Here is a 54022-nt window from a genome sequence, read left to right on the forward strand (position 1 = left end):
GGCCGAGTTTCCGGGGATCGATGCCGCGCGGCTGGCGCCTATGCTGGCGCGAGTTCGCGGCGAGGATGGCTCCATCGATGCCGAGCGGCTCGCCCAGTTCCGAACCCGCATCTGCAGCTTTGATCCAGCGATGATGGGCGGCGGCAGGCCGGGCGGTGCGCCAGGCGCGCCGGGGCCGGGCGGTGGGCCGGCTGCCAATCCGCAGTTTGCCGCCTTCCGTGAACGGGCTTGCGGCCTCGAGGGGAATGCCGCGATCCTCGAACTGATCGGCAAGATCGAGCGCGGCGAGGATGTGTCCGCAGAGCTTCCCGGGATCGATCCGGCTTTCATCAAGATGGCAATCGATCGGTCGCGTGCGCCCGACGGCACCATCCCGCCCGAAGCGCTGGAGCAGTTCAAGCAGCGATTCTGCGCTGCGGCGCCGCAGCAGGCGGGGGGGCAGGGCGGCGGTGCACCGGCAGGCGGAGGCGCTCCTGCCTTCAACCCGCTGGCCGGACGAAGCTTCCCGGGCTTCCGCTACTTCCTGAACCTCACCCACGCGATCGAGCTCGACAACGAGATCCTGATTGCTCCGGGAATTGCTCCGCTCGACCAGCTGGACGGGCAGGCGACCGGCGCTTTCGGCCTGCCACGCCACACCAGCAGACTCGAAGCGGGTCTGTTCGGAAAGGGCATGGGCTTCCGCCTGTCGGGCATTTACACTGGCGAGACCCGTCTCGACGGTTCGGGCCTGCCGGGCAGCACAGACCTGTTCTTCGACGACATCGTCACCTTCAACCTGCGGATCTTTGCCAATATTGGCGAAATCACCGGCAAGAATGAAGGTTTCCTCAAGGACACGCGCATCAGCCTGCGGGCCGACAACCTGTTCGACGCGCAGCGCCGGGTCCGGGATTCGAACGGTAACACGCCGATCAACTACCAGCCTTTCGTGATCGACCCGACCGGGCTTTACCTTGGGATCGATCTGCGCAAGCTGTTCTAGGACTGGCTGCGGGAGAGGGCCTCGCCCAAGGCTTCGGCGCAGGCAAAGCCGCTCGCCCAAGCCCACTGGAAGTTGTAGCCGCCGAGCCAGCCGGTGACATCCACCGCTTCGCCGATGGCATAGAGGCCGGGCACTTTGACGGCCTCCATCGTGCGGCTCGAGAGTTCCGCCGTGGCGATGCCGCCGGCGGTTACTTCGGCCTTGGCATAGCCCTCGGTACCGGTGGGGGCGAAGCGCCAGTCGGCGAGCCTGGCCTGTGCGGCGCGCAGCTCCTTGTCGGAGCAGTTGCCGAGTTCCTGTTCGAGACCTGATCCCTTTGATGCGAGCCGGTCGGCCAGCGCATCGGCGAGGCGATCGGGCAGGCGCTCCCTCAAGAGGGTGCGCAGATGTGTGCGGGGACGGTCGCGCTTGGCCTCCAGCAGCCAGTCGCTCGCCGCATCGGGCAGGAAGGTGATCCCGACCGGCTCGCCATGCCGCCAATAGGACGAGATTTGAAGGATGGCGGGGCCGGACAGCCCCTTGTGGGTGAACAGCGCCGCCTCGACGAATTCCGCTTTTTGCTTGCCTTCTCCAGCCCGCGCCAGCACCGGCGCGGCGACGCCGGAGAGTTCGCGGAAAAGCACGTCCTCTCCCCCCAGCGTAAGCGGCACCAGGGCAGGTCGCGGCTCGACTACCTTGAGCCCGAATTGCCGTGCGAGCCGATAGGCGAAATCGCTCGCACCCATCTTGGGTATCGAAGGCCCGCCGGTGGCGATCACCAGCGCGGGGGCCTGCCACTGGCGACCATCGGCTGCGGTGACGGTGAACCGGCCGTCCGCGCCCCGCGCCACTTCGGCGATCTCCACGCCGCAGGTGAGTGTCACACAATCGGGCGGACACTCGTCCAGCAGCATCGCCACGATCTGCTTGGCCGATCCGTCGCAGAACAGCTGGCCCAGCGTCTTTTCGTGCCAGGCGATGCCGTGCTTTTCGACCAGCGCGATAAAGTCGGTCGGGCTGTATCGCGCCAGCGCGCTCTTGGCGAAATGCGGGTTGGCCGATAGGTAATTGGCCGGCCCCGCGCCGAGGTTGGTGAAGTTGCAGCGCCCGCCGCCGGAAATCAGGATCTTCTTGCCCGGCGCCTCGGCTTTCTCAAGCAGCGCCACACGCAGCCCGCGCTGCCCGGCCTGACCGGCGGCGAAAAGCCCGGCTGCGCCTGCGCCAAGGATGATGACATCTGTTCCGGTCATGAGACCAAGCCCTCTAGCGGCATCTAACCCGCCTGTGCAGCCTCAACCGCCCGCCGCCGCCCGGCGAAATATAGCCCCGTTCCGACCATCAGCAGAACGCCGAAAACCTCATAAGCCTCGACCTTGGCGTGACTGGCGACCCACAGAGTGGATGCTGCAGCGAGCAGTGCAGCCGGTAGGTGCCACCATGGTGGGGGCACCGTATCGCGGCGTTGCAGTACCGGCAGCGCCAGCGCGGCGAGCAGATACATCACCAGCCGCGATAGTGTGCTGGCCACCGCCAATGTCGCGAAACCGGCCCACAGGCTGAACAGCACAGCGATCCCGCCATAGAACAGGATCGAGACATCGGGTGTCTGAAACCGCTGCGAGACATGCGCGAAGATCCCCGGCAGCAGGCCCTGTTCCGCCATGCCGAAGGTCAGGCGCGGGGTTACGATGCCGCCGCTCAGTGTGTTGGCGCAGATCGAAACCGCTGCCGCAAGCGCAATCACCACCGCTCCGGTTGGGCCGATCAGCGATTCCGCTGCGGCCGACAGCGCGCTTCCGGTGCCTGATACCTCTGGCGCGATCGCCAGATAGGCCCAGATCACCAGCATATAGAACACCGCCACCGCGCCCAGCGTGGTCAACAACGCCAACGGCAGGTTGCGCCTGGGATTGCGCATTTCGCCGGCGGCAAAGGTCGCATTCTCGAATGCCATATAGGCATAGAAGGTCAGCAACACGACGCTTTCGAACTCGCTGAACCGCGGCAGGGTAAAGCCCACCGCCGGATCGCGCGTGGCGAGCCCGAAAATGATCAGCGCGACCAGTGGCACGAGTTTCACCACCGTCATCATGCCCAGCGTCCCCACGGACGTCCGCATTCCCAACAGATTGACGATGGTGGTCAGCACGATGAAACCGATCACCGCGCTCGCCTTGATAACCGGGTCTTCAAGCACCGGCACCAGCACTGCCAGATAGGCGATGGCCACTTGCGTATTCGCGGCCACCGCTACCACGCCCGAGGCATAGCGCGACCAGCCGGCCTGAAACCCGAGAAACGGGCCGAAGGCGGCCGTGGCATAAAGCACCGGCCCCCCGTGACTATCGAACCGCGCGGCAAGCGCGGAGAAGACGAACACCAGCGGCAGCACCAGCAGCGCCCCGAAAAGCATCATCCATGGCGCGAAACTGCCCACCGCCGCGACCATGATCGCAGGCAGCGCAAATATCCCTGCGCCTATCATCCCGTTGACCGGGAACAGTGCTGCCCCCCAGAATCCCACGGTCCGCGGCAGGATCGCCGATTGTGTCATCATGCTTGTCCCCCGCTGCAAGCTGCCATCGTGGACTGTGCAAGGGCGCAGCACAAGCTTTGCCAAATTCCCCCGCCTTACCTATCTGACCCCCATGGCCCGAACTCCTGCCGGCACACCCCATGATCCGCGAGGGGGCGATCGCTTCAACGAGGAGCGCGCCGCCTATACGGTCGCCTCGGCGCAGCCTGACCTCGAAGGCGGGGTGCGGGCGATCCGCGAGACTGTGAAGGTGCTGAAGCCTGTCCCCGGTGTCTACCGCATGCTCGATGCGCGGGGCGAGGTGCTTTATGTCGGCAAGGCGCGCAGCCTCAAGGCGCGGGTGGCAAACTACACCCAGATCGCCCAGCTGTCGGGCCGCTTGCAGCGCATGGTCAGCCAGACCCGCAGCATGGAGATCATCACCACCAATTCCGAGGCCGAGGCGCTGCTGCTCGAAGCGCAGCTCATCAAGCGCTTCCGCCCGCCGTTCAACGTGCTGCTGCGTGACGACAAGAGCTTCCCCTTCATCCTGCTGCGCGCCGATCACGCCTACCCACGCATCCAGAAGCACCGCGGCGCGCGGCGGGCCAAGGGCAATTATTACGGGCCGTTCGCGAGCGCGTGGAGCGTCAACACCACGCTCAACGCGCTGCAGAAACTGTTCCTGCTTCGGAGCTGCACCGACAGCTTCTTCAACAACCGCGACAGGCCTTGCCTGCTCTACCAGATCAAACGCTGCTCGGCGCCCTGCGTGGGGCGGATCGACGAGGCGGGCTATGATGCGCTGGTTCGGCAGGCGAAGGACTTCCTCTCGGGCAAGTCGGGCGCAGTGCAGGCTGACCTCGAACGGCAGATGGCCGAGGCTGCCGAGAACCTCGATTTCGAGACCGCGGCGATGCTGCGCGACCGGCTGCGCGCGGCGACCTTCATTCAGGGCTCGCAGGCGATCAATGCGCAGGGGCTCGGCGATGCCGATGTCTTCGCGCTGGCGGCGAAGAACGGGCAGATGAGCGTCCAGTCCTTCTTCATCCGCGGCGGGCAGAACTGGGGCCACCGCGCGCTGTTCCCGCGTCACACGGCCGACGTGGACGAGGCGCAGGTGCTCGCCGACGTGATGCTGCAATTCTACGAGGAAGTGCCGCCGCCGCCGACCATTCTGGTGGACCGCGAGCTGCCCGAGGCCGCGCTGATCGAAGCGGCTTTGTCCGAACTGGCGGGCCGCAAGGTGCGGCTCTCCGTCCCCGAACGCGGTGACAGGCGCAAGCTGATGGCACAGGCGCAGAGGAATGCTGTCGAAGCGCTGGAGCGGCGGCTGGCCGAAACCGGCACCAAGGCGAAGCTCAACCGCGAGCTGGCGGCGTTTCTGGAACTCGACGCCCCGCCGCAGCGGATCGAGATCTATGACAACAGCCATATCCAGGGCGCCAAGGCGGTGGGCGCGATGGTGGTCGCCGGAACGGAGGGGTTCGAGAAGGGCCAGTATCGCAAGTTCAACATTCGCGAGGCGCAATCGAATGACGACTTCGCGATGATGCGCGAGGTGATGGCGCGGCGGTTCCGCAACTTCGCGGAAGGCGAGGAGAACCCCGAGGCCAAGCCCGGCGGCCACGAAACCGTCCTCCCCGACCTGATCCTGATCGATGGCGGCAAGGGGCAGCTTTCCAGCGTCATGGCGGTGCTGGAGGAGATCGGCATAGCCGACGATGTGGCGGTGATCGGCATCGCCAAGGGGCCGCACCACGGGCGCGAGGGGCGCGAAGTGTTCCATTTCCCCGACGGGCGCGAGAAGCTGCTGCCGGTGAACTCGCCGCTCTTGTTCCACCTGCAGAACCTGCGCGACGAGGTGCACCGCTATGTCATCGGCGCGCACCGGGCGAAGCGGTCCAAGGCGATCACCGCCAGCCCGCTCGACGAGATCCCCGGCGTCGGCCCGGCACGCAAGCGCGCACTGTTGCTGCATTTCGGCACGGCGTCCAAGGTGCGCGCGGCGGCGCTGGAAGACCTGCAACGCGCCCCCGGCGTCAGCGCGGCGGTGGCGCGCAAGGTCTATGATTTCTATCACGCGGGCGGCTAGGACAGGCGCATGATCCTGCCCGATGCCACCATCACCGTCGAACGCCTCGGTCGCGAGGGCGAGCCGCTGGTGATCATCGATAATTTCACCGGCCAGCCCGAGCGCCTTCGCCAGATGGGGATGGCGGCGCAGTACCATCCCGCAGGGGTGGATTATCCCGGCCTGCGGGCGCTGGCCGATCCTTCCTACCTCGACCTGCGGCGCGAGCTGATGATGCAGGTCATGTCGCGGGTGTTCGGCCTGACGCGCGGGGTGCATTGCGAGATCGCCGCCTTCTCGCTGGTGACGCTGCCACCCGAACAGCTGAGTGTCCGCCAGCGCATCCCGCATCATGATCATTCGGATGCGGGGCGGGTCGCGATCATGCACTATCTTGGCGGGCCTGAGACGGGCGGCACGGCCTTCTACCGTCACCGTCGCACCGGGTTCGAGGCGATTACCCCGGCGCGCGAATCCGCCTTTGCAGCCGCGCTGGCCGAGGACGAGCGCGAATTCGGGCCGCCGCCGCCGGGCTATCCGATGGGTGACAGTGCCGCCTACGAACAGATCGGGGCGGTCGAGGCGCGTCCTGATCGCATGGCGCTGTATCGTGGGCGCCAGCTCCATTCGGGGATCATTCCAGATCCTGCCGCGCTATCGGAGGATCCCGGCTCCGGGCGCCTCACCGTGAACATGTTCCTTTACGGAAGCTGAGGGGCCGGACCGGCAAGGCCCAGCCCCTCGCTCGGGTCACTGTTCGTCAAGCGCCTTGCTCACCAGCACGTTGACCGAGACGCGGCGGTTCTGGGCGCGGCCGGCGGCGGTGGTATTGTCGGCCGCAGGATCGGCGGTCGCCATTCCGGTCGGGGTCAGCATCCGGTAGGGCTTCCACTTGCACACCTGCTGGAGGTGATTGACCACGGCGGCAGCGCGCTTTTCACTCAATGCCTGGTTCACCTCCTGCGAGCCGGTCGAATCCGTATAGCCGAGCACCAGCATAAGCGAATTCTCGTTGGCTTCGGCCTGCCGCGACGCCGCGCACAGTTCGGCCTTCGCGCCGGGCGAGATCACCGACTTGCCAGTGTCGAAATAGACATTGGTGGTGCTCTTGAGATTGTACTTGTCGATATCGCCGAGCCGCCCGCGCAGGGCCTCGGTGGCGGCGGCATTCTGCTCGATCGCCGCGCCCTGCTCGGCGAATTTCTGGGCGGTGCCGCCACGGATCATGGCGGCAATCACGCGGTCATCGCTGGTGAAGCGCACCTCGCTCGCGACAAGCCCGTCGCCGTAATACCGCGTGCGCACCCGAACCGGCAGGCCGTTGATCAGCGCGCTCTGGTCGAAGGTCTTGTTGCCGATCCCGAGAAATCCCCCACGAGTGCGGATTTCCGTATCGGGATGGAGCGTCAGGATGGTGCTGGTGCCGTCGTCCGAGGTTACCTGCAGCCGTTGGCCCTGGCGCGCGGAAATAATGCCGTCGATGCGCGGACCTTCGTTCATCTCGGTCATCGGCGGAAGATTGCCATAGACCGTCGTCAGCACCTCTCCCTCGGGCGTATCCTGAGCGGCAACTGGCAGGGCCAGCGCGGCAAACAGCACAAGGGCGAGCGGGGCGCGGGCGGGAATGGTCATTTTGTCATTGCTCCTCTGGTTCGGGCCGGCGATCCCGTGGGCGACCCTTGTTCACACTATGCGTGCCAAGCGGTGTTCATGACAACCTTGCTGACAGATGAACAGAGGCCCTGCTGTTGCCGCATGAGGGGGCAATCGGACCATGGAGTGCGATGAGCCGAGGCTTTCGGCGGTTTTTTCAGGCCGGAACCATGCGGCTTGCGTGGAACGAAGCATCCTGGCGCAGCTGGTCGTGCTCGACCCAGACCGAATGGGTGCCGGAACAGATCTTGTGTGGCAGCGCGAGGCGGCAGATCGGGCCTTTCGTCACATCGCTCGCATCAAGGATCGCGCATTCGGACGTCCCGCTGTTTTCGTCGATCAGGAAGGTGACCAGATATCCGTCGTCTTCAGCCGTGCCACCCTTTCGGGGTATCATCGGGCTTTCGCTGGCATAGACGCCTTCCGGCAGGCGATAGACCTGCTCCTCGCCCGTGTCGGTATCGTGCCGGACATAGCCGTTGAACAGGAACCAGCCGGGCCGGGTGGTGGTCGACCAGACGTAGCGGCTCTTTCGCATGGCGAACCGCGGGTTGATCATCCCGAATTCGACAATGCGTGTCGACAGGCGTTCCTCGCGGGTTTCGCCGGTCTTGAGGTTGAAGCGCCAGCGGTGCAGGCGGCTCTGGAACGAGTGCTCGTCGACGTAGGCCATCATGTGGCTATAGCGGCCCATCTCCTCGAGTGGATCGGGCATGGGCCGGGCCTGATGATAGCCTTCGAGCACCACCTCGTCGCCTTCTTCCCACGCATTGGTCCAGTGCAGCACATAGGTCGGGTCGGCCTCGAACCAGCGGATATCCTGCGGCTGGCCGTAGCGCGGGATCAGGGCGAAGCGGGTGGGGACTCCTTCGTGCAGGCGCGCTGCATGGATGTTGCGGCCCAGCAGCTCCTCGTCCCAGAACAGCGGCATATCATTGAGGATCGACCAGTTTTTCGTGATCGCCATGTCGTGCGGCAGGCGCGGGCCGGGCAGCGGCACGGGAACATAGTGCACCAGCGCGCCGGTGCGGTCGACCACGCCGTAATGCATGAAAGGCGCGTACTTGGAATAGTTGAAGAACATCAACTCTCCGCTGTCCTCGTCGACCTTGGGGTGGGCCGAGATCCCGTCCAGCGGCACCCAGGGCGCCTTGCCCCGGCTGGCGAGCGTGACGGGATCGAGCATCCAGGCCTCGCCGCATTGGTAGAGCGTTGCATAGGCAGTGCCGGCGTGGACGATAATGTCTGTCGAGCCGGTGTCCTTGAGCCCCCCGTGTGCACCGAAGCCCGGGCGCAGCGAAGTGCCCCACGGGTCCATCAGTCCGCCCCACAGCGACTGGCCGGCGATCTGCTCCGCCTCGAAACAGTGCGTGCGCACGAAGCGGTTGCGATAGCTCGCCTTACCGCCTGAAATGTTGACCTGATGGATCATGGCATCGCCATCGAAAGGATGGTGGCGACCAAGCGGCTGGTGGACCTGGTTTTCGGTGTTGCGCAGGTAGATGCCGTCGATGTCGGACGGGATTGCTCCTTCGATCACTGCCAGTTCGGCGACGTCCACCTCCTCGTGGAGAGGGGTCCATGGCCCTGTCAGATAGGGATGGTTCGACGGCTCCAGTGTCGTCCTCACCGGCGGATGACGGGTAATCTGCATGGGTTCCTCTCCCTTTGTGTCAAAGATGAACCCGGGGAGAGCGCTGCGCAAGTCGCTCCGAGGCAAATTTGATTCCGATCAAGGCGGTCAGCAAAATGGCCGTGCATTCTGCTATGCATCAGTGGGAGACACGCCATGAAATCCATTCTGCTTCACATCGATCACGATCCTGCCATGGACGCGCGGCTTCAGGTGGCGCTCGACATTGCGCGGGCCACCAACGGCCACATCACCTGCCTGCAGGCGATCAGCTACGAGGTGTTTGCGCCCGGTGATTTCTACGGCTCCGCGATTGCAGCGGCGATGCCGGTGATAAAGGACAACGCGGAGAAGCTGCGGGCGCAGATCGAGACCGAACTCGCCAACGAAGGCGTCGCGTGGGACTGGCGTTTTCTTTACGGCATTGCCCAGCACCGGTTGATCGAACATTCGCCGCTGGCCGATCTGGTGATCGTCGGCCCATCGGATACGGGCGATGCGGGACGGGGTCCCTCGGCGTTGGTCGGCGATCTCGTGCTCAAGGCGCCGGTGCCGGTACTGGTGGTGCCCCAGGAGACAAAAAGCCTCGATGTGACCGCACCGGTGACGGTAGCGTGGAACGGCTCGGCCGAAGCGGCCCATGCGTTACGCGCAGCGGTGCCGCTGCTCGCGGCGGCCAGCAAGGTCCATCTTGTCAGCGTGGCCGAGGAAAGCGGCAAACGGCGCTTCGATTTCCCCGCTCTGGAGGGCGCGCAATATCTCAGCCGCCACGGGATCGAATGCGAGGTGGTCGAGGTTCCGCGCGGTGAGGCGAACATTGCCGACACATTGTTTTCGGCGGCCCAGTTGCGCGGTTCCGGGATGCTGGTCATGGGCGCCTATGGACACTCGCGGCTGGCCGAAATGCTGCTCGGCGGCGTCACCCGCCGGATGCTGACGGAGCCGCAGCTGCCGATATTGCTGGCGCATTGATTTGTCCGCACGCCTTCCGGCGTTCGAAATCCTTGCTCACGCGGCCTGCGGGCCTGTCCGCTGCAGGGGGGCGGTCGCCCTCGCGGCTGCTGTGCCGCCGCGGCGCTCCCTAGCGGGCAGTCCGCTTGCGCATCATCCCTTCCTGCGCGACGCTTGCGACAAGTTCACCCGCGCGGTTGAAGATACGTCCGCGGTTGAACCCGCGCCCGCCGCCGCTCCACGGCGCGTCGGTGGCGTAGAGCAGCCATTCGTCAGCCCGTGCATCGCGGTGAAACCATAGCGCATGGTCGAGACTGGCCCCGACCAGTTCGTTCCGCATCCAGGAAAGGCCATGCGGCAGGGCACTGGTGCCAAGCAGGGTATAGTCGCTTGCATAGGTGATGATCGCACGGTGCAGTTCGGGTGTGTCGGCCTCGCCGGTGATCGGGGCCACCACCCGGAACCACGTATGCGCACGCGGCGGCTGCGGATCGCGGCTCATCCAGTGAAGGCGGTCGATGGTGCGCATCTCTATCGGGCGCGGGCGCAGCATCAGGCCGCGCTGGGCCTCGCTTAGGCGGTCGCCCCATTGTTCGGCCAGTTCGCGGCGCACCTCCATGTCGGGGCGCAGGTCGTCCGGCCCGACCACCTCCGGCATGGGCGAATCGCTGTGTTCCAGGCCCTGTTCGGGGAGCTGGAAGCTGGCGGTCAGGTTGAGGATCGGTACCGGCGTACCATCATCGCCCTCCTGGCTGGCGACCACCCGGCGGTTGGCAAAGCTGCGCCCGTCGAAGTCGCGCTCGATGCGATATTCGATTGGCGCCCCCTCGCGCCCGCCGCGCAGGAAATAGGCGTGGAGTGAGTGGGCGCGCTTGCCGTCGGTGATACTCGCCTGGGCTGCCTGCAGCGCTTGCGCCAGCACCTGTCCGCCGAACACCCGCCCGATGCCGTCAGCCTGCGGCGGGCCTGCGAAGATGTCCGAGGCGCGCTTTTCGACCGTAAGCAAGCGTACGAGGTCAGCGACGAGATGTTCGTTGGTGGGTGTCCGGGGTGTCTGGGTCATGGCGCGACGGCCATGCGGCGGGTTTACGAACCCGTCAAGCCGAGCTTGCGCATCGCGCGATAGGCATAGGCCTTGGCATAGTTCTGCCGTGGCCAGCGCCCCGGTGATGCGGGCTTGAAGCCGCGCTCACGCAGGATCGCGTTCATGATTCGCGCGTCGCTTTCGCGGTAGCTCCATTCGGAGCGCCAGGTGATCGACAGCGAGACGGAAGGGCTGGGACCATTTTTCACGAAATGCGGGGCCATGACGGGCACGAACAGTGCCTCTCCCGGCGAAAGCGGAAATTCGGTGCCATGGGGGAGCATCGCATCGTCCCAGCGCAATTCGCGCGGGCCGCCTGAATGGTAGGTCTCGTGCGCTTCATCCGGCACGAAACGGGTATCGCCTGCCGGAAACTGGGTCATCACCTTGGTCCCGCGGATCTGGAGCAGGATATTGTGCTCCGGATCGAAGTGGTAGGGTGTGACCGAGTTCGGCGAGGATACGAAAATGAACCCTTGCGGGGCCAGCATCGCCCCGGTCGCGGCTTCGATTTCAGGGCGGATTTCCCCAAGCAGGTCCATCAGAAGTGCTTCATAGGCGGGGATCTGCTCGATGTTCTTCAGCACCGCCCAGCTTTGCGCCTCGGCCACCTTGCGGATGGTTTCGACGATGGTGAGGCCGTTGGAGCCGGGCTTGCCTTCCACCCCGATCGGAAGGTCGCCGCGATTGTACTCGACGCTCTTGACCGGCAGCATTCCGGCAAGTTGCGCCAGCGCCTCGATTTCGAGCAGCGGGTGGCTGGTGAGGCTGTGGGCAAGGATATGCGCCCGTTCGGGGTAATGCGCGCAAAAGCGAGCGCGGGCGGGAGCATCGAATACCGGCGGCGGGGCGGCAGTATCCGTGAAGCGGGCAGGGGCGTTCATGCGTTCCTCCTCGGACGGGTTTCCCAGGCCATCAGCAGGCGGAAGCAGCCGCGCCGCAGCGGGCCTCCGATGGCGATATTGCGGCTGACCATGCGCCGCTTGTCCCGCCAAATGCGTTCGATCATGGGGTGGCCCTCGACCGCACAGCTGTCGGCCCACACCACATTCCGGCGCTCGAGCAAGGCAAGGTTTTCAAGCTGCAGCAGCATCCCCGGCGAAAAGCGAGCATAGGCTTCATCGAAGGCGGTCTTGAAGCTGTAGGCACCTGGCGGCGTGATGAAATTGACGAGCATGGCGATGGCGCGGCCGTCCAGCCTGAGCGCAAGCCGTTCCAGCCTTCCGGTCGCAGCCGCGCCTGACAGCGCCGCCGCGAACAGCGCGCGCGTATTCGGCGCGCAGGCCAGAGCGGAGCCTGCCTTGCCCTTCCAACCGTCGGCTTCCAGCGCGAGGAATTCGGCGATCCATTCAGCCAGACCGGCGTCGTCATCGAGGCGCTCGAAGACGAGTGCGCCTTCCTCGGCAAGGCGATTGTGCTGGCGCCGCAGTTCTTTGCGCTTCTTGGGGCCGATTGCAGCCTCGAGATAGGCGGCGGATCCGGTCTTGCCGGTCAGCAGCGCTCGGCTCTCCTCGGCAACAACGTAATGCCCGCGCGGGTATCGTGCGAGCATCTGTTCGAGCGCGGCGTTGACTGGACCTTGGGCGGGCAGCAGCGGCAGGTGCCAGAACAGTGCACGGCCCGCACACCGATCGAAATGGGCGAGCATGTCGCGCCAGAATGCGTCCTCCTGTCCGGCGGCGACCAGCGGCACACCGCAAAAGGAATTTGGGTGCAGCCAGCCTTTCGCATGGGTCAGGAAGTGACCGTAATACCTGGCGCTGCGCACCACCGGCAGCAGGCCTGATAGCCGCCCCTCGTGATACCATGCCTTGATGATGACCCCATCCGCCTCGCCCCACTGTGTGACCGAGGGCAAAAGGAACCACGGTTCGCAGAAGGGATTCGGCTCCGACGCCGTCTGCACGAGCCGCTCCCATGCTGCGATGAAGGCGGGCCGGGCAAGCTGCTCTGCGGTCAGCAGGTGCAGTTCGCCATGCGGCAGCGGGGCGGCAAGGGAGCGACCCGCCGTGCCGGTGCGAAAACTGTCCGCACGTGCCATCTCCATCGCGGTCAACCCCGTTCAGGCGTAGCTTTCGATGCCGCCTGAACCTGCAATAATGCATAGCTCTTGAGAAAGCTGCCGCATTTGGGCGAGGTGTCCGGTTTGGGGACGCGACTGCGGGCAAAGATAAACCCCGCCGGAACTGCGCCCGGCGGGGTTGAGGATTGTCACCAGGCGTGAAGCGTTACGCCACGCCGTGCGCCAGTGCAGCCAGCAGCAACAGCGCGACGATGTTGGTGATCTTGATCATCGGGTTGACCGCAGGGCCGGCGGTGTCCTTGTAGGGATCGCCGACCGTATCGCCCGTCACCGCGGCCTTGTGGGCTTCAGAGCCCTTGCCGCCGTGATTGCCGTCCTCGATGTACTTCTTGGCATTGTCCCACGCCCCGCCGCCGGCGGTCATGGACAGCGCCACGAACAGCCCGCCGACGATCACGCCCAGCAGCAGCGCACCCAATGCCGCAAAGCCGTTGTCCTGTCCTGCGATCATGGTGATCGCGAAGTAGACCACGATCGGGGTCAGCACCGGCAGCAGCGAGGGGATGATCATCTCCTTGATCGCCGCCTTGGTGACGAGGTCCACGGTACGGGCATAGTCGGGCTTGGAGGTGCCCGCCATGATCCCCGGATTGTCGCGGAACTGGTTGCGAACGTCCACCACCACGTCTCCGGCAGCCCGGCCCACCGCCGTCATGCCCATCGCCCCGAACAGGTAGGGCAGCAGCGCGCCGAGGAACAGGCCGACGATGACGTAGGGGTTCTCCAGACTGAAGGAGACCTCGCCGTTGGCCAGATCACCGTCGCGGAAGGCCGGGAAGAACACCGTGAGATCGGTGGTGTAGGCCGCAAACAGCACCAGCGCGCCAAGACCCGCCGAACCGATCGCATAGCCCTTGGTCACCGCCTTGGTGGTGTTGCCCACCGCATCGAGCAGGTCGGTCTTCTCGCGCACGCTATCGTCCAGCCCCGACATCTCGGCGATCCCGCCGGCGTTGTCGGTCACCGGACCATAGGCGTCGAGCGCCACGACCATCCCCGCCAGTGCCAGCATCGCGGTCGCCGCATAGGCAATGCCCATCAGCCCTGCGAGCTGGTAGGCGATGATGATGCCGCCCGCGATGACGATGGTCGGCAACGCTGTCGCTTCGAGGCTGATGGCGAGACCCTGGATCACGTTGGTGCCATGACCGGTTTCCGAGGCCTTGGCGATCGAGCGAACCGGGCGGAACTTGGTGCCGGTATAGTACTCGGTGATCCAGATGATGAGGCCGGTGATGACGAGGCCGAGCAGCGCGCAGTAGAACAGCGAGCGCCCAGTGAACTCGACCATGCCCTGATCGGGGTTGATCACCGTGTTCATGCCCATGCCCACCGATCCGAGCGCGAATTGCGTCACGAACCAGATCAGCGGGACAGAGGTCACGGCGGTGACGATGAAGCCCTTGTACATCGCTCCCATCACATTCGCCCCGCTGCCCAGACGCACAAAGTAGGTGCCGAGGATCGAGGTGACGATGCACGCGCCGCCAATCAGCAGCGGCAGCGCCATCAGAGGCAGCAGCAGATCGCCCAGCTGGGTCAGCAGCAGTGCGGTCAGCACCATGGTCGCGCCGACGGTGACCACGTAAGTCTCGAACAGGTCAGCGGCCATGCCCGCGCAGTCGCCGACATTGTCGCCCACGTTGTCGGCGATCACGGCGGGGTTGCGTGGGTCGTCTTCGGGGATGCCTGCCTCGACCTTGCCGACAAGGTCCGCGCCCACATCCGCCGCCTTGGTGAAGATGCCCCCACCCAGGCGCGCGAAGATCGATATCAGCGATGCACCGAAAGCAAGGCCGACGAGGCCGTCGATCACAGTACGCTCGGACGGGCTCATGCCCATCAGGCCGACGAGCACGTAGAAGAACACCGCGATGGCGAGCAGCGCGAGGCCGGCGACCAGCATGCCGGTAATCGCACCCGCGCGGAAAGCGAGGGTAAGGCCTGCCTGCAGGCCCTTGCTGGCGGCTTCGGCGGTGCGGACATTGGCGCGCACCGAGATATTCATGCCGATATAGCCCGCCACGCCCGAAAGCACCGCGCCGACCACGAAGCCTGTGGCCGTGACCATGCCCAGCGGGGAGATCGCGATGATTGCGGTGGCGACCACGCCGACGATGGCGATGGTGGTGTACTGGCGGTTCAAATAGGCCTGCGCGCCTTCCTGAATGGCGGCAGCGATTTCCTGCATGCGCGCATTGCCGGGGCTGGCTCCCAGCACCTGCGAGCTGGTGATGACGCCATAGACAATGGCGAGCAGCCCCAGCCCGATCGAAATAAGCAATAGATTCACGAGTTATCCCCTCCCGTTATGTTCGTTCCCTTGCGGGAACCCTCGCGCCTTTATTGATCTCCCGTCAGCGCAAGGGACGACACTCTTAAGGTCTGGGAAAGGACTGGCAAGCCTGCGACGCAGCGGGCTGTGTTTTTCGGCAGGTTCGCGGCGGTTCAGCCGTGCTGGTATCCCAAAGTCCCGCCCGGCTTCATGCGCGGTGGCTTGCCATCGACGAGCAAGGGCGTGTCCACCTGTTCGATAACCTCCCCTATGCGCGATGCCGCGATGGGTAGGGCAACGTCGGTGCGCGCGGTGAAGAGCAGCGCGTAATCATCGCCCCATGCGCAGGCCGTATGCCGCATCGGTCGACCCTTGCTCTGCGTGTCGACGAGGTTGCCCTGCGATGCACGCTCCCGAAATCGGTCCGAGTGGGGCACGGCGTCCTGAATGATGCTGATCGTGACGCCGCTAGTGTCAGCCATGCGTGATGCGTCGAGGAAAAGGCCGTCCGAGACATCCATCATCGCGGTGACGTGTGGCGCGAGGCGCTGCCCTTCGGATAGCAGCGGGCGGGGACGCAGGAAGGCTTCGACGAAGGCGGGATCGGGGGCAAAGGGCTTGGGAATGTCTCCGGCGAACTCCGGCTGAGGCTCGGTTTCCCTTTCCCGCTCAACGCGCAGTAACTGGTGAAACCCCGCCATCGCCTCGCCGATCAGGCCGCAGACGAAAACACCGTCTCCCACTTGTGCGCCATGGCGCGATGGAACCGGCGTGTGCGTTGCCCTGCCTATCGCGGTCAGGCCAAGCGTGCGCGGGCCTTTGGCGGCAATGGTATCGCCACCGAGAAGGGGAACGCCATATTCGGTCAGGATCGCCGATAGCCCTTCAAGAAAGCGCGCATCGCCCTTTCCCAGGGTATGGCTCAGCAGCACGCCCACCGGCTCCGCGCCCTTTGCTGCGAGATCGGAGAGGTTGGAGGCGACAAGTTTCCATGCAATGTCGAAGGGGTCGGCATTGGGTAGCCAATGCGTGCCTTCCGCCATGGCGTCATGCGTCAGGACCAGCGTCTCGCCGCCGATTGCCAGCACCGCGCAATCATCCTCCAGACCGCGCGCGCCCGGATGAAGCGGCAGCTTGCGCAGTGCGGCGATGAATTCGGTCTCGTTCATGGCTCCGGTCTCTTAGCCATTTGCCGGGAGCCTGTCGAAGCCTTGGTGTTTCACGTGAAACCCCGCCTTGAAGCGGCCCCGACGGGCCTGTGAAGGCGGTCTGGCGGGGCGTGAAGGGGGGGTGAAGGGGGGTGACGCGGGTGTGAAGAGCCCCTGCCACCCCTTCGGCGCGATCAGGCCCTTGCCGCCTTTGCCACCGCGTCCAGAATGCCGTTGACGAACTTCGACTGGCGGTCGTCGAAGAAGGCCTTGGCGACTTCGACATATTCGTTGATCGCGACCGCGGCGGGCACATCGGCGCGGGCGATCAGTTCATAGGTTCCGGCCCGCAGCACCTGGATCATCGCCTTGTCGAGCCGTGCCAGGCTCCAGCCCTCGGCAAGATTGGCGGCGATCAGGGCGTCGATCTCCGCGCGGCGCGCATCCACGCCGCGCACCACGTCGTCGAAGAACGGCACTTCGGCATCGGCATATTCCGCCTCGTCGAAATCCTCGTCGTCGATTGTGCGGCCCAGCCGGTGCTGGTGGAACTCGTCGAGCAGCCGGGCAAGCGCGGTGCCTTCCATATGCTGCTGGTAGAGCGCCTGCACGGCGGCAAGGCGCGCAGCCGAACGGGCCTGAGAACGTTGGCTTGAGCGGGCGGGTTGGTTCATTTGATCCTCAGTTCCACGGACTTGGCGTGGGCAGGCAGCCCCTCGGCATGGGCAAGGGTTGCAGCGGCAGGGCCGATGGCGGCAAAGGAGGCTTCATCGAGCCCCAGAAAGCTGGTGCGCTTCATGAAGTCGAGCACCGACAGGCCGCTGGAAAAACGCGCCCTGCGCCCGGTGGGCAGCACGTGGTTGGGCCCGGCGACATAATCCCCCACCGCTTCCGGCGTCATCCGGCCAAGGAACACGCTCCCGGCGTGGCGGATCTTGTGCAGCAGGCGTTCGGGCTCGTCGACGGCAAGCTCGACATGTTCGGCCGCCAGACGGTCGGCAAGGGCAGGGGCTTCGGCTTCGAGATCATTGACCACGATCATCACCCCGTGCGCATCCCAGCTCGTCCGCGCGGTCTTGCCGGTCGCAAGCTGGCTGATCTGGAGGTCGATGCAATCCTCGACCTGCCGCGCGAAACCGGCATCGTCGGTGATCAGGATCGATTGCGAGGTCGGGTCGTGCTCTGCCTGCGAGAGCAGATCGGCGGCGATCCAGTCCGGATCGTTCTTCCCGTCCGCGATGACGAGGATTTCCGAAGGCCCGGCGACCATGTCGATTCCGACCACGCCGTAAAGCTGGCGCTTGGCCTCGGCGACCCAGGCATTGCCGGGGCCGGTGATGACATCGACCGGCCTGATGCGCTGGGTGCCATAGGCGAGCGCACCCACCGCCTGCGCCCCGCCGACGCGCCAGATCTCGTCCACGCCCGCAATATGCGCAGCGGCCAGCACCATCGGATTGGTCTGGCCCTGCGGTGTCGGGGTGGTAATCGCCAGTCGCCGAACGCCTGCAACCTTGGCAGGGATCGCGTTCATCAGCAGGGAGGAGGGATAGGCCGCGCGCCCGCCCGGGACATACAGCCCGGCGGCATCCACCGGCCGCCAGATGGCGCCCAACCGCACACCCGCCGCATCGGTGTAGTCGCGGTTCTCCGGCAGCTGCGCCTCGTGATAGGCGCGGATGCGCGCTGCGGCGAGTTCCAGCGCCTCGCGCAGGTCGGGTGCGAGCGCGTGGTAGGCTTCCTCGCACGCCTCGCGCGGGATCGACCAGTCGGCCTCGTCTGCCAGCGCATAGCCATCGAAGCGCTGGGTGTAATCGGCCAGCGCCGCGTCGCCGCGCAGCTTTACCGTCCGCAGGATGTCCGCGACCTGTCCGGCCACATCGCTGTCGGCCTCGCGCCGCGCCTCGACGATGCGGGCGAACTTGCGCGCGAAATCGGGATCGAGCGTCGAAAGGATGTTGATCATGCCGCGTGCCCCTCGCTGCGCCGTTCCGCATCGCGGCGGAAGGCATCGACCAGCGCGGCGACGCGGGCGTCGGTCTTGAGCGCGGTGCGGTTGACGATCAGGCGGGCGGAAATCTCCAGGATCACCGAAGTCTCGACCAGTCCGTTGTCCTTCAGCGTCTTGCCGGTGGAAACCAGATCGACGATCTGCCGCGCTAGGCCCAGCGAAGGCGCCAGTTCCATCGCGCCGTTCAGCTTGACGCATTCGGCCTGCACGCCCGCAGCCTCGAAATGGCGGCGGGTGAGGCTGGGATATTTGGTGGCGACGCGCAGGTGGCTGGCCCCTGCCGCTTCGTTCTCGTCATCGGCAAGGCGGGCCACCGACAGGCGGCACAGCCCGATGCCCAGATCGACCGGCGCGTAGAGATCGGCGTAGTCGAATTCTTCGATCACGTCGGAACCCACGATGCCCACCTGCGCTGCGCCATGGGCAACGAAGGTGGCGACATCGAAGGCGCGCACCCGGATGATGCGCATGTCGGCGCGGCTGGTGCCGAAGGCGAGCGCGCGGCTTTTGGGATCGTGAAACTCAGCATCCGGTTCCACGCCTGCGCGCGCCATTACCGGCAGCGCCTCGTCAAGGATGCGCCCCTTGGGGACAGCGAAAGTCAGCTGACCGGGCCGGAAGAAGCTGTTGTCGTGGATGCCAGTGCTGGTCATGATTGGCCGCGCACTTAAGGGCGGCGCGGCAAAAGGGCAATGGGAATGGCGGCTGACGAGACGGGAATCATGGCTTTGGAAGACTTTGCCGCCGCGCTCGACTGGCAAGCCCGCCACGCCGAGGAAAACGGCGCGCCTGCCACGGCGCGGGTGATCCGCGCGCTCGCCGGGGTGCGGGCCAGCGACACCGCGACCGGACGCCGGATCGCGAACTGGCCGGGACTGACGCTGAAGGACGCCATGCCGCTGCGGATCGCGGGCGGCTTTCATCACCTGCTGCTGACCGGCGCGGATGACCGCCTCGCGCAGGTCTATGCCGGGGAGGTCACCGATCAGGCAGAGGTGGACGCGCTGGTGCTTGATCTGACGCACAGGTTCGACGCGCGGCTGCTGCCGTGGCTCGACGGTCCGCCGCAGACCAACGAGGCCGGGCGCGCGGCCAGCATCATGGCGGGCCTGCTGTGGCTGGCGCAGCGGGTCCGCGCGCCGCGGTTCGATCTGTTCGAACTGGGCGCAAGTGCCGGGGTCAACACGATGATCGACCGCTATTTCTTCCGGCTTGGCGCGGTCGAGGTCGGCCCTGCAAGCTCGCCGATGCGGATCGTGCCGGACTGGCGCGGGGCCTCGCCGCCTGCACCGCCGCAAGGCTTCGCGATCACTGCGGTGAAGGGGTGCGACATCGCGCCGATCAACCTCGCCGACACTGACAGCGCCTTGCGCCTCAAGGCCTATGTCTGGGCTGATGCGGGCGAGCGGCTGGGGCGGATCGACGCGGCGATTGCACTGGCGAGCGATCAGCCGCCCGATCTGGTCGCCGCCGATGCGGGTGATTTTGCCGCCACGATGCTCGCCCGGCCGCAGCTGCCGGGCAGCGCGCGGGTGATGTTCCATTCGATCATGTGGCAATACATGCCCGCCGAAACCCAGCAGCGGATCACCGCGGCGTTCGAGGCGGCAGCAAAGCTTGCCACACCCGACACCCCGCTCGGCTGGATCGCGCTCGAAACCGACCCCGCGACCTTCCGGCACGAATTGCGGGTGCGCCTGTGGGACGGCGCTGCGCACCAAGGCGAGGAGCAGCTGCTCTCCCACGCCCACCCGCACGGGGCCTGGGTGGCGTGGCGGGAGCCCTAGCCCGCCAGAAACGCCTCCATCGCCGCATTGACCGCTTGCGGAGCTTCCCATGGCACGAAGTGGCCGCAGTCGGGCACGCGCACGATGGTCAGCGGGTCGATGATGTCCTCCAGACCTTCGAGATTTTCGGGCGGCAGGGCGAGATCGTCGAGCGCCCAGATCACCAGTGTCGGGATTGTCAGCTTGGGCAGGGCGGGGGGCGTGTAGCCTTGGGGCACCTCGAAGGGCGCGTCCATCGTCGGCACGTCTATGGGACTCGCGCGGTAATAGTTGAGCATCCCGAAGGCGGCATCGCGGTTCTGCCAGTCGCGCAGCAACTGGTCGCGCTCTTCAGGCTCCATCGCGGATGGCCGGTCCCACTTGACCTCTTTCAGCAGCAGGCCGGTTAGGCCGTGCTCCTTGACCAGCGCATCATTGGCCGGATCGCGGAAACCCCGGATATACTGGCTCGCCTCGCGCTGGACGGGGTGAGTGTAGAGCAGCTTCTGGAAGATCGCGGGGTGCGGGGCATTGGCGATAATGGCCTTGTTCACCCGCGCGTGCTGCCCGCCCAGCGCCACGCCCCAGGCAATCGCGCCGCCCCAGTCATGGCCGACAATGGTGAAGCCGGGGATGGCCAGCGCGTCTGCGAGCAGGAAGATATCGCCGATCAGCTTGTCGGGGGTGTAGGCTTCCACGGCCTGCGGCTTGGAGGAACCGCGATAACCGCGCTGGTCGGGCGCGATGCAGCGGTAGCGGTCCTTGAAATGGGCGATCTGGTGGCGCCAGGTGCGGTGGCTTTCGGGAAAGCCGTGGAGGAAGATCAGCACCGGCGCGTCAACCGGGCCTTCGTCCACCACGTCGAGATGGATGCCGTTGGGCAGGTGGACCCGCTTCAAGTCGAACCCGCTCATTCGGCAGCCTCCAGCTTTTCCATATAGCCATTGGCGACCATGTTCGCGACCTGATCGAACAGCGCATCGGGGGTGCGCCGCAATTCGCCCATCGCCTTTTCGCCGCCTTCCGCCACGATGATCTCGCGCGTGCCGGCGGCGATTTCATCCAGCATCTGGCGCGCGGCGACGTCTGCCGGGATGCCGTTGTCGATTGCCGGATCGGACTTGCCGCGCTTCTCGCCCGCTGCGGTGAGCGCATTGCGAGAGACATTGGTGGCGACCGAGCCGGGATAGATGGTGTGGACGCTGACGCCGGTCTGCGACAATTCGCCCCGCAGCGCGTCGGCATAGCCCGCCAGCCCGAACTTGGCCGCGCAATAGGCGGTGCGCATCGGCACCCCGACCTTGCCCGCGATCGAGGAAATGAACCCCAATGCGCCGGACCCGCGCTGCACCATGTGGCCGATCAGTCCTTGTGTGAAGGCGATCTGGGCGATGAGGTCGACCTCGATGATATCGCGATAGACCTGCATTGACGTGTTCAGCGCGCGGCTTCTCTGCGAAATCCCGGCATTGGCGAAGGCGATATCGACGCCGCCTTTCCACGCGATGGCTTTCGCCGTGGCTTCCGCCAGCGCCGCCTCGTCGCGCACGTCGAAGGGCAGGATCAGCGTCTCGCCGCATGCCGAGGCCACCTCGGCCAGCCGCGCCGCATCACGGCCCGACAGCACCACATGGGCTCCCCGCGCCGCCAGTTCGCGCGCCAGCGCTGCGCCGATGCCTGAAGATGCCCCGGTGATCCATGCCACCTTGCCCGAATAATCCATGTCACTCTCCCGTTTCGCAGAAGGACTAGCGAGCGGGCAGGGCAAGGGCAATCAGGTTGCTGTTTGCGACTGGATCATGTCGGCAAGGGTCACGGGGAACACCGCCTCGTGCCAGCTTTCCAGTTCCTCCAGCGTGAACCAGCGGTGCTGCGTCATCAGTTCCTGTTCCAGCGCGGTGTGGCGGCTGGTGTCGACCCGCGCCTCGGCTACCCGGACAAGGTAATAGCGTTCGTCGGCCTGCACCGGCTCGCCTTCGACCGTTACGAATTCGGGCGTGGTGCGCGCGATCTGGGGGCCGGGATCGGCGATGATGCCGGTTTCCTCCAGCAATTCGCGCCGCGCCGCCTCCTCGAAGCTTTCCTCCGGCTCGCACTCGCCGCCGGTGGTCACCCAGAACGGCGGGCGACCGGGCACATCATAGCGGAACATCAGCGCGCGGCCTTCGGGATCGAGCACGATGATCCGCGCCGCGCGGCGCAGGCGCAATGCTGGATTGAGGGGCGCGGTGTTCAGCCTCATGCCTCGGGAACGCTGGCCTTGATCGCCACCGCATGCACCCGCTGGCCGACGATATCGCCCAGCGCCGCGATCACCGCGCGCTGGCGGGCAAGGCGGTTCATGCTGGCAAAGGCAGCAGCCTCGATCTCGACGGTGAAGTGCGATTCGCCCGATCCGTCGTCGCCCATGTGGCCGCGATGCTTCGCGCTGTCATTGATGATCGCGAGGCGCGCGGGCGCAAACGCCTCGGTCAACAGGGCGTGCATTTCCTCGGCAACGGTTCCGGTCATTGTGAAAGCCTTTCCATCATGCCTGCGATGTGGGGCGGGCCTATCGGTTTGCAATGGCCCTGCCTCGCAGCTATTCGGACCCGACTATGCCCACATCCTATATTGTCGTCGACGATTTCCTCGAAAATCCCGAAGGGATCCGGCGAATGGCGCTGGGCCTCGATTATCCCGAGCAGACCGGCAATTATCCGGGCCGCAACAGCGTGCAGCGGCTCGATCTTCCGGGACTGTCGGACTATGTCTCGCACCTTACCGGAGAGCCGTTGAAACCGGTCGAGCCATTGCAGTCGCATGGCAAATGCCGCCTGACGCTTGCCAGTGACCCGCGCAACGCCCGCGTCCATGTCGATGATTCGCAGTGGTCAGGGATCCTCTATCTTTCGCGTCCGCAGGATTGCCGTGGCGGCACGCGGTTCTTCCGGCACAAGGCGACCGGCACCGATCGCGCTCCCATCAATGACGCCGAAGCCCAGGCGATGGGCTATGCGACCGTGGCCAAGGCCTGCAACACCATTCTCGAGCGTGACAGCCTGCGCCCGTCGGCATGGGAAAAGACCTTCGAGATACCGATGCGGTTCAACCGGCTGGTCTTGTTGCGGCCTTGGTTCTGGCACACGGCCTGCCCGGGGTTCGGCAACTCGGTCGAGAACGGACGCCTGATCCAGGTGATGTTCTTCACGCTCGATCCCTCGCGTATGCGCTGACCGTCAGATTGCACGAGCCTCAACCGCTGGTGAGCCATTTGCGCCATCTCCTGCGTGCGCGCGGTCTTGGAATCCCCCGGTTGCCCTGCCACCATCAAGCCCATGCCTTCAGCACGTTTTCACGGACGACATGAACCAGGCGGGCGCCAATGCGAAGCGCCCGGCTGCCGCGAGGCGGGTGAATTCCGCGCGCCGGGACGCCGTCCGCACGGGTTTGACGGGCCGGGCGAATGGCGCTGGTTCTGCCTTGATCATGTGCGCGAATTCAACGCGGGCTATGACTGGTTCGAAGGCATGAGCGCCGAAGAGATCATCCGCGCCCAGTCACCGATTGCCGGCTGGCAGACCGAAAGCCGCGCCTTCCGGCCCGAAACCCACGTCGACGGGATGCCGCGCTGGGCCGATTATGCCGATCCGCTCGATGCCATATCCGCCCGCGCGGCCGGCATTCGCAGCCGTGCCGAACGCGAGGCGAAGATGGCGATGTCAGGGCGTTTCTCGCGCGAGGAGGCGCAGGCGCTTGAGACAATGGGCCTCGGCTCGGATACTGACCGCACCCGCCTCAGGCGGCGCTATTCGGAACTGGTGCGGCGCTACCACCCAGACCGCAACGGCGGCGACCGCAAGCACGAGGCGCGGCTGAATCAGGTGGTCGAGGCCTATCAGCTGCTCAGGAAAAGCCGCGCCTTCGCCTAGCCTTGCGCGCCCTTGATGATTGCCGCGTCGATTGCATTGGCGGCCGCATAGGCCGGGCGCTGGGTGATGCGTTCGACATAGGCCTTGAAAGCGGGGCGCTCGGGGATCGAGCCGAAGCGCAGACCCCAGACGAACTGGCTGCCGACATAGGTATCGGCCATGGTGAAGCGGCTGCCCGCCGCAAAATCATGCGCCGATAGCCAGCCGTCCAGCGCATCGAGCGTGCGTTCGAGTGTGCCGAAGCCCGCCGTGCTGTCCTTCCCCTCGGCCAGCTCCCAGCCCATCATCCGCGCCATGATCGCCTGTTCCAGCGGCCCTGCGGCAAAGAACAGCCAGCGGAAATAGGCGGCGCGCTCGTGGGCATCAGGCAGCAGTCCTGCCTCGGGGTGGGTTTCGGCCAGATAGTGGTTTATCGCCGCGCATTCGGTAATGACATGGTCATGGTCGCCGTGATGGTGGACGAGCGCAGGCACCTTGTTCATCGGGTTGATCGCCCGGAAGCTTTCGGGCCGCGTGTCCCACTCCATCATCACGTGCTCGTAGTCCGCACCCGCCTCGTGCAAGGCCCAGCGCGAAATCTGCCCGCGGCTCATGGCGACGGTGTAGAAGGTGAATTCGGCCATTTCTCTCTCCCTCAGGGGCGTGCTGCCGGTTGGCGGAACGCCCAGCGCAAGGTGCGCCCCATGCCCCATGTGGCCGCGCGCGCCGGCAGCGCGGTCAGCACCGGGCGTTGCAGCCGCAGCATGGTGCGCGCCCAATCGGGCAGCATCGTGACGGCATCGGCGGTAATCATCGTCTGGACGGAACGCGGGGTGCCTTGCGGGCGCTGGCTCAGCACCAGCTGGGCGACCTCGCGCGCTTCAGGCGAAGTGACAAGATCGCGGCGCAACTCGCGGAAAATGCGTTCAGCCTCGGCGCGGGTCTCGGGCACGGGATCGGCGCCCAATGCGCGGGCGATGACAGCGAACTGGCGGTAATACTCGTCCTGCTCCGCTCCCGGCATGCCGGGCCGCACATGGCGCAGATAGCCTGCAAGAAAGCTCTGCGCCTCGGTTACATGCACCCAGGCGAGGGTGCGCGGATTGGTGGCATTATAGGGCGTGCCGTCGGGCAGGGTGCCGCCGACACGTGCGTGGATGCGGTTGACCCGATCGATCGCCTTCATTGCCTCGTCGCGGTGGCCGAAGGTCGTCACGGCGATAAATCGCGCGGTGCGCCGCAGCCGCCCGTGCATGTCCTCGCGGAAATTGGAATGGTCGAGCACGCCTTGCAGCGCATGGGGGTGAAGCATCTGGAGCAGCAAGGCGCGCACGCCGCCTGTCATCATCCCGACGATATCGGCGTGCACCAGCCGGATCGGCGTATCGCGTACAAACAGCGCATCGTCGGATGGGGGAGTGGGCTGCTGGCCCCTCGAGGCGTCATGAAACACGCCGCGGACCTGTCCGACCAGCTTCAAGCGCAGCGATTCGACGGGGTCGGCCATGGTGTCCGATATAGGCCCGTATGGCCCTTCAGGGAAACGAACTCGCCAAAATTGCCAGCCTTTGCGGCCAAACCACCGCTTGCAGGGCGCGCCCATGCGTTCTAACCGGACCCGGCAATGACTTCATCCTCCCGCAACAATGTCGCCGGCGACAACGCCATGCCCACCCAGCCCGATACCACCGTGGATGTCCGCGAGGTGTTCGGCATCGATGTCGACTGGCAGGTGCCCGCCTTCACCCAGAAGGACGAGCACGTGCCCGAGACGGACGAGGCCTATGTCTTCGATCCGGACACCACGCTGGCGATCCTCGCAGGCTTTGCGCATAACCGCCGCGTGATGGTGCAGGGCTATCACGGCACCGGCAAATCGACCCATATCGAACAGGTCGCAGCGCGGCTGAACTGGCCGAGCATCCGGGTGAACCTCGATGCGCATATCAGCCGCATCGATCTGGTCGGGCGCGATGCGATCGTGCTGAAGGACGGGCTTCAGGTGACGGAATTCAAGGAAGGCATTCTTCCGTGGGCCTTGCAGCATCCGGTGGCGCTGACCTTCGACGAATATGACGCAGGGCGCCCGGACGTGATGTTCGTGATCCAGCGCATTCTCGAATTCGATGGCCGCCTGACCCTGCTTGACCAGAACCGCGTGATCACGCCCAACCCGTGGTTCCGGCTGTTCGCCACCACCAACACCGTGGGCCTTGGCGACACATCCGGCCTCTATCACGGCACGCAGGCGATCAATCAGGCGCAGATGGACCGCTGGAACATCGTCGTGGCGCTCAATTACCTGCAGCCCGAGGTCGAGGCGCAGATCGTCAAGTCCAAGACGCCGCAGGCCGATGACAAGCTGATCGCCGACATGGTCAAGGTCGCCGAACTGACCCGTCAGGGCTTCATCAACGGCGACATTTCCACGGTGATGAGTCCGCGCACGGTCATCACCTGGGCGCAGAACGCTGCGATCTTCGGCTCGGTCGGTTTCGCCTTCCGCCTCAGCTTCCTCAACAAGTGCGACGAGGCGGAGCGTACGCTGGTGGCGGAATACTATCAGCGCGTGTTCGGCGAGGACCTGCCGGAAGGCGCGGCAAAGAAGCGTTGAACCCAAGCCGCTTGCGCGCAGGTGTTCTAGGCTGGTAACACAGCCTTCGACATGGCGTTTTTCGACCGATTCTGGAAAGGCTCCCGCGGCAGCGCCGGCAACGGCGGACGGAGTGATTTGCCCGCGGGCTTCTACCCGCTCTACGAATCGATGCGTCCCATCGACGAGGACGAGGACGATCTCCCTCCGCGCCCTCGTCCTTCCGCCACGCCCGATTTCGAGGCGTGGGATGCCAAGCTTGCCGGGCTCGACGAGGCGCTCGAAGTCGAGGAGAAGCGCCGCCTCAGGTGGTGGCAGCGCGATTACTGGCGCGCGCGCTCGAAGCTGTGGTGGACGGGGCGCGGCATCATGGCCGCCTCCGCGCTGTTCGCATTGCTGATCGGCTGGCTTGCCGTCACCGCGCCGCTATCGAAGAGCCTCGAACCCATCGCCCCGCCGCAGGTCACGCTGCTTGCCCGCGACGGCACCCCGATTGCGCGGCAGGGAGCGATCGTCGAGGCGCCGGTCAGGCTCGCCGACCTGCCGCCGCATGTCCCCCAGGCCTTCATCGCGATCGAGGACCGGCGCTTCTATAGCCACTGGGGCATCGACCCGCGCGGCATCGCGCGCGCGGCGTGGACGGGCTATGGCGGCGGTTCGACCATCACCCAGCAGCTTGCCAAGTTTACCTTCCTCACGCCCGAGCAATCGCTCAGCCGCAAGGCGCGCGAGGCGTTGATCGCCTTCTGGCTCGAAGGCTGGCTGACCAAGGACGAGATCCTCGAGCGCTACCTCTCCAACGCCTATTTCGGCGACAACCAGTATGGCCTTCGCGCCGCGTCGCTGCACTATTTCTACCGCCAGCCGGAAAACCTGAAGCCCGAACAGGCGGCGATGCTGGCGGGGTTGCTGCAGGCGCCCTCGCGCTATGCGCCGACCCGGCATTACGACCGGGCGAAGAGGCGCATGGACCTCGTGATCGGGGCGATGGTGCAGGAGGGCTACCTGACCGAGGCCCAGGCCCGCGCGCTACCCGATCCGCGGCTCGATGTGCGCAGGCGCGACGACAATGTGCCGACCGGCACCTATTTCGCCGACTGGGCGCTGCCGCTGGCGCGCGAGGGGATCGAGGCGAGCTATTCGAAGCAGGTGATCTCCACCACGCTCGATTCGCGGCTTCAGGCGCTCGCCAGCCGGGTGGTGGCGCGCGCGCCTCTGAACGGAGCACAGGTCGCGCTGGTCGCCATGCGCCCCAATGGCGAGGTGGTGGCGATGGTGGGAGGGCGCGACTATGCCAAATCCCCTTTCAACCGCGTGACCCAGGCCCGCCGCCAGCCGGGTTCGACCTTCAAGACCTTCGTCTATCTCGCGGCGCTGGAGGCCGGGTGGGAGCCGGACGACACCATCCCCAACACCCCCATCACGCAAGGCAGCTATCGCCCCAAGAACGCGCGCGAACGCTATTCCGAGCAGATCACGCTGGAGGATGCCTTCGCGAGTTCGAGCAATGTCGCCGCCGTGCGCCTCTTTCAGGCGGTCGGCAGCCAAAAGGTAATCTCCACGGCGCGGCAGCTGGGCATCACTGCTGCCATGCCGGAAGGCGATCCCAGCCTCGCGCTCGGCACCTCGGCCATGACACTTATGGAGCTGACCGCCGCCTATGCCGGGATCGCTGCCAATGATTATCCCGTCGAGCCGCACCCCTTCGCGCGCGGCGAGCGCGGCTGGTGGGAATGGCTCACCAGCCGGCAGGAGAGTTTTGCGCGCTCCACCCACGAGGATATCGAGACGATGCTGCGCGCCGCGATCAATCGCGGGACCGGACGCAATGCCGTGCTGCCCGTCGCAAATTTCGGGAAGACCGGCACCACGCAGGATTACCGCGACGCGCTGTTCGTGGGCTATGCGGGCGATCTGGTGGTGGGCGTATGGGTCGGCAATGACGACAATACCCCGATGAAGGGCATCACCGGCGGCAGCACGCCTGCGCGGATCTGGCGCGACTTCATGCGCGGCGCATTGAAGCTCGAAGCTGCCCCGCAGCCCAAGACCACCGCCTCGCCCGATCCGGAAGGCCCGGTCCAGCCGCTCGATATCGAGGAAGGGGCCGAGATTCCGGTCGGCGAGAACGGCGCCACCCTGCGCATCGACGGCAACGGGGTAACCCTGTCGCAGGAGGGCGTTCCGGTGGAGCTCAGGCTGGGCGAGGAAGGGCTGGTGGTCCAGCCTGCGCCCTCTCCGGGCGCGTCGCCGCCACCCTAAACCATCAGGATGTTCATTACCGCGGTCGCAATCGGGCGGGCACGGTCATCCTGCCACGCCTCGACCGCGACATTGGCATTGCGCCGGCCAAGGCGGGTTATGCGCCCGATGGCAAAGCTCGGGCGCGATTTGCCTGCGGCGAGATATTGCACGGTGATATTGATCGGCTTCAATTGCGGATCGCGGCCCGATGCCTTCAGCGCCGCATGGAGCGCGGCGTAGCCCGCCGTCTCCAGCAGGCCGGCAGTGGCGCCGCCGTGGAAATGCTGCGGGCGGCCTTCCACCGTCGGGCCGAATTCGACTGTCAGCAGCGGCATTCCAGCCTCCTCGCCGCAGACCGTGATCCCCAGCGAGCGGGCATAGGCGGGCAGTTCGAGCATCTCAGCCATCCGCACTGTCACCTTGCAATGCAGGATTGTCCTTCCGCGGATCGGCACCGATGGTCATGAACACCCCTGCGACATGGGCGACCGGATCCTGCGGATCGCCATCATGCGCGATGCCCCGCACAAACGCGGCCGAGCGCGTGCGGCGATAGCATTCGACCCTTCCGCGCACGCTTGCCCGTTCGCGCGCCGGGCGCTGGTAATCGACCCTCAGATCGAGCGTGGCGACCGGATTGAAGGTTCCGCCGGCCTGCCAGATTGCCATGCCGCTCGCCATGTCCATCAGGCTGATGATCGGGCCTGAGGCAAGCACACCGCTCTTGCTGTCCCCCACCAGATCCTCGCGCCAGGGCAGTTCAAGTTCGACCCAGTTGTCGCCCTGCTCGGTGAATCGGAGGCCCAGCCATCCGGTGTGGCCGTGACGGAAGAACCATTTCGATGCTTCGCGGGCATCGAACCGGGCAGAGGGCGTGTTCATGGTGCGCTGCATAGGAGCGCCGGGACGCCGGTTACAATCATTTAATTTCGCGGGAAGGGCCCCGTCGGTCAGCCTGCCGGGCAGCGGTTCGGCAAGGGGGCCGGTACCGCTTGATCATCAAAGGAGAACATCATGGAATTTCCCAGGATCGATTTCGACCAGATCCCCGCGCTTGAAGGTGCCCAGGCGTTGTTCGGCTCGGCGCTGCAGGCGACCAGCGCCGCGCTCGATGACCGGATCGTGGATCTGATGGTCTACATCTACGAGGTCATGCCGCCCGAAACGGTGCTTTGAGGCGGCCGGGGCGACAAGACGATGCACGTCCATCCGGACATCGCGGGGCTGCGGCGCAAGGGCGCGTCGCAGCCCAGCCTTGATGCGGCGCTGGCGCGGTGGCGGGCCTTGCCCGCAACGGCTGAACTGCTCGAGGCGCTGGCAGCTTATGGTGCCGGGGCCGCGCTCGAAAGCCGGCCTGTGCTGGCGCGTCTGTTGCAGGAATGCGGCGCTGCCGCTTGTCTGGCAGCCGGTTTCATCGATGGCCTCGCCGAAGCGCTGCGCGCCGAGCCGCTGGCACAATTGCCGCTTGGCCATGCGACGACACCGGGCCTGGCGCGCATCGTGATCGCGCAAAGCGGCCGCGCGGCGCTGCGCCTGGCGGCATTTGCGCCGCGCGACGCCGCGCCCGCCGAAGCCGTGCTGTTCGAGGATGGCGAGGCGCATGAGATCGTGCTTGCCGGAACCGGGCAGGCCGCGCTCTACCGGCTCGCCGCTGGCCTACTGACCGGGGAATCGCTCGTCTGTGGCCCCGGGACGCGAATGGCCCGGCAGGGCGCGCACGAGGCCCGCCAGATCGTCGCGGTATCCCGGCCGCTGCTGGTGCTTCAACTTACCCGCACCCCGGTAAGGCCGGTCTCCTCGCGCGAATATGCGCTGCCGGACGGTGCGCTCGTCAAGACGATCAGCGGCTCGAAGCACGAAAGCCAGCAGATGATGGCGCTAGGCGTGCTCGGCGCGCTGCGCCACGCGCCCGCGCTTGCCGAAATGGAGCGGCTGGCGCTTGATCGTCGCGCCCATCGCGACCTGCGCTGGGAGGCGCTGCGCCAGCTGCTCGGGCTCGACGCGCGCGCCGGAATGGCGGTGCTGGCACAGCTGGCGGGCGAGCCGCGGGACGAGCTTTGCCCGCCTGCCGCAAGCCTCAGGCGCGATCTGCTCGCCGCCCATCCGCAACTTGCCTTGTCGGAGCCTGCCTGATGCCGCTCGTGATCGACAATCCCTCGCCCGAAACCTGCAGCCTGCCCCAAGCTATCGAGGCGCTGGCCGAACAGGGCTTTGATCCCGACGATCCCGCCAGCCTCGCGGCGGCCGCATGCTGGCTGCGGCGGTTGGCGAATAATCGCGAATTTCTCGGTGATCTGCTGGTCGAGCGGCTGGCGGGCAATGGCGGGGAGGACATTGCCTCGGCATATGGTCCGCAGGCGATCATCCTCAGCCGCCCGCGCGCTGGGCGAGCCAACAGCGCCTTCCTGCGCGCCGCGATCTGGCCTTCGCCGCGCGACCACGTGTTTCGCACCAGCGGCGCGGCGAGCTTTGTCTATGGCGCGCCGCATGATCACAATTTCGACTTTCTGACAGTGGGTTACTGCGGCCCGGGCTATGCCAGCGACTACTACGAATATGACTATGCGGCGGTCGCGGGCTATCCGGGCGAGGATGCGTCCTTGCGCTTTGTCGGCCGCTCGGTGCTCTCGCCCGGCAAGCTGATGCTTTATCGCCGTCATCTCGACGTGCACAACCAGCTGCCGCCGACAAGTCTGTCGGTCTCGCTCAACGTGATGCGGGTCGATCCGGCGCAGGGGTGGTTCGACCAGTACGGGTTCGACCTCGAACGCGGCACGGTGGCGCGCTGGCTCAACCCGCTGGCGGGCGAGGCCTTTCTGCGCGTCGCCGTGGCGAGCGGGGCGGCGAGCGCGAGGGACTATGCCGAATGGGTCGGTGCGCGCCATCCTAGCGAGCGGATGCGGTTGGCGAGTTTCGAGGCACGGGCCGACATGCTCGACGATCCGGCCGAAGCGGACGCGCTGTGGCGGGCAGCGGAGCTGTCGGGCAGCCGGATGGTCGCAGGCGCGGCGCGGGCGCGGCGCGCCGTGCTCTAGAACACGCCTCCTGCAAGCCGGTCGATCGCGCCTTGCAGGATGACTGCGGCGGCGTGGGCATCGATCGCGGCGGCGCGCTTGGCACGGCTCATGTCCTGACCGATCATCGCCGCTTCGGCGGCCTGGGTCGACCAGCGTTCGTCCCACAGCAGGATCGGCAGGGCAAAGGCTTCGGCCAGATTGCGGGCATAGGCGCGCGACGCCTGCGCACGCGGGCCTTCGGACCCGTCCATGTTGCGCGGCAGGCCGAGCACCATGCCTTTCGCGCTGCGTGTCCTGATCAGCGCGGCCAGCGTCTCGCGGTCGCGCCCCCACTTGCCGCGCTGGATCGTGGCGTTGTTGGTGGCAAAGCGCCAGCCCGCATCGCAAGTCGCGGTGCCGATGGTCTTGGTCCCGAGATCGAGTCCCAGCAAAACGCCGCCTTCGGGCAGCGCCGCGGCAAAAGCGCGCGCGTCCTCGAAAATCAGTCCTGCTGGCTCGTCCATATCTCGACCCGGCGGATCACGTCGGCCTTGGTGTTCGCCCAGAACAGCGGCAGGTCGTAGACGTGGTAGTTATTGCCCGGAAGCACATAGCTTCCCATCTCCGGCGGAGGGCCGATCAGCAGCAATCCGCGCTTGTCGCAACGTGCGGGAACGAGATCGGGGACAAGCTCGCCCTTTTCCATCGTATCCTCTGGCACCAGCGTGCCGAGATTGGCGCTTGCCGGTGCCTCTCCGCCAAAGCGGCCGGTCAGCGGATTGGTGCACAGCATCGCGCTGGTTCCCGGCGGATCGCCGTCGAGCGCGGGGGTCGTCGCGTAATAGTTCAGGACGCTTGCCGGGTCGGCCGGCTCGGCAAAGCTCGACCACGACAGCACGCAGCCTGCCTGATCGGGTGCGGCGCAGGCGGGAAAGCCGATGGCCGGCAGATCATGCTCGAGCGAGACCGGCCAGCCGATGATATAGGCTGCGGCGATCCGCTTTGCCGTCGGCGTGGCGCGTATGTCCTCGGCCAGTAGCCGTTTCAGGTGCAGCGAGCCTTGCGAATGGCCCGCCAGCACGATCGGGGTTCCGGGATCGATGCTGGAGAGGAAATAGCGGAATGCCTCGCGCACGTCGGCATAGGCCGCATCGATCGCCTGCTTGCCTTCCTCGGCATCAGTCAGGAACGCACCCATGGTTGCCTGCCTGTAGCGCGGCGCCCAGATTTCGCTGGCAGCGTTAAAGGGGCTGGCCATGCCGCGCAGATAGACCCGCGCGATGCGTTCGGCTTCCGGATCGCCGCCGTTTTCCAGCGGGGCGTTCCAACTGGCGCGGTTGAGGTAGCTGGTGGGGTGGACGAAAAACACGGCAAAGCGCGGCGCGGGCGGGTCTGCCGGGGTGGGCAGCAGCCCGCGATCACTGGCATAGGCGGGCTGCCAGCGCGCCGGGTCCTTCACCCCGATGCCGGGGCGCGAATACCATAGGCCGGGGTCCTCATAGGCGTTGGCCTCGAGCGGTTTGACCGGCTTGAATTCGCCCGAGGGTACCAGCGCGATCTGGGCCAGTTCGTCCTGGAACAGCTCGTAGGCGATCCGCCCGGCGATCACGATCGTGATGCAGAAAGCAACCAGATAGAGGAACTTGCGGGCCATCCCTTGCACTGCCTCGCGGCTATTTCGCCGCCGTGCCCTCGGCCAGCGGCGGGCGCAGCGTCGTCCATGCGCGCTCCGGCCTGAAGCTGGTGAACCAGGTTGCGGGGTTCCAGGTGGTCGAACCGTCGAGGCTGAAGGTGATGAACTCCGCCCGCCCGCCGATATTGGCGAGCGGCACCGCGCCGCCAAGGCCGCTCTCGATCGCCTCGGCGCGGCTGTCGGCGCTCTCGTCGCGGTTGTCGCCCATCACGAAGACGGCGTTTTCGGGCAGGGTGTAGGGGCCGTAATTGTCGAGCCGCTGGTCGCGGTAGTCGATGGTGAGGTAGGTCGCGCCATTGGGCAGGGTCTCACGCCAGGTCGGCGGCTCGAAATAGTCGCGTCCGTCCGCGCCCTTGACCCGATACTGCTCGAAGGCAGCGAGGCACGGCATCCCGCGACAGATCAGGTCTGGCTCGAACGGCAGGCGTACCGGCGGCACCACCTCGCGCTTGATCGGTGTGCCGTTAAGGATGATCTGTCCGCCCCGCACTTCGATCGTGTCGCCGGGAAGGGCGACGACGCGCTTGATGTAATCCTCGTTGCGGGTCGGGTGGACGGGGATGACAATATCGCCATATTCGGGGGTCGAGCCCATCACCCGCCAGTCGCCGCGGGGCAGCAGGTGAAAGCTCGCCGAGGCCCATGACCAGCCATAGGGGTACTTGCTCACCACCAGCCGGTCACCCACCCACAGGCCCGGCATCATCGAGGTCGAAGGGATGTAGAAGGGCTTGGCCACCAGACTGTGGAACGCCAGCACCGCCAGCAGCATCAGCGCAAGGCCGCGGATTTCCGCGAGCCAATCGACCTTGTGCGGCTTTTCGGGGGCGCTGGTGTCGGTCACTTCAGGGCTTTCTGACGGGCTTTCGGTGGTTGCCATGGGTTCGGGGCGCTCAGGTGGGGAGGGGGATGGCTTCGATGATCACGAAGGCCTGCGCCCATGGATGATCGTCGGTGAGGGTGAGATGAATGCGCGCCTCATGGCCTTTCGGCGTGATTTCTTCAAGCCGCAAAGCCGCGCCGCCGGTCAGCGCCAGCGTCGGCGCGCCCGAGGATCCGTTGACCACGCCGATGTCTTTCATGAACACGCCGCGCCTGAACCCGGTGCCGACCGCCTTGGAAAAGGCCTCCTTGGCGGCGAAGCGTTTCGCATAGGTGCCGGCAATCGTGTAGGGGCGGCGGCGGGCCTTTGCGATCTCGACATCGGTGAACACGCGGTGCTCGAACCGCTCGCCATAGCGGGCAAGCGAATTGCCGATCCGCTCGATATTGCAGAGGTCGGAGCCCAGGCCGATGATCATTTGAACGCTCTTATCATCACCGCCACCAGCAGGCCGACGGCAACCACGTGGAGCATCACCTGCGCCTTGAAAAGCGGGTGGGCGAAATCGCCTTTCGCGACCTTCAATGCGCCGACGAAGCCGAAGATCTGCAAGGCGACCCAGCCGACCGCGAAGACCCGCATCACCCCGGTATTGAGCGCAAAGCCTAGAAAGCCGATCGCCAGCAGGAACAGTGCAGCCGCCCCGAAGGCCCAGCGCTTCTGCTCGCGCGCAAGTGGCGGAAGGTCGGGCTGGCTCAACGCACTTCGTCCATCAGCTCCCGCATCCGGCGGATCGCGGGTTCAAGGCCGACAAACACCGCCTCGCCGATCAGATAGTGGCCGATGTTGAGTTCCGCGATCTGGGGAATGGCGACGATGGGTTGGACATTGTCGAAGGTAAGGCCGTGGCCGGCATGGGCCTCGATCCCGTTCTTGGCGGCAAGCGCGGCCATGTCCGAGATGCGCTTGAGCTCGCGCTCCACGCGCTCGCGGTCGCCGTCAAGGAAGGCATGGGCATATTCGCCGGTATGGAATTCCACCACCGGCGCGCCGAGGCGCAGCGCAGCGTCGAGCTGGCGCTCGTCGGCTTCGATGAACAACGAGACGCGGATGCCTGCCCCGCGCAACTCGTCGACGATCGGCACCAGCGTATTGTGCAGCCCGGCTGCATCCAGCCCGCCCTCGGTGGTTCGTTCCTCGCGCTTTTCGGGGACGATGCAGGCGGCGTGGGGCTTGTGGCGCAAGGCGATGGCGAGCATTTCGCGGGTCGCGGCCATTTCGAGGTTCAGCGGCAGGTCGGTCGCCTGCTGGATGCGTGCCAGATCCTCGTCGCGGATATGGCGGCGGTCTTCGCGCAGGTGCGCGGTGATGCCGTCGCCGCCGACCTTGGCGACGATCTGCGCCGCGCGCACCGGATCGGGATGATCCCCGCCGCGCGCGTTCCTGATGGTCGCGACGTGATCGATGTTGACGCCAAGGCGCAAGGGACGGGGGTGAAGGGTTTCGCTCATTCTTTCCGGCTTCCGGGCTTGGTCACAGCTACGCGGGCCAAGTCTTCCGGGATGGAATCGGGATCATAGGTGGGAAAATCAATGGCAAGCAGCGGGTAGAACGGCACACCGAGATCGACCGAACCGCAGGAACGATCGATAATTGCGCATTCGGCGATCACCTCGCCGCCTTCGCGCGCAACGGCAGCGATCGCCTCGCGGCTGGAAAGGCCGGTGGTTACCACATCCTCGACCATCAGCACCTTCGCGCCCCCATCCAGCGCAAAGCCGCGGCGCAGGTGGAATGTGCCCTCGGGCCGTTCGAGAAACAGCGCATCCTTGCCCAGCACCCGGCCGACTTCGTGGCCAATGATGATGCCGCCCATCGCAGGGGATACCACGACATCAACCTTTTCAAGCACTTCGCCGGGGATGCCGGCCACCACTGCTTCGGCAAGACGGGCAGCGCGCGCCGGGTTCATCAAGACCCGGGCGCATTGCAGGTAATGGCCGCTATGCTTGCCCGAAGACAATTTGAAATGTCCTTCGAGCAAGGCACCCGAATTGCGGAACTCGGCAAGGACTTCCTCTTGGGTCATGGACGAACTCCGGGAAAAAACGAAACGGGCGCGGCGACTTGCGCGGCAATCATGGAGGCTTGCATAATTTTCTCCCTAGAAGCGCTTGAGGCACTCGGCAAGCGCGGCTAAGGGCGGGGCAAGGCTGGCGTGAATGTCGGCAATTTGCTGTCCGGAGGAGGAATGCCGGACAGCGAGGGATCAGAATTCGAAAAACAAAAATTTCGAAGTAACTTGGACACATGAAGATGGGTCAGATGCACACCCGTATGAAAATTGCTACCCTTGCGGCGCTCGCTGCATTCGCGGCGCTGTTCGCGCAGGTTCCAGCTGTCGCACAGGATGCGGCGGCGCAGGCTACCGCCCCTGATGCCGGCATGATCGAAGCCGTGAGCGAAGCGGCCGCGACCGAGGGCAGCTATACCCCGATGGCGCCGACCAAGGGCAAGGGTATGCCGACCGATCCCCGCTCGGATGAGCCGGGCGCGATGGCCAAGTCGTTGACTTTTCAGGACCAGTACACCGATAACGGCATTTATGCGCTGGGCATGCATGATTACATCCTGCTCCCGGTCATCACCGTTATCAGCCTGTTCGTGCTCGGCCTGTTGCTCTATGTGATCGTTCGCTTCAACCGCCGCGCCAATCCGGTCGCTTCCAAGACCACGCACAATACCATGATCGAAGTGGTCTGGACGATCGTGCCGGTCATTATCCTGGTCGTGATCGCGGTTCCCTCGATCACGCTGCTCGCGCGCCAGTACGAAACCCCGCCCGCCGAGGCCGTCACCATCAAGGCGACGGGTTACCAGTGGTACTGGGGCTATACCTATCCCGATCACGGCGAGATCGAGGTCGTGTCGAACATGCTGCCCGAAGACGAGGCCGTGCGCCGCGGTGAGCCGGGCCAGTTGGCGGTCGACAACCGCATGGTCGTGCCTGCCGGAGTTCCGCTGCGCATCCAGACCACTGCGTCCGACGTGATCCACGCTTTCGCTGTGCCGTCGCTGTGGTTTAAGATGGATGCGGTTCCGGGCCGGCTCAATGAAAAGCTGCTGACCATCAAGGAGCCGGGCGTCTATTACGGCCAGTGCTCCGAGCTGTGCGGTTCGCGCCACGCCTATATGCCGATTGCGATCGAGGCGCTGCCGCCCGAGGAGTTCGCGGCATGGGTCAAGGCACAGGGCGGGTCGATGCCGGGCGAGGAAGCCGAGGCTGCGGCTCCGGCGTCCGAGGAAGCCGCGCCTGAACAGGTCGCGCTGCTGACCGCCCGCTGAGAACAAAGAACGAATAAAACCTGAGAGTATCTGAACGATGGCTACCACCGCAGAAGGCTTCGACATCCACCACGATGATCATGCCCATGATCACGCGGACCACAAGCCGGGCTTCTTCGCCCGCTGGTTCATGTCGACCAACCACAAGGACATCGGCACGATGTACCTGATCTTCGCGATTATCGCGGGGATCGTAGGGGGTGCCATTTCGGGTATCATGCGCCTCGAGCTGGCCGAACCGGGCATCCAGTACCTGCAATGGTGGGCGCAGTTCATGGGCGGCGGCAATGATCTGAACACCGCGCTGCACATGTGGAACGTGTTCATCACCGCCCACGGCCTTATCATGGTGTTCTTCATGGTCATGCCGGCGATGATCGGGGGCTTCGGCAACTGGTTCGTGCCGCTGATGATCGGTGCGCCGGACATGGCCTTCCCGCGCATGAACAACGTGAGCTTCTGGCTGACGGTGGCGGGCTTCTTCAGCCTGCTGTTCTCGCTCTTCGTTCCCGGCGGTTCCGGCCCCGGCGCAGGCACCGGCTGGACGGTCTATGCCCCGCTTTCGACCAGCGGTTCGGTCGGTCCGGCGGTCGATTTCGCGATCTTCTCGCTGCACCTTTCGGGCGCTGGCTCGATCCTGGGTGCGACCAACTTCATCACCACCATCTTCAACATGCGCGCGCCGGGCATGACCCTGCACAAGATGCCGCTGTTCGTGTGGTCGGTGCTGGTCACCGCCTTCCTGTTGCTGCTCGCGCTGCCCGTTCTGGCCGCTGCCATTACGATGCTGCTGACCGACCGCAATTTCGGCACGACCTTCTTCGATCCGGCCGGCGGCGGTGATCCGGTGCTCTACCAGCACCTTTTCTGGTTCTTCGGTCACCCGGAAGTCTACATCATGATCCTGCCGGGCTTCGGCATGATCAGCCAGATCGTGGCGACCTTCAGCCGCAAGCCGGTGTTCGGCTATCTCGGCATGGCCTACGCCATGGTCGCGATCGGCGTGGTCGGCTTCATCGTCTGGGCGCACCACATGTATACCGTGGGCCTCGATGTGAACACGAAGATGTACTTCACCGCGGCGACTATGGTGATCGCGGTGCCGACCGGCGTGAAGATCTTCAGCTGGATCGCGACGATGTGGGGCGGCAGCCTCGAATTCAAGTCGCCGATGGTCTGGTCGTTGGGCTTCATCTTCCTGTTCACCGTCGGCGGCGTGACCGGCGTGGTGCTGGCCAATGGCGGCATCGACGACAACCTGCATGACACCTACTACGTGGTGGCGCATTTCCACTATGTGCTGTCGATGGGTGCGGTGTTCTCGATGTTCGCCGGCTTCTACTACTGGTTCCCGAAGATGAGCGGGCGGATGCACTCCGAGCTGCTTTCGCACATCCACTTCTGGACCTTCTTCATAGGCGTGAACGTGATCTTCTTCCCGCAGCACTTCCTGGGCATGCAGGGGATGCCGCGCCGTTATCCCGATTATCCTGAAGCCTACACCTTCTGGCACGAGATCAGCACCTACGGCTATTACATCATGGCCGGATCGATGATCTTCTTCTTCGTCAACATCCTCTACGCGCTGGCTGCGGGCAAGAAGGCCGAAGCCAATCCGTGGGGCGAAGGCGCGACGACGCTCGAATGGACCCTGCCGAGCCCGCCGCCCTACCACCAGTTCGAAACCCTGCCGGTGATCACCGACAGCATGGACTACCACGATCACCGTCCGGCGACGGCGTAACGGGCACGTGATCGGCTCCTTCGCGGGAGCGTGAAACAAAGGGGGGAGCGCGGGCGAGAAGGCTCGCGCTCCTTGCCCATGGAACGATGAGAACGATGGCAAGCACCGCACCCCAAACCGGCACCGCGATGCCCGCGGAATGGCGTGATTTCTTCACGCTGACCAAGCCGCGCGTGATGACGCTGGTGATCTTCACCGCGATCTGCGGCGTGCTGGCCGCGCCGGGCAGCATCCATCCGGTTCTCGGCTTCACCGCGATCCTCGCGATTGCGATGGGCGCGGGCGGCTCGGCGGTTCTCAACATGTGGTGGGAAGCCGATATCGACGCAGGGATGAAGCGCACCATGAACCGCCCGCTTCCCGGCGGCCGGATGCAGCGAGAGGACGCGCGCGATTTCGGAATATTCCTGTCGGGCGTATCGGTGCTGCTGATGGGCGTTGCCATCGGCTGGCTGGCGGCCGCGCTGCTGCTGCTTGCGATTATCTACTACGCGGTGATCTACACCATGTGGCTCAAGCCGCGCACCCCGCAGAACATCGTCATCGGCGGCGGTGCCGGCGCGTTCCCGCCGCTGATCGGCTGGGTGGCCGTGACGGGCGAGGTCACCGCCATGCCGATCCTGCTGTTCGCGATCATCTTCTTCTGGACCCCGCCGCACTTCTGGGCGCTCGCGCTGTTCGTCGAGGCCGATTATGCCAAGGTCGGCATTCCGATGATGCCGGTGGTCGCGGGCGAGAAGCCGACCCGCCGCCAGATCTGGTGGTACACCGTACTGCTCGCGCCGATCGCTATCGCGCCGTGGGTTATCGGCGGGACAAGCTGGCTCTACGGCATGACCGCGGTCACGCTCTCGCTGCTGTTCGCCTGGCTGGCATGGCCCGTGGGCTCCCGCATGCGTGCCGCCGAGGGTGACAAGATGCTGCCTGAAAAGAAGCTCTTCAAGTTCTCGATCTACTATCTCTTCGCGCTGTTCGCGGCGCTGGTGGCGGATCGGGTCGCGGCCTACCAGGGGTGGATCGCGTGACGCCTGAAGAGCAGAAGGAATTCGAACGGCGGCGCAAGAGCCGCAATCTTGTGGTGGCGGGTACGCTGCTGTTCTTCGTGATGCTGTTCTATGCCATCACCATCGTGCGGATCGGGGACGGCTGATGGCTTCGCACGCGCCCCTGGCCCACGACGCCGAGACCGCCCGCCGTAACGCGCGGGTCGGGCTGATGGCGTTTGCCGGCGCGCTGTTCATGCTCGGGCTCGGCTATGCCGCAGTGCCGCTTTACGAGATGTTCTGCCGCGTCACCGGCTTTGGCGGTACCACGCAGGTTGCAAGCGCCAGCGATGCCGCGCGTGCCGAGGCGCTGGCTTCGGGCGAGCGGATCTCGATCCGCTTCGACGCCTCGACCGCTTCCGACATGCCCTGGACTTTCCGTCCTTCGCAAGCGACCGACACCATCACCATCGGCCAGCGCGACATTGCCACCTATGTCGCGCGCAACAACAGCCCCTTGCCGATCACCGGCACCGCCACCTTCAATGTCGAGCCGGAGCAGGCGGGCAAGTATTTCAACAAGATCCAGTGTTTCTGCTTTACCGAGCAAACCCTTGCCCCCGGGCAGGAGGTTACCATGCCGGTGCTCTACTATGTCGACCCGGCGATGCTGGAGGACGAGAACATGAAGGGCGTGGAGCAGATCACGCTGAGTTACACTTTCCATCGCACCAAGGACCCGGTTACACTGGCGTCCGCGGGCACCGACTGACCAACGCAAGCAACCCAGGGACGGGAACATCCACATGGCTGGCACGGCAAACCACGATTACCACATTCTCGAACCCGATATCTGGCCGCTGGTCGGCTCGATCTCGGCGCTGACCTTCACCAGCGGCATGGTGCTGAGCTGGCACCCCGACGTGCTTGGCCCGATTGCCGGCGCGACGGTGCTGTGGGCGGGCCTTGCGGGCCTGATCGCCACCTTCTTCATGTGGTTCAAGAACATCGTCATCGAAGCCCAGCGCGGCGATCACACCCCGGTGGTGCAGCTTCACATGCGCTACGGCATGATCCTGTTCATCGCTTCGGAAGTGATGTTCTTCGTCGGCTGGTTCTGGAGCTTCTTCGATTTCGCGCTGTTCCCGACCCCGCTGAGCTTTGATGCAGCATCGGGCAGCACCACCAGCCTGTTTGGCGAAGCGGGCGCCATCGCGCAGTTCATTCCCGAAGGAATGGAAGTGCTCGATCCCTTCGCGCTGCCGCTGCTCAACACGCTGATCCTGCTGTGTTCGGGCACCACGGTGACCTGGGCGCACCACTCGCTTATCCATGGCGACCGCACCGGCCTCAAGCAGGGCCTGTGGGCGACCATCGCGCTGGGCGTGTTGTTCAGCTTCATCCAGGCCTATGAATACTCGGTTGCCCCCTTCGGTTTCGGCGGCAACACCTATTCATCGGCCTTCTACATGGCGACGGGCTTCCACGGCTTCCACGTGCTGGTCGGCACGATCTTCCTCGCCGTGTGTCTCTATCGCGCCTATCTCGGCCACTTCACCCCGCGCCAGCACTTCGGCTTCGAAGCGGCGGCGTGGTACTGGCACTTCGTCGACGTCGTGTGGCTGTTCCTGTTCGTCGCCGTCTATGTCTGGGGCGGCTGGGGCGCCGAATACCACTGATGCTTCCGGACGAAAGTCCGACGGAACAGAAGGGGCAGCCGGGGTTGGGAGTTTCTCTCGCCCGGGCTGCCCTTTCCGGTTTGTGCCCCCGCTGCGGGGCCAAAACGCTGTTCGCCGCGCCTGCTGGTCTGGCGGAGGAATGCGCGAGCTGCGGGCTCGATTTCCTGACGCTGGAGCGGGGCGGGCGCTTTGTCGGCGTCCTGACAATGCTGCTGGCGCTGGTGCTGATCTTTGCCGCGCTGGGCGTGGATGAATGGCTGCGCCCGCCGCTGTGGGCGAGCCTCGCCTTCTGGGCGCCGGTGACGGTGGGCACGGTGATCGGCGCCCTCAGGCTCTACAAGACCATCTGGATCTATCATTCCTATCAGGGGAGCGAGGAATGAGCCGCCGCGTGCCGATCATCCCGACCATCATCGTGCTGGCCGCGGTCGCCACGATGATCGCGCTGGGCGTGTGGCAGTTGGGGCGCAAGACCGAGAAGGAGGCACTGATCGCCCGCTATGAGGCGGCGCTGCAAGACAGCTCCGAGGTCACTTGGCCTGCGCCTGCCGACTATCGGAATGCCCTGTTTCGCCGGACGACCATCGATTGCCGCGAGGTGCGGGGCATTGATCCGATCTCCGGCAAATCCGCCGCCGGACGATCCGGCTGGGTGCATGTGGCAAGATGCAGCCATGGTGGCTCGGGTGTAGCTGACGTGACTATCGGCTGGTCACGCTCACCCCAATCTCCGCAATGGTCAGGCGGGCCGGTCAGCGGGCGCATTGCCAGTTACGGCGATACCATCCGGCTCGTGGCCGAAACGCCGCAGGCAGGGCTTCAACCGCTCGCTCCGCCAGATCCCGGCGACCTGCCCAACAACCACCTCGCCTATGCCGGGCAGTGGTTCTTCTTCGCGCTGACCGCACTGGTCATCTACGTGCTGGCATTGCGCCGCCGCCGCCGCGTTTCTTGATTGCCGCGATTTCCGAGTCGGGAAATGTTCCATTTCCCTCGAAATCGCTCTAGGCGCCTTCGCATATGCAATATGTCTCGACACGCGGGAGCGCACCGGCGCTCGATTTCGAAGGGGTGACGCTGGCAGGCCTCGCCAGCGACGGGGGGCTGTATCTGCCCGCCGAATGGCCGCGGTTCAGCGCCGACGAGATCCGCGGGCTTCGCGGCCTTGCCTATCCCGATCTCGCCGCACGGATCATGGCGCCCTTCGTTGCGGGCAGCCTGACGGAAGACGAACTGCTCTGCCTGTGCCACGCTGTCTATGGCGATTTCGGCCATGCCGCTGTCACGCCGCTGGTGCAGCTCGACGCCCAGCACTGGCTGCTCGAACTGTTCCACGGCCCGACGCTCGCCTTCAAGGACGTCGCGCTGCAACTGCTCGGCCGCCTGTTCGAAACCTTCCTCGAACGTCGGGGCGAAAAGCTGACTATCGTCGGGGCGACCAGCGGCGATACGGGGTCGGCCGCGATTCAGGCCGTCGCGGGGCTGGAACGGGTCGAGATCTTCATGCTCCATCCCAAGGGCCGGGTCAGCGACGTGCAGCGCCGCCAGATGACCACGGTGCGCGCGCCCAATGTCCACAACCTCGCCATTGATGGCAGCTTCGATGACGCGCAGGCCCATGTGAAGCGCATGTTCACCGATGCCGAGGTGACGAATGTCCTCAACCTGGGGGCGGTCAATTCGATCAACTGGGCGCGCCTGATGGCGCAGGTGGTCTATTACTTCGCCTCCGCGCTCGGGCTGGGGGCGCCCGACCGGACCGTGGCCTATTCCGTCCCCACCGGCAATTTCGGGGATGTCTTCGCGGGCTATGTCGCAGCGAAAATGGGCCTGCCGATCGAACGCCTGATCGTCGCCACCAACATCAACGACATCCTTTACCGTGCCCTGTCCTCGGGCGACTATTCGGCGGGCGGGGTCACACCGACCATTACCCCATCGATGGACATTCAGGTTTCCTCGAATTTCGAGCGCCTGCTGTTCGATGCCGGAGAGCGGGACGGGGCGGCGATGGCCGAACAGATGCGCGCTTTCGAGGCCTCCAAGGCGATGCAGCTGACCAATGCGCAAGCGCAAGGTGCTGCGGCCCTGTTCGCCTCGGCGCGGGCCGACCAGGTCGAAACCGCGCGGGCGCTGCAATGGGCCTGGCGCAAGACGGGGCAGGTGATCGATCCGCACACCGGCGTCGGCCTCCATTGCGCGCTGTCGGTTGCGGCGGCGGGAACTGTTGCGCCGGGCATTCCTCTGGTTACCCTCGCGACCGCGCACCCCGCCAAGTTCCCCGATGCGGTCGAGCGGGCCATTGGCGTGCGCCCGGCGTTGCCGTCACGGGTGGGTGATCTGTTCGGGCGCGAGGAGAGTTTTGTCGAACTGGCGGGCGATTACGCCGCCACCCGCGACTACGTGCTCGGTCACGCCGGGAACGCCTGATGGCGCGCCTTGTCCAGCAACCGCTGGTGATGGAATGCACCGGATGGGATTCCTACCGCCTGCTCGACAGCGGGGCGGGGCGCAAGTGGGAGGCCTTCGGCCCGCACAGCTTTATCCGGCCAGAGCCCCAGGCCATGTGGCAGCCGCGCCTTTCGGAGTGGCCCGCAGCGGGCGAGTTCATCCCCGGATCGGACGAGGACGGCGGCGGACGTTGGCACTTCGTGCAAGCCCTGCCTGAGGATGGCTGGCCGCTGGCGTGGAACGAGGTCCGCTTCACCGCCAGGCCCACCCCGTTCCGCCACCTGCAATTCTTCCCCGACATGGCGCCGGTATGGGCGTGGATGCGCGGCCAGCTTGACGGCATGGATGATGCCGAGACCATGAACCTGTTCGGCTATACCGGCCTCGGCACGCTGGCCCTGTCGCGCCATGGCAAGGTCACCCATGTCGATGCCTCGAAGAAATCCGTGGCGCAGGCGCGCGAGAACGCTGTCCTTTCGGACATGACGGATCGCCCGATCCGCTGGCTGACCGACGATGCCGCGAAATTTACCGCGCGCGAGGTGCGGCGCGGGCGGCGCTATGACGGGATCATCCTCGATCCGCCGAAGTTCGGGCGCGGGCCGGATGGCGAGGTGTGGCGGCTGGAGGAGCACCTGCCGGGCCTGATCGCCGACTGTGCGAAGCTGCTCGACAAGGACAGCCGCTTCGTGTTCCTCACCGTCTATGCCGTGCGCATGAGCAGCCTTGCGATTGCCGGCCTGCTGGAAGAGGCGCTCCGCCACCTGCCCGGGCAGATCGAGCACGGCGACCTTGCCGTGCGCGAGGAAGCAGAGGGCGGTCGCCTGCTCCCCACCGCAATCTTCGCGCGCTGGTCAAATCCGCTCTAGTTGTGGTCGCATCGCTGAAAGCCGAAAACCGGTGCCCACTTTTCGGCGCGATGCTCTAAAGCCCGCGCCCATGACCGATTCGCTTACCCTCGAAGTCAACGATCTCGTCGTCGATGTCCTGACCGGCATCTATTCCGAGGAGACCGGCAAACCCCAGCCGCTGCGCATCAGCATCGCGGCGCGCTATGCCGTGGCCGACCGCTATGATCCCGACACGCCGCTCGATGCGTCGAAGAACTACATGGACCTCAAGTTCGCCGCGACAGGTGGATTGCCCGCAGGCGTGCATTTCAAGCTGATCGAGGCAGTGGCCGACCACATCTGCGAGACGCTGTTCGTGCAGGACGCAAAGGTTCAGGCGGTGACGGTGAAGATCGTGAAGCTGGCGATTGCGGAAGGCAGCGAGCAGATCGGCATCACGCTCCACCGCGAGCGTCCGGCCGATCACGGAGCGTAAGGCGATGATGCGGCAGATCGAGGTCGGCAAGCTGCCCGATGGCGCTCTCGATGCCGCGGGCACTGTCATGGCCTTTCACCTCGAGGCCGCCCGCGCAGCGCTGGCCGATGCTGATTGCTCCGCACTTGCCATCATCCTGCCGCCCGCAAACCATGATCACCGCGAATGGCGGCTGGCACTGGCGCGCGACCTTGCGCGCGAGGCGGCGCCCAAACGTGTCAATCTGGTTGCGGGACTGCCCGGTGATGCGCGTGCAGAGGTGCTGCGCTTTTTGGCAGATGCGCCGGGCGTGACAGGGCACTATCTCGTGTGTCATGAATGACAACGTGCCCACAGCCTCTCCTCGCAAGCCTGACCTGATCCTGCTGCGCGATCCGGCGGAAAGCGCGCCGCCTCTGGTGGACAGCTTCCAGCGCCGCATCACCTATCTGCGCCTGTCGGTCACCGACCGCTGCGACCTCAGATGTTCGTACTGCATGCCCGAGCGCATGACCTTCCTGCCCAAGAAGGAGGTTCTCAGCCTCGAGGAGCTGTATGATCTCGCCACCGGCTTCATAGCGCGCGGTGTTACCAAGATCCGCATTACCGGGGGCGAGCCGCTGGTGCGGCGCGACATCATCGACCTGTTCACGGCGCTGGGCCGCAGGCTGGGCCATGATCTGGCCGAACTGACGCTGACCACCAACGGCACCCAACTGGCGACCCATGCCGAGGCGCTGGCGCGGGCGGGGGTGAAGCGGGTCAACGTCTCGCTCGACACGCTGGACCGCGCGAAGTTCGCCGAGCTGACCCGGCGCGATAGCCTGCCGCAGGTGCTCGAAGGGATTGCGACGGCCAAGGCGGCCGGGCTCAAGGTCAAGCTGAACGCCGTGGCGCTGAAGGGCGTGAACGAGCACGAATTGCCCGATCTTATCGCCTGGGGCCATGCGCAAGGCCACGATGTTACCCTGATCGAGGTCATGCCGCTCGGCGATGTCGAAGAGGAACGGCTCGACCAGTATCTGCCGCTCGATGATGTGCGCGCCCGGTTGGAGCAGCGCTGGACGCTGCGCGAGAGCAATCACCGCACCGGCGGCCCGTCGCGCTATGTCGATATTGCCGAAACCGGCGGGCGCCTGGGCTTTATTACCCCGCACACCAACAATTTCTGCGCCGGCTGCAACCGGCTGCGCGTGACGGCGACGGGACAGCTTTATCCCTGCCTCGGCGGGGGCGAGCGGGTCGATCTGCGCGCGGCACTGCGCTCCGATGCGCCGGAGGCCAATCTTGCCGCCGCGCTCGACGAGGCGCTCAGGATCAAGCCCGAAAAGCACCACTTCCGCATGGATGCGCGCGGGGCCGCTCCTGCGGTGCCGCGGCACATGTCGATGACGGGCGGGTGAGGTGATCACCGTCGTCTTCCTCGGGAAGCTCGCCGATCTTGCGGGTGCGCCGACGCTCCGGCTTTCTGCTCCGCTCGACTGGGCCGGGCTCAAGGCCGCGCTTCCCGAAGCGCTCGGCGAAGCGGTGGATGATCCGAGGAACCGCGTGGCGGTGAACGGCGCGCTGCTGGCCGACAAGGCGGCATTGCAGGCGGGTGCGGGCGACGAGATCGCGCTGCTGCCGCCGGTGTCGGGGGGATGATGCGCGATATTCGTCTGCTTGACCGGATGTTCATTCCCGGCACGCTGATCGGCCCCTTCACGCAGGCGAATCCCGGGCTGGGCGGCGTTTGCACTTTCGTGGGCGAAGTGCGGTTCGATGCCGCAGAGCAGGGGGGTGTCGAGGCGCTGGAGCTTACTCATTACGAGCCTTTGACCCTGCCGGGGATGCACGAACTGGCCGACCGCGCGTTCGAACGCTTCGATTTGATGGGGCTCCTGATGGTTCACCGCGTCGGCATGATGCGCCCGGGCGAGCCGATCGTCTGCGTCTCCGCCGCCGCGCTCCACCGCCGCGACGCGATCGATGCGGTCGATTTCTGCATGGACCACCTCAAAAGCGCCGCGTGGTTCTGGAAGCGCGAAAAGCGCGCGGGCGAATGGCACTGGATCGAGCCGCGCCAACAGGATCACGAAGACCTGGCGCGCTGGCAGTGATTTGATCCCGATCAAGGCAGGGACGTTCGGACAGGGGTAATTCTTCTCCAACACAAGGAGGATCACCCATGAGCCACATCGTCCACGATCTCATCGCCCGCGGCGAAGCGCGCGTTGTCGACCAACCGGCATCGGCGCCGGTGCGCCATCAGGTCGAGGTTGACCGCAATTTCGGCCTGCCCACCGTTTTCTATGCGGTCATGGCCGCTTGTTACGTCGGTTTTCTGGTGATTACCGTCACTGCCTTCGCCAGCCCGCTGCTGATCGTGCCCATGGCGGTGATTGGCCTGTTTCTGGTGATGTTCTTCGGCATCCCGACGGTATGGACCCGGTTCCGCGGCAACGTGAGCAGCCCCGAAACGCTCGGCGAGTTCGAGGTCAAGGGCATCATGACCAATACCGGCCCGCTGCGCCCGCGTGATGCCGCGATACAGATGCTGATCCTGCCGGTGCTGCTGGTGCTCTGGGGTCTGGCCGTGGTCATTATCGCCGCGATCGTGGCCTGACCTGCTGCAAACAAGCTCCCCCACTGCGGGGCGGTGGTCAGCCGGACTGCCGCCCCGTTTCTTGTTTCGGATCCTGCGTGCGCCGGCGCATGTCCGGCGCAAGAGGATGCCCTAGCGCCCCGATATATCCTGCAGCAGCTCCGCATCCCTGATCACGATCCCGCGCTTGCCTTCGCGCTGGATCGCGCCGGTGTCCTCCAGTTCGCCGAGCTTGCGGCTCACTGTCTCGATCGTGAGGCCTAGCATATTGGCGATTTCCCCGCGGGTCAGCGGCAGGTCGAAACGGCCCGCGAGGTGACACGAGCTGTCGCTGGCGGCAGCGGCGAAATCGTGGAGCAAGGCGGCAAGGCGCGCTTCGGCGCTGGCATGGCCGGTCAGTTCGAGCAGTGTGCGGGTCGCCAGCAGATCGGCCTGGCTGCGACGCAGCAGCGCGCGGGCAAGCGCAGGATAATCCTCGATCGCCCGCTCGATATCGCGCTTGGCAAAGGTGCACAGGCGGCTTTCGGTCAGCGCCACCACATCGTGATGGGCAAAAGGCGCGAACAGTTCGCCGATGAAGCCGGAAGGATGGACCAGTGCCAGGATTTGCTCGTTGCCGTCCGCATCGACCGCCGAAACCTTGAGCGCTCCTGTCAGCAGCGTCGCGCAGGCGGCATCCTCGTCGCCGGCAGCAAACAGCATCTCGCCCCGCTTGAGCGTGCGCGTGCGTCCGGCCGCGGCCATGGCATCGCGTTCTTCCGGGGTCAGCACGGCGCAGGCTGCGGTCTCCTTGACCGGGCAGGTGCTGCACGCAAGGTTCATTGTCCCAATTCCTCCCATAAACGCGCCATCGTCGCATTCTGACCGCTCACCAGCGCTTCAACCGTTCCGCGGGCGGTCTCGATGTCCTCGGCCGGGGCGAAGGTGGTGGCGCTTTCTGCGACAAGCCGATCCAGTTCCGCCAGCACCGCCGAAGCTGCGCCGCGCCGGGCGGCCAGATCGGCCATCGCTACCAGTGCGGCGGCGCGTGTATCGCTTTCTACCGGCTGGCCTGAGGCGCGGCGGACCAGTGGTTCGGCCAGCGCCGCCTCGCGGGTGAAGCCGTTATCAGCCTCGGCAGCTCTGGCGACCAGCGCGCGCAGCGCCGCCGCATCGGCGAGCGGACGAATCGGTTCAGCCGGAGCCGAGGCGACAGGCGCCGCCGCGCTCTCGAACGCACGCGTTGCCAACGAGGGATAAGGCCCGTCGCTTCCCGCGCAGGCGCACAGACCCGCACTCAGCGGAAGCAGCAGATGAAATTTCCGTCGCGCAAGCATATAGACCCCGTTCCCCGTTACCATGCCAGCAGCCGATGGCAAAGCCACCTGTCAGATTGGCGTGTGATTGCTCGGGGCGCGAATTTTGGCTGCCCAGCCCGTTGACTTGCTCGCGCCTTTCACCTAACGGCACCCATCTTTCCGGGGCTGCACCATCGCAAGCCTCGCACTGCCGTTCGGTCGATGTGGGAAGTTCACCCGGCCGGACACAGCTCAAGATCGAGAGTATAGAGACATGTTCGCTGTAGTGCGCACGGGCGGCAAGCAATATCGGGTTGCCGCCGGAGACAAGATTGCCGTTGAAAAGCTCGCGGGCGAAGCCGGCGACACGATTACGCTGGGCGATGTCCTGCTGGCGGGTGAGGGCGATACCCTTGCCGACGCCGCGAAGGTGACCGTTTCGGCGGAAATCATCGCCCAGGCCAAGAGCGAGAAGGTGATCGTCTTCAAGAAGCGTCGCCGTCACAATTATCGCCGCAAGAACGGCCACCGCCAGCAGATGACCCTGCTGCGCATTACCGCCGTGGGCGAAGGCAAGCCGGCTGCCAAGAAGGCTGCCGCCAAGAAGACCAAGACCGAAGCCGCCGAAGCGGCTGCCTCGGCCGAGTAAGGAGCTAACGGACCATGGCACACAAGAAAGCAGGCGGTTCGTCGCGCAACGGTCGTGATTCGGCCGGTCGTCGCTTGGGCGTGAAGAAGTTCGGCGGTCAGGAAGTGATCGGCGGCAACATCATCATCCGCCAGCGCGGCACCAAGGTGTACCCGGGCGTCAATGTCGGCATCGGCAAGGATCACACCCTTTACGCGCTCGAAGCGGGCGTGGTGCGATTCCACTCGGGCAAGCTGGGTCGCAAATACGTCAGCGTAGACGCGATGGCCGAAGCCGCAGAGTAAGCGGACGACTCGATAAAGGGGCCGTCCGCAAGGATGGTCCCGGCGGGTGCAAGACCCGACCATTGAGGGAGACAGGACCATCCTCGCCAGAGGGGGTCCGTCTCCCTTTTTGCATTCTCCCTCGAAGCGGTGCGCGAATCACAAAGTTTCGCGGCCATGAAATTGTCATGCGTCGACACTAGGGGCGGCGCGGGACGAGAAAGGGAGAAGTCTCGTGTTCCATCGTACGCACAGATTGCTGCTGCGGCCGATCTGGCCCGAAGATTGGCAGGCGCTGTTCGCCGGTATTGCCGATGAAGGCGTCGTGCGTAACCTCGCGCGCGCGCCCTGGCCCTATCGTGAAAGCGATGCGCGCGCCTTCGCCGCCCTGCCTGCAGGGCCCCGCCATCCGCGTTTCCTGATCACCCGCGCGCGCGATGCACAGGTCGTCGGCTGCATCGGGATCGAACCCGTGGCCGAAGGCGATGCGGTTGAGCTGGGCTACTGGATCGCGCGGGCGTTCTGGGGTCAGGGCTTTGCCACCGAAGCGGGTGAGGCCGCGCTCGCCATCGCCGCGATGCTCGGTCATCGTCAGGCAGTCGCATCGCATTTCCTCGACAATCCCGCCTCGGGCCGGGTGCTGCGCAAGCTCGGCTTCGACCCGACCGGGCGCAGTTCCGAACGGTTTTCGTGCGGTCGCGGGGGCGCGGCGCAGGTGGCAGAGTATCGCCGGATACTGGACGCTTCGGCCAGCGAGCAACAGCGCGCGGCCTGAGCCAGGCGGTTCGGCGGCTTGTCGATCCGGCTGAAAGCCGTTAGGCGCCTCGCCATGGCTGCCCGCAAGAGACTGACACCCGAGGAATCGCGCAGTTCCGCCCTTGCTGCCGCACGCGCTCTGTTGATCGAGACGGGGCCGCAATCGGTGACGCTTAAGGCGGTGGCGGCGCGGATCGGACGCACTCATGCCAATCTGCTGCACCATTTCGGATCGGCCTCGGGTCTGCAAAAGGCGCTGGCCGAACACCTTGCGCGCTCGGTGTGCGAGACGATCATCGCCGCAGTGCGCGCCAGCCGCGCCGGGCTCGGCTCGGCGCGCGAGGTGGTCGATCTCGCCTTCGATGCCTTCGACCGCGAGGGGGCGGGTGCGCTGACCAGCTGGATGCTGCTGACCGGCAACGAGGATGCGCTCGATCCGATCATCTCCACGATCCACGACCTGGTCGACGAGCTCGCCCCGGACGAGGCCGATCACGGCCACGGGGCACAGAGCATCCACCACGACACGCTGACGCTGGTGCTGATGGCGCTGGGCGATGCGCTGATCGGCGGGGCGCTGGCGAAATCGCTCGGCCTGTCGAGGGATTCTGCGCGTGAACGGGCCGCCGCGATGCTCGAAGCGAGCCTCGCCCGGCATCAACAGGTCGCCTAGCTTTCGGGCGGTGCCAGCCCCGCACGCTGCCATGCGGGCAGCTGCTCGGCTTCGAGGTTTTCCACGCGCAGGTGATCGACCGCGAGATCGAAATCGGGATATTCCGCCACCCGCCGCACTGCGTCCGAATCGCCCAGCGGCACCACCACCAACCGGCGATTGACCTTCTGGCGCCAGTTCATCCGCGCGGTGTTTTCCTGCCCGACATAGCAGCCCTTGGTGAAACTGACGCCGTTCAGCTCGACCGCATTGGTCTCCAGCCACAGGATATCGCCCAGTTCCGCGCGGCCCTCCGGCACCCCTAGCGACAGGCGGTGGGCCAGCCATGCCCCATCCGCCGCTTCGCCCTCCGGCGCGGCGAGCCAGCGATGGCCGAGTGCGGCAAGACGCGGATCGGGAACGCTGCCATCCCGCGGCGCACGGCTCCAGTGCACGCCGATGCCGCTCTCGCGGGTGATCCCGATTTTCCGGCGCAGGCGATACATCGACAGGCGTTTGAGCAGCTCATCGGCTTGTTCGGCCTCGCAATCGAGCAGAAGATCGCTGCCCGCACCCCACACCAGAAAATCGAACAGATGCTTGCCCTGCGCCGTCAGCAGCGCGGCGTAGCAGGGCAGCGGTCCCGTTACGTCATTGGTGACAAGGCCCTGGAGGAAAGCGCCGACATCCTCGCTCTCGTCGAGGGCCGAGAGGCGGATCAGCGCGCGGCTGGCAAGATGGGTAGCAGTCATGCCTGACAGATAGGCACCGGCAAGGCTGGAGCAAAGTGCGTGATCGATGAATCACCCACTTTGCTCCATCCCTTTGCCGTCGCATCGCCTGATGCGGAAAACCGGTTCCCACTTTTCGGCGCGATGCTTTAAGGGGAAGCCATGACCGACACCCTCACTATCCGCCGACCCGATGACTGGCACCTGCATTTCCGTGATGGCGATATCATGCACGAAGTGGTCCCTTACACCGCACGCCAGTTCGCCCGCGCGATCGTGATGCCCAACCTCACACCGCCGGTGACGACGACGGCGCTGGGCGCGGCCTATCGGGAACGGATCATGGCCGCGGTGCCGGAGGGTGCCAGCTTCACCCCGCTGATGACCTGCTATCTCACCGACAACACCGACGCTGACGATCTGGCGCGCGGGGCGGCCGAGGGCGTGTTCACCGCCGCCAAGATGTATCCCGCCAACGCTACGACCAATTCGGCGGCGGGCGTCACGAATGTCGAGAATCTCTATCCCGTGCTCGCCCGGATGGAGGCCGAGGATATCGTGCTGTGCATCCACGGCGAGGTGACCGATCATTCGGTCGACGTGTTCGATCGGGAGAAAGAGTTCATCGACAGGCATTTGCGTGCCATTGTTGCAAACTTTCCGAAGCTGCGGGTGGTGTTTGAGCACATCACCACGTCCGACGCGGTCGACTTCGTGATGGAGGCAGGGGCTAATGTCGCTGCGACCATCACCCCGCAGCACCTGCACATCAACCGCAACGCGATGCTGGTCGGCGGGATCCAGCCGCATAATTACTGCCTGCCCGTCGCCAAGCGCGAGACGCACCGGCTGGCGCTGCGCAAGGCGGCCACCAGCGGGAACCCCAAGTTCTTCCTCGGCACCGATAGTGCACCGCATCTCAGGAAGGACAAGGAAAGCGCCTGTGGTTGCGCCGGCATCTTCGGTGCGCCCTACGCCCTGGAAAGCTATGTCACGGTGTTCGACGAGGAAGGTGCGCTCGACCGCTTCGAGGGCTTCGCCTCGCTTCACGGCCCGGCGTTTTACAAGCTGCCGGTCAACGAGGAGAGCGTGACACTGGAACGCGCCGACATCGCGGTGCCGCCGATGCTGCATGTAACGGGGCAGGAAATCGTGCCATGGCACGGCGGTCAGACGCTGGGGTGGCGCTTCGTCGGCTAGGCGGCGC

64 protein-coding genes (2 of these 64 cut by a window edge) are annotated in these 54022 nt (G+C 65.5%); 33 read left to right on the forward strand and 31 right to left on the reverse strand.

Annotated elements, in window-relative coordinates:
* A protein-coding gene (locus tag I603_RS04485) for a TonB-dependent receptor (protein ID WP_084439845.1) crosses the window boundary here: on the forward strand, positions 1-985 show its 3' portion. The gene continues 2186 nt to the left of window position 1, outside the view; the window shows 985 of its 3171 coding nt (coding positions 2187-3171); its start codon lies beyond the left edge, outside the window; it ends in the stop codon at positions 983-985.
* Here I603_RS04485 and I603_RS04490 read toward each other — a convergent pair.
* Both I603_RS04490 and I603_RS04495 read right to left on the reverse strand, forming a co-directional pair.
* Positions 982-2214: a BaiN/RdsA family NAD(P)/FAD-dependent oxidoreductase gene (locus I603_RS04490; RefSeq protein WP_068862647.1), complete on the reverse strand. Its 1233-nt coding sequence runs from the start codon at positions 2212-2214 to the stop codon at positions 982-984. The genes I603_RS04485 and I603_RS04490 overlap by 4 nt on opposite strands.
* A 23-nt stretch (positions 2215-2237) precedes the next feature.
* Complete coding sequence (locus I603_RS04495) at positions 2238-3521, reverse strand: APC family permease (protein ID WP_068862648.1); 1284 nt, start codon at positions 3519-3521, stop codon at positions 2238-2240.
* Between the two features lie 91 nt (positions 3522-3612).
* Between I603_RS04495 and uvrC the strand changes: the two genes are divergently transcribed.
* Both uvrC and I603_RS04505 read left to right on the forward strand, forming a co-directional pair.
* Entirely contained in the window at positions 3613-5574 is a 1962-nt protein-coding gene (uvrC, locus tag I603_RS04500; RefSeq protein ID WP_068862649.1) for an excinuclease ABC subunit UvrC, read from the forward strand.
* Between the two features lie 9 nt (positions 5575-5583).
* Positions 5584-6267: a DUF6445 family protein gene (locus I603_RS04505; protein ID WP_068862650.1), complete on the forward strand. Its 684-nt coding sequence runs from the start codon at positions 5584-5586 to the stop codon at positions 6265-6267.
* Positions 6268-6303: 36 nt separating this feature from the next.
* Here the strand turns inward: I603_RS04505 and I603_RS04510 are convergent, their stop codons facing one another.
* Positions 6304-7185 (reverse strand): OmpA family protein, encoded by an 882-nt coding sequence (locus I603_RS04510; protein WP_068862651.1) that lies wholly within the window; start codon positions 7183-7185, stop codon positions 6304-6306.
* A 178-nt stretch (positions 7186-7363) separates the two neighbouring features.
* Entirely contained in the window at positions 7364-8860 is a 1497-nt protein-coding gene (locus I603_RS04515) for a carotenoid oxygenase family protein (protein WP_068862652.1), read from the reverse strand.
* Between the two features lie 135 nt (positions 8861-8995).
* On the opposite strand from I603_RS04515, the gene I603_RS04520 reads away from it, so the two are divergent.
* Positions 8996-9811, forward strand: a complete 816-nt coding sequence (locus I603_RS04520) for a universal stress protein (RefSeq protein WP_068862653.1) — start codon at positions 8996-8998, stop codon at positions 9809-9811.
* A gap of 109 nt (positions 9812-9920) precedes the next feature.
* On the opposite strand, the gene I603_RS04525 is transcribed toward I603_RS04520, so the two are convergent.
* From I603_RS04525 to hisG, 8 genes are all read right to left on the reverse strand, one after another.
* Positions 9921-10853 (reverse strand): acyl-CoA thioesterase, encoded by a 933-nt coding sequence (locus I603_RS04525; protein WP_068862654.1) that lies wholly within the window; start codon positions 10851-10853, stop codon positions 9921-9923.
* A 23-nt stretch (positions 10854-10876) separates the two neighbouring features.
* Entirely contained in the window at positions 10877-11758 is an 882-nt protein-coding gene (locus I603_RS04530; RefSeq protein ID WP_068862655.1) for a cupin-like domain-containing protein, read from the reverse strand.
* The gene (locus tag I603_RS04535) at positions 11755-12915 is read right to left on the reverse strand and encodes a GNAT family N-acetyltransferase (protein WP_084439909.1); all 1161 of its coding nucleotides are present in this window, start codon (positions 12913-12915) and stop codon (positions 11755-11757) included. Before I603_RS04535 ends, I603_RS04530 begins: the two co-directional genes overlap by 4 nt.
* Positions 12916-13102: 187 nt before the next feature.
* Positions 13103-15250, reverse strand: a complete 2148-nt coding sequence (locus tag I603_RS04540; RefSeq protein WP_068862656.1) for a sodium-translocating pyrophosphatase — start codon at positions 15248-15250, stop codon at positions 13103-13105.
* 155 nt (positions 15251-15405) lie between these two features.
* On the reverse strand, positions 15406-16401 hold the full coding sequence (thiL, locus tag I603_RS04545; RefSeq protein ID WP_068862657.1) for a thiamine-phosphate kinase: 996 nt from the start codon (positions 16399-16401) through the stop codon (positions 15406-15408).
* A gap of 173 nt (positions 16402-16574) precedes the next feature.
* Positions 16575-17054 carry a transcription antitermination factor NusB gene (nusB, locus tag I603_RS04550; RefSeq protein ID WP_068862658.1) on the reverse strand — a complete coding sequence of 160 codons (480 nt, stop codon included), beginning with the start codon at positions 17052-17054 and terminating at the stop codon, positions 16575-16577.
* Positions 17051-18346 carry a histidinol dehydrogenase gene (hisD, locus tag I603_RS04555; RefSeq protein WP_068862659.1) on the reverse strand — a complete coding sequence of 432 codons (1296 nt, stop codon included), beginning with the start codon at positions 18344-18346 and terminating at the stop codon, positions 17051-17053. Before hisD ends, nusB begins: the two co-directional genes overlap by 4 nt.
* Positions 18343-19044 (reverse strand): ATP phosphoribosyltransferase, encoded by a 702-nt coding sequence (gene hisG, locus I603_RS04560; RefSeq protein ID WP_068862660.1) that lies wholly within the window; start codon positions 19042-19044, stop codon positions 18343-18345. Before hisG ends, hisD begins: the two co-directional genes overlap by 4 nt.
* 45 nt (positions 19045-19089) lie before the next feature.
* Between hisG and I603_RS04565 the strand changes: the two genes are divergently transcribed.
* Complete coding sequence (locus tag I603_RS04565) at positions 19090-20178, forward strand: DUF2332 domain-containing protein (RefSeq protein WP_068863269.1); 1089 nt, start codon at positions 19090-19092, stop codon at positions 20176-20178.
* Here I603_RS04565 and I603_RS04570 read toward each other — a convergent pair.
* From I603_RS04570 to I603_RS04585, 4 genes are read right to left on the reverse strand one after another with little or no spacing between them, the layout of a single operon-like run.
* Positions 20175-21071 carry an alpha/beta fold hydrolase gene (locus tag I603_RS04570; RefSeq protein ID WP_068862661.1) on the reverse strand — a complete coding sequence of 299 codons (897 nt, stop codon included), beginning with the start codon at positions 21069-21071 and terminating at the stop codon, positions 20175-20177. The two genes, I603_RS04565 and I603_RS04570, sit on opposite strands and share 4 nt — an antisense overlap.
* Entirely contained in the window at positions 21068-21880 is an 813-nt protein-coding gene (locus tag I603_RS04575; RefSeq protein WP_068862662.1) for an SDR family NAD(P)-dependent oxidoreductase, read from the reverse strand. The genes I603_RS04570 and I603_RS04575 overlap by 4 nt, the downstream gene beginning before the upstream one ends.
* Before the next feature lie 51 nt (positions 21881-21931).
* Positions 21932-22399 carry an NUDIX hydrolase gene (locus tag I603_RS04580; protein ID WP_068862663.1) on the reverse strand — a complete coding sequence of 156 codons (468 nt, stop codon included), beginning with the start codon at positions 22397-22399 and terminating at the stop codon, positions 21932-21934.
* Positions 22396-22668 carry a BolA family protein gene (locus I603_RS04585; protein WP_068862664.1) on the reverse strand — a complete coding sequence of 91 codons (273 nt, stop codon included), beginning with the start codon at positions 22666-22668 and terminating at the stop codon, positions 22396-22398. The genes I603_RS04580 and I603_RS04585 overlap by 4 nt, the downstream gene beginning before the upstream one ends.
* An 86-nt stretch (positions 22669-22754) precedes the next feature.
* On the opposite strand from I603_RS04585, the gene I603_RS04590 reads away from it, so the two are divergent.
* Positions 22755-23372, forward strand: coding sequence for a DUF6445 family protein (locus I603_RS04590; protein WP_068863272.1), 618 nt, complete (start codon positions 22755-22757; stop codon positions 23370-23372).
* A gap of 102 nt (positions 23373-23474) precedes the next feature.
* Positions 23475-24068, forward strand: a complete 594-nt coding sequence (locus I603_RS04595) for a DnaJ domain-containing protein (RefSeq protein WP_068862665.1) — start codon at positions 23475-23477, stop codon at positions 24066-24068.
* Here the strand turns inward: I603_RS04595 and I603_RS04600 are convergent.
* Positions 24065-24691, reverse strand: a complete 627-nt coding sequence (locus I603_RS04600) for a glutathione S-transferase family protein (protein WP_068862666.1) — start codon at positions 24689-24691, stop codon at positions 24065-24067. The two genes, I603_RS04595 and I603_RS04600, sit on opposite strands and share 4 nt — an antisense overlap.
* An 11-nt stretch (positions 24692-24702) precedes the next feature.
* Complete coding sequence (locus I603_RS04605; protein WP_068862667.1) at positions 24703-25554, reverse strand: oxygenase MpaB family protein; 852 nt, start codon at positions 25552-25554, stop codon at positions 24703-24705.
* A gap of 117 nt (positions 25555-25671) precedes the next feature.
* Here I603_RS04605 and cobS point away from each other — a divergent pair, with 117 nt between their 5' ends.
* The gene (gene cobS / locus I603_RS04610; protein ID WP_068862668.1) at positions 25672-26661 is read left to right on the forward strand and encodes a cobaltochelatase subunit CobS; all 990 of its coding nucleotides are present in this window, start codon (positions 25672-25674) and stop codon (positions 26659-26661) included.
* Positions 26662-26811: 150 nt separating this feature from the next.
* Positions 26812-28902 carry a transglycosylase domain-containing protein gene (locus tag I603_RS04615; RefSeq protein ID WP_068863274.1) on the forward strand — a complete coding sequence of 697 codons (2091 nt, stop codon included), beginning with the start codon at positions 26812-26814 and terminating at the stop codon, positions 28900-28902.
* On the opposite strand, the gene I603_RS04620 is transcribed toward I603_RS04615, so the two are convergent.
* Positions 28899-29291, reverse strand: coding sequence for a PaaI family thioesterase (locus I603_RS04620; protein ID WP_068862669.1), 393 nt, complete (start codon positions 29289-29291; stop codon positions 28899-28901). The two genes, I603_RS04615 and I603_RS04620, sit on opposite strands and share 4 nt — an antisense overlap.
* Positions 29284-29766, reverse strand: coding sequence for a PaaI family thioesterase (locus tag I603_RS04625; RefSeq protein WP_068863276.1), 483 nt, complete (start codon positions 29764-29766; stop codon positions 29284-29286). The genes I603_RS04620 and I603_RS04625 overlap by 8 nt, the downstream gene beginning before the upstream one ends.
* 132 nt (positions 29767-29898) lie before the next feature.
* Here I603_RS04625 and I603_RS14445 point away from each other — a divergent pair, with 132 nt between their 5' ends.
* From I603_RS14445 to I603_RS04635, 3 genes are read left to right on the forward strand one after another with little or no spacing between them, the layout of a single operon-like run.
* Entirely contained in the window at positions 29899-30060 is a 162-nt protein-coding gene (locus I603_RS14445) for a hypothetical protein (protein WP_157090853.1), read from the forward strand.
* 21 nt (positions 30061-30081) lie between these two features.
* Positions 30082-31017: a hypothetical protein gene (locus I603_RS04630; RefSeq protein WP_068862670.1), complete on the forward strand. Its 936-nt coding sequence runs from the start codon at positions 30082-30084 to the stop codon at positions 31015-31017.
* On the forward strand, positions 31017-31919 hold the full coding sequence (locus tag I603_RS04635) for a hypothetical protein (protein WP_068862671.1): 903 nt from the start codon (positions 31017-31019) through the stop codon (positions 31917-31919). Before I603_RS04630 ends, I603_RS04635 begins: the two co-directional genes overlap by 1 nt.
* On the opposite strand, the gene ruvX is transcribed toward I603_RS04635, so the two are convergent.
* From ruvX to pyrE, 7 genes are read right to left on the reverse strand one after another with little or no spacing between them, the layout of a single operon-like run.
* A complete protein-coding gene (gene ruvX, locus I603_RS04640) occupies positions 31916-32404 on the reverse strand; it encodes a Holliday junction resolvase RuvX (protein WP_068862672.1) in 489 nt (162 codons plus the stop codon). The genes I603_RS04635 and ruvX overlap by 4 nt on opposite strands.
* Positions 32383-33534 (reverse strand): DUF3089 domain-containing protein, encoded by a 1152-nt coding sequence (locus tag I603_RS04645; RefSeq protein WP_068862673.1) that lies wholly within the window; start codon positions 33532-33534, stop codon positions 32383-32385. The genes ruvX and I603_RS04645 overlap by 22 nt, the downstream gene beginning before the upstream one ends.
* 19 nt (positions 33535-33553) lie before the next feature.
* Complete coding sequence (gene lepB / locus I603_RS04650; RefSeq protein ID WP_068862674.1) at positions 33554-34453, reverse strand: signal peptidase I; 900 nt, start codon at positions 34451-34453, stop codon at positions 33554-33556.
* 13 nt (positions 34454-34466) lie between these two features.
* Entirely contained in the window at positions 34467-34874 is a 408-nt protein-coding gene (gene acpS, locus I603_RS04655; protein ID WP_068862675.1) for a holo-ACP synthase, read from the reverse strand.
* Positions 34871-35155 carry a pyridoxal phosphate biosynthetic protein gene (locus tag I603_RS04660; RefSeq protein WP_068862676.1) on the reverse strand — a complete coding sequence of 95 codons (285 nt, stop codon included), beginning with the start codon at positions 35153-35155 and terminating at the stop codon, positions 34871-34873. Before I603_RS04660 ends, acpS begins: the two co-directional genes overlap by 4 nt.
* Entirely contained in the window at positions 35152-35907 is a 756-nt protein-coding gene (locus I603_RS04665; protein ID WP_068862677.1) for a pyridoxine 5'-phosphate synthase, read from the reverse strand. The genes I603_RS04660 and I603_RS04665 overlap by 4 nt, the downstream gene beginning before the upstream one ends.
* Positions 35904-36485, reverse strand: coding sequence for an orotate phosphoribosyltransferase (gene pyrE / locus I603_RS04670; protein WP_068862678.1), 582 nt, complete (start codon positions 36483-36485; stop codon positions 35904-35906). The genes I603_RS04665 and pyrE overlap by 4 nt, the downstream gene beginning before the upstream one ends.
* Before the next feature lie 236 nt (positions 36486-36721).
* On the opposite strand from pyrE, the gene coxB reads away from it, so the two are divergent.
* From coxB to I603_RS04745, 16 genes are all read left to right on the forward strand, one after another.
* Positions 36722-37741 carry a cytochrome c oxidase subunit II gene (gene coxB, locus I603_RS04675; protein ID WP_232305249.1) on the forward strand — a complete coding sequence of 340 codons (1020 nt, stop codon included), beginning with the start codon at positions 36722-36724 and terminating at the stop codon, positions 37739-37741.
* Positions 37742-37778: 37 nt separating this feature from the next.
* On the forward strand, positions 37779-39485 hold the full coding sequence (ctaD, locus tag I603_RS04680) for a cytochrome c oxidase subunit I (RefSeq protein ID WP_068862680.1): 1707 nt from the start codon (positions 37779-37781) through the stop codon (positions 39483-39485).
* A gap of 95 nt (positions 39486-39580) precedes the next feature.
* Positions 39581-40510 (forward strand): heme o synthase, encoded by a 930-nt coding sequence (locus I603_RS04685; protein WP_068862682.1) that lies wholly within the window; start codon positions 39581-39583, stop codon positions 40508-40510.
* A complete protein-coding gene (locus I603_RS14880; RefSeq protein ID WP_267889887.1) occupies positions 40507-40635 on the forward strand; it encodes a hypothetical protein in 129 nt (42 codons plus the stop codon). Before I603_RS04685 ends, I603_RS14880 begins: the two co-directional genes overlap by 4 nt.
* Positions 40635-41240, forward strand: coding sequence for a cytochrome c oxidase assembly protein (locus I603_RS04690; RefSeq protein ID WP_084439847.1), 606 nt, complete (start codon positions 40635-40637; stop codon positions 41238-41240). The genes I603_RS14880 and I603_RS04690 overlap by 1 nt, the downstream gene beginning before the upstream one ends.
* Before the next feature lie 34 nt (positions 41241-41274).
* Positions 41275-42147, forward strand: a complete 873-nt coding sequence (locus I603_RS04695) for a cytochrome c oxidase subunit 3 (protein WP_068862683.1) — start codon at positions 41275-41277, stop codon at positions 42145-42147.
* 44 nt (positions 42148-42191) lie between these two features.
* Positions 42192-42530, forward strand: coding sequence for a DUF983 domain-containing protein (locus I603_RS04700; protein ID WP_232305250.1), 339 nt, complete (start codon positions 42192-42194; stop codon positions 42528-42530).
* The gene (locus tag I603_RS04705) at positions 42527-43102 is read left to right on the forward strand and encodes an SURF1 family cytochrome oxidase biogenesis protein (protein ID WP_068862687.1); all 576 of its coding nucleotides are present in this window, start codon (positions 42527-42529) and stop codon (positions 43100-43102) included. The genes I603_RS04700 and I603_RS04705 overlap by 4 nt, the downstream gene beginning before the upstream one ends.
* A gap of 65 nt (positions 43103-43167) precedes the next feature.
* Positions 43168-44577 (forward strand): threonine synthase, encoded by a 1410-nt coding sequence (thrC, locus tag I603_RS04710; RefSeq protein ID WP_068862689.1) that lies wholly within the window; start codon positions 43168-43170, stop codon positions 44575-44577.
* Positions 44577-45467: an RsmD family RNA methyltransferase gene (locus I603_RS04715; protein WP_068862690.1), complete on the forward strand. Its 891-nt coding sequence runs from the start codon at positions 44577-44579 to the stop codon at positions 45465-45467. The genes thrC and I603_RS04715 overlap by 1 nt, the downstream gene beginning before the upstream one ends.
* A 70-nt stretch (positions 45468-45537) precedes the next feature.
* Entirely contained in the window at positions 45538-45924 is a 387-nt protein-coding gene (locus I603_RS04720; protein WP_068862692.1) for a dihydroneopterin aldolase, read from the forward strand.
* A gap of 4 nt (positions 45925-45928) precedes the next feature.
* On the forward strand, positions 45929-46246 hold the full coding sequence (locus I603_RS04725; RefSeq protein ID WP_068862694.1) for a Rossmann fold domain-containing protein: 318 nt from the start codon (positions 45929-45931) through the stop codon (positions 46244-46246).
* On the forward strand, positions 46239-47306 hold the full coding sequence (moaA, locus tag I603_RS04730; RefSeq protein ID WP_084439851.1) for a GTP 3',8-cyclase MoaA: 1068 nt from the start codon (positions 46239-46241) through the stop codon (positions 47304-47306). Before I603_RS04725 ends, moaA begins: the two co-directional genes overlap by 8 nt.
* Position 47307: 1 nt before the next feature.
* Positions 47308-47547 (forward strand): MoaD/ThiS family protein, encoded by a 240-nt coding sequence (locus I603_RS04735; protein ID WP_068862695.1) that lies wholly within the window; start codon positions 47308-47310, stop codon positions 47545-47547.
* A complete protein-coding gene (locus tag I603_RS04740; RefSeq protein WP_068863284.1) occupies positions 47547-48002 on the forward strand; it encodes a molybdenum cofactor biosynthesis protein MoaE in 456 nt (151 codons plus the stop codon). Before I603_RS04735 ends, I603_RS04740 begins: the two co-directional genes overlap by 1 nt.
* Positions 48003-48070: 68 nt before the next feature.
* The gene (locus I603_RS04745; RefSeq protein WP_068862697.1) at positions 48071-48508 is read left to right on the forward strand and encodes a hypothetical protein; all 438 of its coding nucleotides are present in this window, start codon (positions 48071-48073) and stop codon (positions 48506-48508) included.
* A gap of 111 nt (positions 48509-48619) precedes the next feature.
* On the opposite strand, the gene I603_RS04750 is transcribed toward I603_RS04745, so the two are convergent.
* Positions 48620-49309: a Crp/Fnr family transcriptional regulator gene (locus I603_RS04750; protein WP_068862699.1), complete on the reverse strand. Its 690-nt coding sequence runs from the start codon at positions 49307-49309 to the stop codon at positions 48620-48622.
* On the reverse strand, positions 49306-49716 hold the full coding sequence (locus I603_RS04755) for a hypothetical protein (protein ID WP_143736749.1): 411 nt from the start codon (positions 49714-49716) through the stop codon (positions 49306-49308). The genes I603_RS04750 and I603_RS04755 overlap by 4 nt, the downstream gene beginning before the upstream one ends.
* Positions 49717-50038: 322 nt before the next feature.
* Between I603_RS04755 and rplU the strand changes: the two genes are divergently transcribed.
* The 4 genes from rplU (at position 50039) to I603_RS04775 (ending at position 52105) form a co-directional block, all read left to right on the forward strand.
* Entirely contained in the window at positions 50039-50413 is a 375-nt protein-coding gene (gene rplU, locus I603_RS04760; RefSeq protein WP_068862702.1) for a 50S ribosomal protein L21, read from the forward strand.
* 14 nt (positions 50414-50427) lie between these two features.
* Complete coding sequence (gene rpmA / locus I603_RS04765; RefSeq protein WP_068862704.1) at positions 50428-50697, forward strand: 50S ribosomal protein L27; 270 nt, start codon at positions 50428-50430, stop codon at positions 50695-50697.
* A 214-nt stretch (positions 50698-50911) separates the two neighbouring features.
* Positions 50912-51451 (forward strand): GNAT family N-acetyltransferase, encoded by a 540-nt coding sequence (locus tag I603_RS04770; RefSeq protein WP_068862706.1) that lies wholly within the window; start codon positions 50912-50914, stop codon positions 51449-51451.
* Positions 51452-51505: 54 nt separating this feature from the next.
* Positions 51506-52105: a TetR family transcriptional regulator gene (locus tag I603_RS04775; RefSeq protein ID WP_068862707.1), complete on the forward strand. Its 600-nt coding sequence runs from the start codon at positions 51506-51508 to the stop codon at positions 52103-52105.
* Here I603_RS04775 and ygfZ read toward each other — a convergent pair.
* Positions 52102-52836 carry a CAF17-like 4Fe-4S cluster assembly/insertion protein YgfZ gene (gene ygfZ / locus I603_RS04780; RefSeq protein WP_068862709.1) on the reverse strand — a complete coding sequence of 245 codons (735 nt, stop codon included), beginning with the start codon at positions 52834-52836 and terminating at the stop codon, positions 52102-52104. The genes I603_RS04775 and ygfZ overlap by 4 nt on opposite strands.
* A 141-nt stretch (positions 52837-52977) precedes the next feature.
* Between ygfZ and pyrC the strand changes: the two genes are divergently transcribed.
* Positions 52978-54015, forward strand: coding sequence for a dihydroorotase (gene pyrC / locus I603_RS04785; RefSeq protein ID WP_068862710.1), 1038 nt, complete (start codon positions 52978-52980; stop codon positions 54013-54015).
* Here pyrC and rarD read toward each other — a convergent pair.
* Positions 54012-54022, reverse strand: partial view of an EamA family transporter RarD gene (gene rarD, locus I603_RS04790; RefSeq protein ID WP_068862712.1) — the 3' end only. Its footprint extends 892 nt past the window's final position; only the last 11 of its 903 coding nucleotides appear in the window; the start codon falls outside the window, past its right edge; its stop codon occupies positions 54012-54014. The two genes, pyrC and rarD, sit on opposite strands and share 4 nt — an antisense overlap.

Origin of the sequence: Erythrobacter dokdonensis DSW-74 (assembly GCF_001677335.1) — a bacterium.
GTDB lineage: Bacteria > Pseudomonadota > Alphaproteobacteria > Sphingomonadales > Sphingomonadaceae > Erythrobacter > Erythrobacter dokdonensis.

Excerpts from the sequence above, each read along its gene's own strand:
- I603_RS04490 (WP_068862647.1), bottom strand. The coding sequence starts at position 2,214 with ATGACCGGAACAGATGTCATCATCCTTGGCGCAGGCGCAGCCGGGCTT.
- I603_RS04495 (WP_068862648.1), bottom strand. The coding sequence starts at position 3,521 with ATGATGACACAATCGGCGATCCTGCCGCGGACCGTGGGATTCTGGGGG.
- uvrC (WP_068862649.1), top strand. The coding sequence starts at position 3,613 with ATGGCCCGAACTCCTGCCGGCACACCCCATGATCCGCGAGGGGGCGAT.
- I603_RS04505 (WP_068862650.1), top strand. The coding sequence starts at position 5,584 with ATGATCCTGCCCGATGCCACCATCACCGTCGAACGCCTCGGTCGCGAG.
- I603_RS04510 (WP_068862651.1), bottom strand. The coding sequence starts at position 7,185 with ATGACCATTCCCGCCCGCGCCCCGCTCGCCCTTGTGCTGTTTGCCGCG.
- I603_RS04515 (WP_068862652.1), bottom strand. The coding sequence starts at position 8,860 with ATGCAGATTACCCGTCATCCGCCGGTGAGGACGACACTGGAGCCGTCG.
- I603_RS04520 (WP_068862653.1), top strand. The coding sequence starts at position 8,996 with ATGAAATCCATTCTGCTTCACATCGATCACGATCCTGCCATGGACGCG.
- I603_RS04525 (WP_068862654.1), bottom strand. The coding sequence starts at position 10,853 with ATGACCCAGACACCCCGGACACCCACCAACGAACATCTCGTCGCTGAC.
- I603_RS04530 (WP_068862655.1), bottom strand. The coding sequence starts at position 11,758 with ATGAACGCCCCTGCCCGCTTCACGGATACTGCCGCCCCGCCGCCGGTA.
- I603_RS04535 (WP_084439909.1), bottom strand. The coding sequence starts at position 12,915 with ATGGCACGTGCGGACAGTTTTCGCACCGGCACGGCGGGTCGCTCCCTT.
- thiL (WP_068862657.1), bottom strand. The coding sequence starts at position 16,401 with ATGAACGAGACCGAATTCATCGCCGCACTGCGCAAGCTGCCGCTTCAT.
- nusB (WP_068862658.1), bottom strand. The coding sequence starts at position 17,054 with ATGAACCAACCCGCCCGCTCAAGCCAACGTTCTCAGGCCCGTTCGGCT.
- hisD (WP_068862659.1), bottom strand. The coding sequence starts at position 18,346 with ATGATCAACATCCTTTCGACGCTCGATCCCGATTTCGCGCGCAAGTTC.
- hisG (WP_068862660.1), bottom strand. The coding sequence starts at position 19,044 with ATGACCAGCACTGGCATCCACGACAACAGCTTCTTCCGGCCCGGTCAG.
- I603_RS04565 (WP_068863269.1), top strand. The coding sequence starts at position 19,090 with ATGGCGGCTGACGAGACGGGAATCATGGCTTTGGAAGACTTTGCCGCC.
- I603_RS04570 (WP_068862661.1), bottom strand. The coding sequence starts at position 21,071 with ATGAGCGGGTTCGACTTGAAGCGGGTCCACCTGCCCAACGGCATCCAT.
- I603_RS04575 (WP_068862662.1), bottom strand. The coding sequence starts at position 21,880 with ATGGATTATTCGGGCAAGGTGGCATGGATCACCGGGGCATCTTCAGGC.
- I603_RS04580 (WP_068862663.1), bottom strand. The coding sequence starts at position 22,399 with ATGAGGCTGAACACCGCGCCCCTCAATCCAGCATTGCGCCTGCGCCGC.
- I603_RS04585 (WP_068862664.1), bottom strand. The coding sequence starts at position 22,668 with ATGACCGGAACCGTTGCCGAGGAAATGCACGCCCTGTTGACCGAGGCG.
- I603_RS04590 (WP_068863272.1), top strand. The coding sequence starts at position 22,755 with ATGCCCACATCCTATATTGTCGTCGACGATTTCCTCGAAAATCCCGAA.
- I603_RS04595 (WP_068862665.1), top strand. The coding sequence starts at position 23,475 with ATGCCTTCAGCACGTTTTCACGGACGACATGAACCAGGCGGGCGCCAA.
- I603_RS04600 (WP_068862666.1), bottom strand. The coding sequence starts at position 24,691 with ATGGCCGAATTCACCTTCTACACCGTCGCCATGAGCCGCGGGCAGATT.
- I603_RS04605 (WP_068862667.1), bottom strand. The coding sequence starts at position 25,554 with ATGGCCGACCCCGTCGAATCGCTGCGCTTGAAGCTGGTCGGACAGGTC.
- cobS (WP_068862668.1), top strand. The coding sequence starts at position 25,672 with ATGACTTCATCCTCCCGCAACAATGTCGCCGGCGACAACGCCATGCCC.
- I603_RS04615 (WP_068863274.1), top strand. The coding sequence starts at position 26,812 with ATGCGTCCCATCGACGAGGACGAGGACGATCTCCCTCCGCGCCCTCGT.
- I603_RS04620 (WP_068862669.1), bottom strand. The coding sequence starts at position 29,291 with ATGGCTGAGATGCTCGAACTGCCCGCCTATGCCCGCTCGCTGGGGATC.
- I603_RS04625 (WP_068863276.1), bottom strand. The coding sequence starts at position 29,766 with ATGAACACGCCCTCTGCCCGGTTCGATGCCCGCGAAGCATCGAAATGG.
- I603_RS14445 (WP_157090853.1), top strand. The coding sequence starts at position 29,899 with ATGGAATTTCCCAGGATCGATTTCGACCAGATCCCCGCGCTTGAAGGT.
- I603_RS04630 (WP_068862670.1), top strand. The coding sequence starts at position 30,082 with ATGCACGTCCATCCGGACATCGCGGGGCTGCGGCGCAAGGGCGCGTCG.
- I603_RS04635 (WP_068862671.1), top strand. The coding sequence starts at position 31,017 with ATGCCGCTCGTGATCGACAATCCCTCGCCCGAAACCTGCAGCCTGCCC.
- ruvX (WP_068862672.1), bottom strand. The coding sequence starts at position 32,404 with ATGGACGAGCCAGCAGGACTGATTTTCGAGGACGCGCGCGCTTTTGCC.
- I603_RS04645 (WP_068862673.1), bottom strand. The coding sequence starts at position 33,534 with ATGGCCCGCAAGTTCCTCTATCTGGTTGCTTTCTGCATCACGATCGTG.
- lepB (WP_068862674.1), bottom strand. The coding sequence starts at position 34,453 with ATGGCAACCACCGAAAGCCCGTCAGAAAGCCCTGAAGTGACCGACACC.
- acpS (WP_068862675.1), bottom strand. The coding sequence starts at position 34,874 with ATGATCATCGGCCTGGGCTCCGACCTCTGCAATATCGAGCGGATCGGC.
- I603_RS04665 (WP_068862677.1), bottom strand. The coding sequence starts at position 35,907 with ATGAGCGAAACCCTTCACCCCCGTCCCTTGCGCCTTGGCGTCAACATC.
- pyrE (WP_068862678.1), bottom strand. The coding sequence starts at position 36,485 with ATGACCCAAGAGGAAGTCCTTGCCGAGTTCCGCAATTCGGGTGCCTTG.
- coxB (WP_232305249.1), top strand. The coding sequence starts at position 36,722 with ATGCACACCCGTATGAAAATTGCTACCCTTGCGGCGCTCGCTGCATTC.
- ctaD (WP_068862680.1), top strand. The coding sequence starts at position 37,779 with ATGGCTACCACCGCAGAAGGCTTCGACATCCACCACGATGATCATGCC.
- I603_RS04685 (WP_068862682.1), top strand. The coding sequence starts at position 39,581 with ATGGCAAGCACCGCACCCCAAACCGGCACCGCGATGCCCGCGGAATGG.
- I603_RS04690 (WP_084439847.1), top strand. The coding sequence starts at position 40,635 with ATGGCTTCGCACGCGCCCCTGGCCCACGACGCCGAGACCGCCCGCCGT.
- I603_RS04695 (WP_068862683.1), top strand. The coding sequence starts at position 41,275 with ATGGCTGGCACGGCAAACCACGATTACCACATTCTCGAACCCGATATC.
- I603_RS04705 (WP_068862687.1), top strand. The coding sequence starts at position 42,527 with ATGAGCCGCCGCGTGCCGATCATCCCGACCATCATCGTGCTGGCCGCG.
- thrC (WP_068862689.1), top strand. The coding sequence starts at position 43,168 with ATGCAATATGTCTCGACACGCGGGAGCGCACCGGCGCTCGATTTCGAA.
- I603_RS04715 (WP_068862690.1), top strand. The coding sequence starts at position 44,577 with ATGGCGCGCCTTGTCCAGCAACCGCTGGTGATGGAATGCACCGGATGG.
- I603_RS04720 (WP_068862692.1), top strand. The coding sequence starts at position 45,538 with ATGACCGATTCGCTTACCCTCGAAGTCAACGATCTCGTCGTCGATGTC.
- I603_RS04725 (WP_068862694.1), top strand. The coding sequence starts at position 45,929 with ATGATGCGGCAGATCGAGGTCGGCAAGCTGCCCGATGGCGCTCTCGAT.
- moaA (WP_084439851.1), top strand. The coding sequence starts at position 46,239 with ATGAATGACAACGTGCCCACAGCCTCTCCTCGCAAGCCTGACCTGATC.
- I603_RS04740 (WP_068863284.1), top strand. The coding sequence starts at position 47,547 with ATGCGCGATATTCGTCTGCTTGACCGGATGTTCATTCCCGGCACGCTG.
- I603_RS04745 (WP_068862697.1), top strand. The coding sequence starts at position 48,071 with ATGAGCCACATCGTCCACGATCTCATCGCCCGCGGCGAAGCGCGCGTT.
- I603_RS04750 (WP_068862699.1), bottom strand. The coding sequence starts at position 49,309 with ATGAACCTTGCGTGCAGCACCTGCCCGGTCAAGGAGACCGCAGCCTGC.
- rplU (WP_068862702.1), top strand. The coding sequence starts at position 50,039 with ATGTTCGCTGTAGTGCGCACGGGCGGCAAGCAATATCGGGTTGCCGCC.
- rpmA (WP_068862704.1), top strand. The coding sequence starts at position 50,428 with ATGGCACACAAGAAAGCAGGCGGTTCGTCGCGCAACGGTCGTGATTCG.
- I603_RS04775 (WP_068862707.1), top strand. The coding sequence starts at position 51,506 with ATGGCTGCCCGCAAGAGACTGACACCCGAGGAATCGCGCAGTTCCGCC.
- ygfZ (WP_068862709.1), bottom strand. The coding sequence starts at position 52,836 with ATGACTGCTACCCATCTTGCCAGCCGCGCGCTGATCCGCCTCTCGGCC.
- pyrC (WP_068862710.1), top strand. The coding sequence starts at position 52,978 with ATGACCGACACCCTCACTATCCGCCGACCCGATGACTGGCACCTGCAT.